At 64.3% G+C, this 56562-nt stretch carries 50 protein-coding genes, 1 tRNA gene and 2 pseudogenes (2 of these 53 only partly in view); 18 read left to right on the top strand and 35 right to left on the bottom strand.

Annotated features, from left to right (window positions below):
• Positions 1 to 755 carry the 5' end (the start) of a bifunctional [glutamate--ammonia ligase]-adenylyl-L-tyrosine phosphorylase/[glutamate--ammonia-ligase] adenylyltransferase gene (gene glnE, locus AC05QJ_RS29800; RefSeq protein WP_476744745.1) on the bottom strand. It extends 2179 nt beyond the left edge of the window, so the window shows 755 of its 2934 coding nt (coding positions 1–755); the start codon lies at positions 753 to 755; its stop codon lies off the left edge, out of view.
• 383 nt (positions 756 to 1138) lie between these two features.
• Here glnE and aceE point away from each other — a divergent pair, with 383 nt between their 5' ends.
• Both aceE and aceF read left to right on the top strand, forming a co-directional pair.
• Complete coding sequence (gene aceE, locus AC05QJ_RS29795) at positions 1139 to 3784, top strand: pyruvate dehydrogenase (acetyl-transferring), homodimeric type (RefSeq protein WP_476744744.1); 2646 nt, start codon at positions 1139 to 1141, stop codon at positions 3782 to 3784.
• A 13-nt stretch (positions 3785 to 3797) separates the two neighbouring features.
• On the top strand, positions 3798 to 5441 hold the full coding sequence (aceF, locus tag AC05QJ_RS29790; protein ID WP_476744743.1) for a dihydrolipoyllysine-residue acetyltransferase: 1644 nt from the start codon (positions 3798 to 3800) through the stop codon (positions 5439 to 5441).
• 835 nt (positions 5442 to 6276) lie between these two features.
• On the opposite strand, the pseudogene AC05QJ_RS29785 reads toward aceF, so the two are convergent.
• The 4 genes and pseudogenes from AC05QJ_RS29785 to rloA2 all read right to left on the bottom strand — a co-directional run.
• Positions 6277 to 6966, bottom strand: a pseudogene (locus AC05QJ_RS29785) (glycosyltransferase); the annotation flags it as partial.
• A 21-nt stretch (positions 6967 to 6987) separates the two neighbouring features.
• Positions 6988 to 7404, bottom strand: a pseudogene (locus AC05QJ_RS29780) (two-component system sensor histidine kinase CreC); the annotation flags it as partial.
• The gene (creB, locus tag AC05QJ_RS29775) at positions 7404 to 8090 is read right to left on the bottom strand and encodes a two-component system response regulator CreB (protein ID WP_476744742.1); all 687 of its coding nucleotides are present in this window, start codon (positions 8088 to 8090) and stop codon (positions 7404 to 7406) included. The gene creB and the pseudogene AC05QJ_RS29780, both read right to left, overlap by 1 nt.
• A 91-nt stretch (positions 8091 to 8181) precedes the next feature.
• Positions 8182 to 8682, bottom strand: a complete 501-nt coding sequence (gene rloA2, locus AC05QJ_RS29770) for a retropepsin-like aspartic peptidase RloA2 (protein WP_476744741.1) — start codon at positions 8680 to 8682, stop codon at positions 8182 to 8184.
• A gap of 179 nt (positions 8683 to 8861) precedes the next feature.
• Between rloA2 and AC05QJ_RS29765 the strand changes: the two genes are divergently transcribed.
• Positions 8862 to 9749, top strand: a complete 888-nt coding sequence (locus tag AC05QJ_RS29765) for an acyltransferase (protein WP_476744740.1) — start codon at positions 8862 to 8864, stop codon at positions 9747 to 9749.
• Here the strand turns inward: AC05QJ_RS29765 and AC05QJ_RS29760 are convergent.
• The 8 genes from AC05QJ_RS29760 to AC05QJ_RS29725 all read right to left on the bottom strand — a co-directional run bounded on the left by AC05QJ_RS29760 (position 9741) and on the right by AC05QJ_RS29725 (position 18778).
• Positions 9741 to 10328, bottom strand: coding sequence for a DUF2780 domain-containing protein (locus AC05QJ_RS29760; protein ID WP_476744739.1), 588 nt, complete (start codon positions 10326 to 10328; stop codon positions 9741 to 9743). The two genes, AC05QJ_RS29765 and AC05QJ_RS29760, sit on opposite strands and share 9 nt — an antisense overlap.
• Before the next feature lie 142 nt (positions 10329 to 10470).
• A complete protein-coding gene (locus tag AC05QJ_RS29755) occupies positions 10471 to 10626 on the bottom strand; it encodes a hypothetical protein (protein WP_476744738.1) in 156 nt (51 codons plus the stop codon).
• Positions 10623 to 11735: a PepSY-associated TM helix domain-containing protein gene (locus AC05QJ_RS29750; RefSeq protein ID WP_476744737.1), complete on the bottom strand. Its 1113-nt coding sequence runs from the start codon at positions 11733 to 11735 to the stop codon at positions 10623 to 10625. The genes AC05QJ_RS29755 and AC05QJ_RS29750 overlap by 4 nt, the downstream gene beginning before the upstream one ends.
• A gap of 166 nt (positions 11736 to 11901) precedes the next feature.
• Positions 11902 to 14325, bottom strand: a complete 2424-nt coding sequence (locus AC05QJ_RS29745; protein WP_476744736.1) for a TonB-dependent siderophore receptor — start codon at positions 14323 to 14325, stop codon at positions 11902 to 11904.
• A 185-nt stretch (positions 14326 to 14510) separates the two neighbouring features.
• Complete coding sequence (locus tag AC05QJ_RS29740) at positions 14511 to 15488, bottom strand: FecR domain-containing protein (RefSeq protein WP_476744735.1); 978 nt, start codon at positions 15486 to 15488, stop codon at positions 14511 to 14513.
• Positions 15485 to 16003, bottom strand: a complete 519-nt coding sequence (locus AC05QJ_RS29735) for an RNA polymerase sigma factor (protein WP_476744734.1) — start codon at positions 16001 to 16003, stop codon at positions 15485 to 15487. The genes AC05QJ_RS29740 and AC05QJ_RS29735 overlap by 4 nt, the downstream gene beginning before the upstream one ends.
• Before the next feature lie 116 nt (positions 16004 to 16119).
• Positions 16120 to 16830, bottom strand: coding sequence for a 3'-5' exonuclease (locus AC05QJ_RS29730; RefSeq protein ID WP_476744733.1), 711 nt, complete (start codon positions 16828 to 16830; stop codon positions 16120 to 16122).
• A 10-nt stretch (positions 16831 to 16840) separates the two neighbouring features.
• A complete protein-coding gene (locus AC05QJ_RS29725) occupies positions 16841 to 18778 on the bottom strand; it encodes a DUF294 nucleotidyltransferase-like domain-containing protein (protein WP_476744732.1) in 1938 nt (645 codons plus the stop codon).
• Positions 18779 to 18976: 198 nt separating this feature from the next.
• On the opposite strand from AC05QJ_RS29725, the gene AC05QJ_RS29720 reads away from it, so the two are divergent.
• Complete coding sequence (locus AC05QJ_RS29720) at positions 18977 to 19420, top strand: response regulator (RefSeq protein ID WP_476744731.1); 444 nt, start codon at positions 18977 to 18979, stop codon at positions 19418 to 19420.
• Positions 19421 to 19524: 104 nt separating this feature from the next.
• Here the strand turns inward: AC05QJ_RS29720 and AC05QJ_RS29715 are convergent, their stop codons facing one another.
• The gene (locus AC05QJ_RS29715) at positions 19525 to 21702 is read right to left on the bottom strand and encodes a malate synthase G (protein WP_476744730.1); all 2178 of its coding nucleotides are present in this window, start codon (positions 21700 to 21702) and stop codon (positions 19525 to 19527) included.
• A gap of 438 nt (positions 21703 to 22140) precedes the next feature.
• Here AC05QJ_RS29715 and AC05QJ_RS29710 point away from each other — a divergent pair, with 438 nt between their 5' ends.
• A complete protein-coding gene (locus tag AC05QJ_RS29710; RefSeq protein ID WP_476744729.1) occupies positions 22141 to 22659 on the top strand; it encodes a glycine cleavage system transcriptional repressor in 519 nt (172 codons plus the stop codon).
• Positions 22660 to 22895: 236 nt separating this feature from the next.
• On the opposite strand, the gene rarD is transcribed toward AC05QJ_RS29710, so the two are convergent.
• The 5 genes from rarD to AC05QJ_RS29685 all read right to left on the bottom strand — a co-directional run bounded on the left by rarD (position 22896) and on the right by AC05QJ_RS29685 (position 28475).
• Positions 22896 to 23783: an EamA family transporter RarD gene (rarD, locus tag AC05QJ_RS29705; RefSeq protein WP_476744728.1), complete on the bottom strand. Its 888-nt coding sequence runs from the start codon at positions 23781 to 23783 to the stop codon at positions 22896 to 22898.
• 58 nt (positions 23784 to 23841) lie between these two features.
• Positions 23842 to 24816, bottom strand: coding sequence for a serine/threonine protein kinase (locus tag AC05QJ_RS29700; protein ID WP_476744727.1), 975 nt, complete (start codon positions 24814 to 24816; stop codon positions 23842 to 23844).
• A gap of 132 nt (positions 24817 to 24948) precedes the next feature.
• Positions 24949 to 26847: a PhoX family protein gene (locus tag AC05QJ_RS29695; RefSeq protein WP_476744726.1), complete on the bottom strand. Its 1899-nt coding sequence runs from the start codon at positions 26845 to 26847 to the stop codon at positions 24949 to 24951.
• Between the two features lie 65 nt (positions 26848 to 26912).
• Entirely contained in the window at positions 26913 to 27677 is a 765-nt protein-coding gene (locus tag AC05QJ_RS29690) for a TOBE domain-containing protein (RefSeq protein WP_476744725.1), read from the bottom strand.
• Positions 27678 to 27737: 60 nt separating this feature from the next.
• A complete protein-coding gene (locus AC05QJ_RS29685; RefSeq protein WP_476744724.1) occupies positions 27738 to 28475 on the bottom strand; it encodes a phosphoribosyltransferase family protein in 738 nt (245 codons plus the stop codon).
• An 89-nt stretch (positions 28476 to 28564) separates the two neighbouring features.
• Between AC05QJ_RS29685 and bioB the strand changes: the two genes are divergently transcribed.
• The 9 genes from bioB (at position 28565) to AC05QJ_RS29640 (ending at position 39024) form a co-directional block, all read left to right on the top strand.
• Positions 28565 to 29623 (top strand): biotin synthase BioB, encoded by a 1059-nt coding sequence (gene bioB, locus AC05QJ_RS29680; protein ID WP_476744723.1) that lies wholly within the window; start codon positions 28565 to 28567, stop codon positions 29621 to 29623.
• A 7-nt stretch (positions 29624 to 29630) separates the two neighbouring features.
• Positions 29631 to 30803 carry an 8-amino-7-oxononanoate synthase gene (gene bioF, locus AC05QJ_RS29675; protein WP_476744722.1) on the top strand — a complete coding sequence of 391 codons (1173 nt, stop codon included), beginning with the start codon at positions 29631 to 29633 and terminating at the stop codon, positions 30801 to 30803.
• A complete protein-coding gene (locus AC05QJ_RS29670) occupies positions 30796 to 31527 on the top strand; it encodes an alpha/beta fold hydrolase (protein ID WP_476744721.1) in 732 nt (243 codons plus the stop codon). Before bioF ends, AC05QJ_RS29670 begins: the two co-directional genes overlap by 8 nt.
• On the top strand, positions 31520 to 32344 hold the full coding sequence (gene bioC / locus AC05QJ_RS29665; RefSeq protein ID WP_476744719.1) for a malonyl-ACP O-methyltransferase BioC: 825 nt from the start codon (positions 31520 to 31522) through the stop codon (positions 32342 to 32344). Before AC05QJ_RS29670 ends, bioC begins: the two co-directional genes overlap by 8 nt.
• 1 nt (position 32345) lies before the next feature.
• Entirely contained in the window at positions 32346 to 33026 is a 681-nt protein-coding gene (gene bioD / locus AC05QJ_RS29660; protein WP_476744718.1) for a dethiobiotin synthase, read from the top strand.
• Positions 33027 to 33145: 119 nt separating this feature from the next.
• The gene (locus AC05QJ_RS29655; protein ID WP_476744717.1) at positions 33146 to 33442 is read left to right on the top strand and encodes a pyrroloquinoline quinone biosynthesis protein PqqE; all 297 of its coding nucleotides are present in this window, start codon (positions 33146 to 33148) and stop codon (positions 33440 to 33442) included.
• A 271-nt stretch (positions 33443 to 33713) separates the two neighbouring features.
• Positions 33714 to 35519 carry a phenylacyl-CoA dehydrogenase gene (locus tag AC05QJ_RS29650; protein ID WP_476744716.1) on the top strand — a complete coding sequence of 602 codons (1806 nt, stop codon included), beginning with the start codon at positions 33714 to 33716 and terminating at the stop codon, positions 35517 to 35519.
• 319 nt (positions 35520 to 35838) lie between these two features.
• On the top strand, positions 35839 to 37122 hold the full coding sequence (locus AC05QJ_RS29645; RefSeq protein WP_476744715.1) for a GGDEF domain-containing protein: 1284 nt from the start codon (positions 35839 to 35841) through the stop codon (positions 37120 to 37122).
• 123 nt (positions 37123 to 37245) lie between these two features.
• On the top strand, positions 37246 to 39024 hold the full coding sequence (locus tag AC05QJ_RS29640) for an acyl-CoA dehydrogenase C-terminal domain-containing protein (RefSeq protein WP_476744714.1): 1779 nt from the start codon (positions 37246 to 37248) through the stop codon (positions 39022 to 39024).
• A 319-nt stretch (positions 39025 to 39343) separates the two neighbouring features.
• Here the strand turns inward: AC05QJ_RS29640 and AC05QJ_RS29635 are convergent, their stop codons facing one another.
• Positions 39344 to 40264 (bottom strand): LysR family transcriptional regulator, encoded by a 921-nt coding sequence (locus AC05QJ_RS29635; RefSeq protein WP_476744713.1) that lies wholly within the window; start codon positions 40262 to 40264, stop codon positions 39344 to 39346.
• A gap of 103 nt (positions 40265 to 40367) precedes the next feature.
• Between AC05QJ_RS29635 and AC05QJ_RS29630 the strand changes: the two genes are divergently transcribed.
• The 3 genes from AC05QJ_RS29630 to AC05QJ_RS29620 all read left to right on the top strand — a co-directional run bounded on the left by AC05QJ_RS29630 (position 40368) and on the right by AC05QJ_RS29620 (position 42672).
• Positions 40368 to 41066, top strand: a complete 699-nt coding sequence (locus tag AC05QJ_RS29630; RefSeq protein WP_476744712.1) for an MOSC domain-containing protein — start codon at positions 40368 to 40370, stop codon at positions 41064 to 41066.
• Positions 41063 to 42343, top strand: a complete 1281-nt coding sequence (locus tag AC05QJ_RS29625; RefSeq protein WP_476744711.1) for an aspartate aminotransferase family protein — start codon at positions 41063 to 41065, stop codon at positions 42341 to 42343. Before AC05QJ_RS29630 ends, AC05QJ_RS29625 begins: the two co-directional genes overlap by 4 nt.
• A gap of 170 nt (positions 42344 to 42513) precedes the next feature.
• Complete coding sequence (locus tag AC05QJ_RS29620) at positions 42514 to 42672, top strand: YqaE/Pmp3 family membrane protein (protein ID WP_009681539.1); 159 nt, start codon at positions 42514 to 42516, stop codon at positions 42670 to 42672.
• 240 nt (positions 42673 to 42912) lie between these two features.
• Here AC05QJ_RS29620 and AC05QJ_RS29615 read toward each other — a convergent pair whose 3' ends face one another.
• From AC05QJ_RS29615 to panB, 11 genes are all read right to left on the bottom strand, one after another.
• Positions 42913 to 44727 (bottom strand): S9 family peptidase, encoded by a 1815-nt coding sequence (locus AC05QJ_RS29615; RefSeq protein WP_476744710.1) that lies wholly within the window; start codon positions 44725 to 44727, stop codon positions 42913 to 42915.
• On the bottom strand, positions 44693 to 45853 hold the full coding sequence (pqqE, locus tag AC05QJ_RS29610; protein WP_476744709.1) for a pyrroloquinoline quinone biosynthesis protein PqqE: 1161 nt from the start codon (positions 45851 to 45853) through the stop codon (positions 44693 to 44695). Before pqqE ends, AC05QJ_RS29615 begins: the two co-directional genes overlap by 35 nt.
• Positions 45825 to 46100: a pyrroloquinoline quinone biosynthesis peptide chaperone PqqD gene (pqqD, locus tag AC05QJ_RS29605; RefSeq protein WP_476744708.1), complete on the bottom strand. Its 276-nt coding sequence runs from the start codon at positions 46098 to 46100 to the stop codon at positions 45825 to 45827. The genes pqqE and pqqD overlap by 29 nt, the downstream gene beginning before the upstream one ends.
• Complete coding sequence (gene pqqC, locus AC05QJ_RS29600) at positions 46097 to 46852, bottom strand: pyrroloquinoline-quinone synthase PqqC (protein WP_476744707.1); 756 nt, start codon at positions 46850 to 46852, stop codon at positions 46097 to 46099. The genes pqqD and pqqC overlap by 4 nt, the downstream gene beginning before the upstream one ends.
• Before the next feature lie 8 nt (positions 46853 to 46860).
• On the bottom strand, positions 46861 to 47772 hold the full coding sequence (pqqB, locus tag AC05QJ_RS29595) for a pyrroloquinoline quinone biosynthesis protein PqqB (RefSeq protein WP_476744706.1): 912 nt from the start codon (positions 47770 to 47772) through the stop codon (positions 46861 to 46863).
• Positions 47773 to 47840: 68 nt separating this feature from the next.
• On the bottom strand, positions 47841 to 47912 hold the full coding sequence (gene pqqA / locus AC05QJ_RS29590) for a pyrroloquinoline quinone precursor peptide PqqA (RefSeq protein WP_003243383.1): 72 nt from the start codon (positions 47910 to 47912) through the stop codon (positions 47841 to 47843).
• A 161-nt stretch (positions 47913 to 48073) separates the two neighbouring features.
• Positions 48074 to 50284, bottom strand: coding sequence for a pyrroloquinoline quinone biosynthesis protein PqqF (gene pqqF, locus AC05QJ_RS29585; RefSeq protein WP_476744705.1), 2211 nt, complete (start codon positions 50282 to 50284; stop codon positions 48074 to 48076).
• Positions 50285 to 50325: 41 nt separating this feature from the next.
• On the bottom strand, positions 50326 to 51126 hold the full coding sequence (locus AC05QJ_RS29580) for a carbon-nitrogen hydrolase family protein (protein WP_476744704.1): 801 nt from the start codon (positions 51124 to 51126) through the stop codon (positions 50326 to 50328).
• A gap of 13 nt (positions 51127 to 51139) precedes the next feature.
• Entirely contained in the window at positions 51140 to 52822 is a 1683-nt protein-coding gene (locus AC05QJ_RS29575) for a flavin monoamine oxidase family protein (protein ID WP_476744703.1), read from the bottom strand.
• A 164-nt stretch (positions 52823 to 52986) separates the two neighbouring features.
• Complete coding sequence (locus tag AC05QJ_RS29570) at positions 52987 to 53445, bottom strand: Lrp/AsnC family transcriptional regulator (protein ID WP_476744702.1); 459 nt, start codon at positions 53443 to 53445, stop codon at positions 52987 to 52989.
• A 58-nt stretch (positions 53446 to 53503) separates the two neighbouring features.
• Entirely contained in the window at positions 53504 to 54322 is an 819-nt protein-coding gene (gene panB, locus AC05QJ_RS29565) for a 3-methyl-2-oxobutanoate hydroxymethyltransferase (protein ID WP_476744701.1), read from the bottom strand.
• Between the two features lie 84 nt (positions 54323 to 54406).
• Here panB and AC05QJ_RS29560 point away from each other — a divergent pair, with 84 nt between their 5' ends.
• A complete protein-coding gene (locus AC05QJ_RS29560) occupies positions 54407 to 55186 on the top strand; it encodes an AraC family transcriptional regulator (protein ID WP_476744700.1) in 780 nt (259 codons plus the stop codon).
• Positions 55187 to 55190: 4 nt separating this feature from the next.
• On the opposite strand, the gene AC05QJ_RS29555 is transcribed toward AC05QJ_RS29560, so the two are convergent.
• The 4 genes from AC05QJ_RS29555 to AC05QJ_RS29540 form a co-directional block, all read right to left on the bottom strand.
• Positions 55191 to 55616 carry a hypothetical protein gene (locus AC05QJ_RS29555; RefSeq protein WP_476744699.1) on the bottom strand — a complete coding sequence of 142 codons (426 nt, stop codon included), beginning with the start codon at positions 55614 to 55616 and terminating at the stop codon, positions 55191 to 55193.
• Positions 55594 to 56202: a nucleotidyltransferase domain-containing protein gene (locus tag AC05QJ_RS29550; protein WP_476744698.1), complete on the bottom strand. Its 609-nt coding sequence runs from the start codon at positions 56200 to 56202 to the stop codon at positions 55594 to 55596. The genes AC05QJ_RS29555 and AC05QJ_RS29550 overlap by 23 nt, the downstream gene beginning before the upstream one ends.
• A 138-nt stretch (positions 56203 to 56340) precedes the next feature.
• Positions 56341 to 56417 (bottom strand) — tRNA-Ile (locus tag AC05QJ_RS29545).
• A 13-nt stretch (positions 56418 to 56430) separates the two neighbouring features.
• Positions 56431 to 56562 carry the 3' portion of a bifunctional diguanylate cyclase/phosphodiesterase gene (locus tag AC05QJ_RS29540; protein ID WP_476744697.1) on the bottom strand. It continues 3612 nt past the right edge of the window, so the window shows 132 of its 3744 coding nt (coding positions 3613–3744); its start codon lies off the right edge, out of view; its stop codon occupies positions 56431 to 56433.

Raw genomic sequence — 56562 nt, 5'->3', positions numbered from 1 at the left:
GCGCCGGACGAGCCGTACGGCCGCAGGCGCATGTCGACGCGGAACACGAAGCCGTCGACGGTGATCGGGTCCAGCGCCTTGATGAGGCGCTGGCCGAGGCGGGTGAAGAACTCCTGGTTGTCCAGCGAACGCTTCACGCCTTCGGTCTCGCCGCCTTCGGGGTAGGCGAAGATCAGGTCGATGTCCGATGAAAGGTTGAGTTCGACCGCGCCCAGCTTGCCCATGCCCAGCACCACCATCTGTTGCGGCTGGCCGCTGCGGTGGCCGGTGGGCGTGCCGAACTGCTGGCACAGGCGCGGGTAGAGCCATTGGTAGGCCTGGTCGATGGCCGCATCGGCCATGTCGGAAAGGTCGCGGCAGGTCTGGATCAGGTCGGCCTTGCGGGTCAGGTCGCGCCAGATGATCCGCACCTGATGGCGAGCGCGCTGGCGACGCAGGTTGCGGCCCAGTTCATCCTCGGTGGTCGCCGCCTGGGCGGCGGCGGCCAGTTGTGCGCACAGCTCGCCGGGCGCATAGGCGCGGTCCAGTTCCCCGCTGTCGGCCAGTGTCAGGAGCATGGCCGGGTCGCGCACGCTCTGTTCGAGGACGAATTCACTGGCCGCAGCCACCCGGTTGAACTCGCTCCAGCGCTGGGGGCTCCAACCGTCGAGACTCAAGCCTTCGACGGCGGCGACGGCACTTCGCAGCGACTGTTCATTGCGGCTGGCCAGTGATGTGAGGGGTTCGGGCAGTTCGACCAGCGAAGGCAGGCTCATGGTCTATCCTTGATCGGCGGGAAAAAGCGGACAGTGGTCGGGAAAAAATCGCAGGCCACCGGTTGGACTGTCATACAAAAGTTGTAAATAGCGGTTATTGCGTTCTTATTGGCAGAAACCATCGCACAACGCCTTTTTTCAACCGGTTTTTCGTCGCCGGTATCGTTTTATCCCACAAGCCGGACGCTGGCGAGGTGTGGGTCAAATGTAGTTTTACTACTGCTTTTTTCAGTCGAAGGCATGTAATGACGAACGATTTGTAGTAAAACTACACGCCGCCGGGACTACCTCCGGTAATCCAAGAATTCATGTCGTCTGCCCAAAAGGCCAGTCGCAAACTTCAGGCAACCGATTCTGGAAGCCTTTCCGCCCTGGAGCAAGCCATGCAAGACCTCGATCCCGTCGAAACCCAGGAATGGCTGGACGCCCTGGAGTCGGTCCTCGACAAAGAAGGCGAAGACCGCGCTCACTACCTGATGACCCGTATGGGCGAGCTGGCAACCCGCAGTGGTTCGCAGCTGCCGTACGCAATCACCACGCCATACCGCAACACCATTCCCGTTACCCACGAAGCACGCATGCCTGGCGACCTGTTCATGGAACGCCGCATTCGCTCGCTGGTACGCTGGAACGCGCTGGCCATGGTAATGCGCACCAACCTGAAGGACTCGGATCTGGGCGGCCACATTTCTTCCTTCGCCTCCAGCGCCACCCTGTATGACATCGGCTTCAACTACTTCTTCCAGGCTCCGACCGAAGAACACGGCGGCGACCTGATCTTCTTCCAGGGCCACGCCTCGCCTGGCGTCTACGCCCGCGCCTTCATGGAAGGCCGCATCACCGAAGACCAGATGAACAACTTCCGTCAGGAAGTCGATGGCAACGGTCTGTCGTCCTACCCGCACCCATGGCTGATGCCTGATTTCTGGCAGTTCCCGACCGTTTCCATGGGTCTGGGTCCGATCCAGGCGATCTACCAGGCGCGCTTCATGAAGTACCTGGAAGCTCGCGGCTACATCCCGGCCGGCAAGCAGAAAGTCTGGTGCTACATGGGCGACGGCGAGTGCGACGAGCCGGAATCCCTGGGCGCGATCGCCCTGGCCGGCCGCGAGAAGCTGGACAACCTGATCTTCGTCATCAACTGCAACCTGCAGCGCCTCGACGGCCCGGTTCGCGGCAACGGCAAGATCATCCAGGAACTCGAAGGCGTGTTCCGTGGCGGTGGCTGGAACGTCAACAAAGTGGTCTGGGGCCGCTTCTGGGATCCACTGCTGGCCAAGGACACCGACGGTATCCTGCAGCGCCGCATGGACGAAGTCATCGACGGCGAGTACCAGAACTACAAGGCCAAGGACGGCGCGTTCGTCCGTGAGCACTTCTTCAACACCCCAGAGCTCAAGGCCATGGTCGCCGACCTGTCCGACGACGAGATCTGGAAGCTCAACCGTGGCGGCCACGACCCGTACAAGGTCTACGCGGCGTACCACCAGGCGGTCAACCACAAGGACCAGCCTACCGTCATCCTGGCCAAGACCATCAAGGGCTACGGCACCGGTGCTGGCGAAGCCAAGAACACCGCGCACAACACCAAGAAGGTCGACGTCGACAGCCTGCGTCACTTCCGTGACCGCTTCGACATCCCGGTCAAGGACGAAGACCTGGAAAACCTGCCGTTCTTCAAACCGGAAGAAGGCAGCGCCGAAGCTCGCTACCTGGCCGAGCGTCGCGCCGCACTGGGCGGTTTCGTGCCACAGCGTCGCGCCAAGTCGTTCAGCATCCCGACTCCGCCACTGGAAACCCTGAAGGCGATCCTGGACGGTTCGGGCGACCGCGAAATCTCCACCACCATGGCCTTCGTGCGGATTCTCGCGCAACTGGTCAAGGACAAGGAAATCGGCCAGCGCATCGTTCCGATCATCCCGGACGAAGCCCGTACCTTCGGTATGGAAGGCATGTTCCGCCAGCTGGGCATCTACTCGTCCGTCGGCCAGCTCTACGAGCCAGTCGATAAAGACCAGGTGATGTTCTACCGCGAAGACAAGAAGGGCCAGATCCTCGAGGAAGGTATCAACGAAGCGGGCGCCATGTCCTCCTTCATTGCTGCCGGTACGTCGTACAGCTGCCACAACCAGCCGATGCTGCCGTTCTACATCTTCTACTCGATGTTCGGCTTCCAGCGTATCGGCGACCTGGCCTGGGCTGCCGGCGACAGCCGTACCCGCGGCTTCCTGATCGGCGGTACCGCCGGCCGTACCACCCTCAACGGTGAAGGCCTGCAGCACGAAGACGGCCACAGCCACATGATGGCTGGCACCATCCCGAACTGCCGCACCTACGATCCGACCTACGGCTACGAGTTGGCGGTGATCATCCAGGACGGCATGAAGAAGATGACCGAAGAGCAACAGGACGTCTTCTACTACATCACCGTGATGAACGAGTCCTACCAGCAGCCAGCCATGCCGGCCGGTGTCGAGGACGGCATCATCAAGGGCATGTACCTGCTGGAAGAAGACACCCGCGACGCCGCGCACCACGTACAGCTGATGGGCTCCGGCACCATCCTGCGTGAAGTCCGCGAAGCTGCGAAGATCCTGCGTGAAGAGTTCAACATCGGTGCCGACGTCTGGTCCGTCACCAGCTTCAACGAACTGCGTCGTGACGGCCTGGCCGTCGAGCGCGCCAACCGCCTGAAGCCTGGCCAGAAGCCACAGCAGACTTACGTCGAGCAGTGCCTGAGCGGCCGTAAAGGTCCGGTCATCGCCTCTACCGACTACATGAAGCTGTTCGCCGAGCAGATCCGTCAGTGGGTTCCGAGCAAAGAGTTCAAAGTCCTGGGTACCGATGGCTACGGTCGCAGCGACAGCCGCAAGAAGCTGCGTCACTTCTTCGAAGTCGACCGTCACTTCGTTGTGCTGGCTGCCCTGGAAGCCCTGGCTGACCGTGGCGAGATCGAACCGAAAGTGGTGGCTGACGCCATCGTCAAGTTCGGCATCGACCCGGACAAGCGCAACCCACTGGACTGCTGAGGAGTATTTTTAAGTGAGCGAACTCATTCGCGTACCTGACATCGGCAGCGGTGAAGGTGAAATCATCGAGCTGTTCGTCAAGGTCGGTGACCGTATCGAGGCCGACCAGAGCCTGCTGACCCTGGAGTCCGACAAGGCTTCCATGGAGATTCCCGCGCCGAAGGCCGGTGTGATCAAGGCGCTGAAGGTCAAGCTGGGCGACCGCCTGAAAGAAGGCGACGAGCTGCTGGAACTGGAAGTCGAGGGTGCCGCTGCCGCGGCCCCCGAGGCACCTGCTGCTGCGCCGGCCGCTGCACCTGCTCCGGCTGCCGCACCTGCCGCCGAAGCTGCCCCAGCTCCGGCCGCTGCGCCGGCGGCTGCCAGCGTCCAGGACATCCACGTTCCGGATATCGGTTCGTCCGGCAAGGCCAAGATCATCGAAGTGCTGGTCAAGGTGGGTGACACCGTCGAAGTCGACCAGTCGCTGATCACCCTGGAGTCCGACAAGGCCTCCATGGAGATCCCGGCGCCGGCTGCTGGCGTGGTCGAAGCCGTGATCGCGAAACTGGACGACGAAGTCGGCACCGGTGACCTGATCCTGAAACTGAAAGTAGCGGGCGCTGCGCCTGCTGCTGCTCCAGCGCCCGCCGCCGCTCCGGCCCCGGCTGCTGCACCGGCCGCTGCGCCAGCACCTGCTGCTGCCGCGCCAGCCGCTGCGCCAGTCGCCGCTGCTCCGGCTGCTGCCCCTGCGCCAAGCGGTGCGAAGGTTCACGCTGGCCCGGCTGTTCGCCAGCTGGCCCGGGAGTTCGGTGTCGAGCTGAGCGCTGTCGCGCCGACCGGCCCGCACGGCCGCGTGCTGAAAGAAGACGTGCAGGTCTACGTCAAGGCCATGATGCAGAAGGCCAAGGAAGCGCCAGCCGCTGGCGGCGCAACCGGTGGTGCGGGCATCCCGCCGATCCCGGCCGTGGACTTCAGCAAGTTCGGTGAAGTCGAAGAAGTCGCCATGACCCGTCTGATGCAGGTCGGCGCTGCCAACCTGCACCGCAGCTGGCTGAACGTGCCGCACGTGACTCAGTTCGATTCGGCTGACATCACCGAGCTGGAAGCCTTCCGCGTTGCGCAGAAAGCCGTGGCCGAGAAGGCCGGCGTCAAGCTGACCGTGCTGCCGCTGCTGCTCAAGGCTTGTGCCCACCTGCTCAAGGAACTGCCGGACTTCAACAGTTCGCTGGCACCAAGCGGCAAGGCCGTCATCCGCAAGAAGTACGTGCACATCGGCTTCGCCGTGGACACCCCGGATGGTCTGCTGGTCCCGGTCATCAAGAACGTCGACCAGAAGAGCCTGCTGCAACTGGCTGGCGAAGCGGCGGCCCTGGCTGAAAAAGCCCGGACCAAGAAGCTGTCGGCCGACGAGATGCAGGGCGCCTGCTTCACCATCTCCAGCCTCGGCCACATTGGCGGCACCGGCTTCACGCCGATCGTCAACGCGCCGGAAGTGGCGATCCTTGGTGTTTCCAAGGCCACCATCCAGCCAGTCTGGGACGGCAAGGCCTTCCAGCCGAAGCTGATGCTGCCACTGTCGCTGTCCTACGATCACCGTGTGATCAACGGTGCAGCCGCTGCACGCTTCACCAAGCGTCTGAGCGACCTGCTGGGCGACATCCGCACCATCCTGCTGTAACTGCTGTTCAGCCTGTCTTCCTCTGCCGGGGAAGACAGGCCTCCCTTTCGAGCTGCCACGCTCGTACCTCAACCCCGTCATTTGGCGGGGCTTTTTTTTGGGTTTTTCTGGGGGATGGTGCTGGTTTTTGTAAGCATATCCGTTATTTTCGGCGACGTTGCCGGCCCGTTCCGCCCTTACGGCGGCTTACTTTGTTCTTGGACAAAGTAAGCAAAGCCGCTGGCTCCCACATACGGCCCTACGCTTCGCTCCGGGTCCCCTCGCTCCGGTGTCCTCCAGGGGCAACGCGGCCTACGACTTGCTTCGCCAAGTCTACGACTCGCGCTCTTCGGCTACGCCGAAGGGTGCTTCGCACCCGCCCCCTCCGAACACCTCCACTCGGCCTCCTGAAGTCGCAGGTTACGGGCGGCGCTCTCAAGAACGCATCTTCGAAATTCAGATCTGATTTTGATAGGCGCCCCAAAGAGCCGGAGCTTTGCTCTGGCTTTTGCTCTTCATGCGCGTCAGTCCAGACGCCGCCAATTGCGACTTCAGTAGGCCGAGTGGAGGCGCCTGTAGGGGCAGGTGCGCAGCACCCTTCGGCGTAGCCGAAGAGCGCGAGTCGTAGACTTGGCGAAGCAAGTCGTAGGCCGCGCGTGCCCCGGAAGGTGCCGGAGGGAGGGGACCCGTAGCGAAGCGTAGGGCCGGATGTGGGAGCGGGCGGTTTTGCTTACTTTTGACAAGACAAAAGTAAGCCGCCGCAAGGGCGGAACGTGCCGTCAACGTCGCCTAAAATTCAGGATAATCACACAAAGCAGGCACCTAAAACGACCGCTCCCCCCCCTAAAAAAATCCCTCAGCGCGTCGTCCTCCAGGAATGATCAGCCCCGATCCTGACCACATCCCGCAGCGGGCAGGTCATCTTCACCAGCCGCTTGATCGACCGAATCAACGGCTCGGGAATCAGCACCGACGACCCCAGCAGCCTCGACACGGTCCTGACCCGCACCAGCGCCGGCGAATGTTCGGCCAGCACATCGTTGAGCATTCCCGGCCCGGTCACATGGGAAATCCGCTTCATGTAGTCGCCGAAGCGCTGGTCACCGCTCCCCTGGAACACCGGACGCGGTTCGCTGAAGAGGTCCGGCGCCGCCAGCCAGCGCTCGTGGCTTCTGGCGGAAATCGCATCGAGCAGCGGGTTTCCGGCATGGCTGCCAAAGCAACTGGTGTTGAAACCGATATCGAGCCCAAGAACGCTGTTGCTGACGGGCTCGTTGAGCAGCAGTTCTCCGGGAGCAACCCGCAGGCCAGCGTTGGCCCAGGCTTCGGTCAGGGTATCGTCGACATCCAGGTACAGGCCGCCGTGGTAGTTGATCACCGGATAGCGCAGCACATCGGAGGCCGCGGAGTAGTTGCGGGCGACGCCGCCGTTGCCCTCGACCGCTGCGCGGTACTGGGCGAAGTACGGGGTCTGCCGGAAGTGCTGGTAGAACGGCGAAGTCTCCAGCTCGACCACCTTGACGGTGGGCGCATCCTTGGCCAGCGCCGCCTGGTTGTGGGCGAAGACCTCGCTGCGGGTGGAACGGGCGCCATACTGGCCGCGCAGGGTCAGGTAGACATCGTTCCAGCGCGAATAGTCCTGGCCCACCGCTTCGCCGGCGGAATCCAGCAGGACCACGCCCCTGGCGTCGGTGACATAGATGCGATGGTTGACCTCGGTCTTGGACAGACCCCAGATATCGGCGTTGGGCCGGCGCTGACCGTAGGCCTGGAGCAGTTGTGGCAGGTCGCTCTGGGCGAGGGTGCCGGCCTTGACCTGGCTGCGCAGGATTTCCGCCAGCAGGTTGGCGGTGTCCACCAGGGTTTCTTCGGTGGACTGGCGCACCGCCGGGCGCACCTGTTCGCGTACGGTGTTGAGCACGAAATACGCGGTCAGCCCGACGAACAGGAAGTACACCAGGAAGATGCGCAGGCCCAGGCGCATCAGCTGTGCGCCGGGTTGTAGCTGTAGCCTAGGCCGCGGTGGGTCTGGATCGGCTCGGCGTCGGCGGCCACCAGGCGCAGCTTGGCGCGCAGGCTCTTGATATGGCTGTCGATGGTGCGCTCGTAGCCGGCATCGGCGGTTACGCCCACGGCGTCCAGCAGTTGCTCGCGGCTGAAGACCCGCTGCGGCTGCTCCAGCAGGCATTGCAGCAGGCGGAATTCATGGCGGGTGAGGCTTAGTGGCTGTTCGCGGTAGTGGATCTGCATGCGCAGGGCGTCGACGCTGAACGGCGTATTGGCCGGGATGCCCTGGGGCGCAGCGGCGGGCGCCATGCGCTTGAGAATGGCGCGGACCCGCGCGGCCACTTCCCGCGGGCTGAACGGTTTGACCACGTAGTCGTCAGCGCCGATTTCCAGGCCCACCACGCGGTCGATCTCGCCGTCGCGGGCACTGAGGAACATCACCGGCACTTCGCTGAAGCGGCGCAATTGCTTGCAGGTTTCGAAGCCGCTGATGTCCGGCAGGCCGATATCGAGGATCACCAGGTCCGCCGGCTGCTGGCGCTGGCGCTCCAGGGCGGCCTGGCCAAGGCTCACCCACTCGGTACTGTGACCGTCGCCCTGCAGGGCGAAGATCAGGGTGTCGGCGATGGCGGCTTCGTCTTCAACGATCAGGATCCGGGACATAAGGCAGTGGCAAGCGGCAAGTGGAAAGCTGCAAGTGTAAAGCGATCTGCTTCGACGTGCCGCTTGTCGCTTGAAGCTCGTGACTGCGGCATCAGCAGTCCGGTTTGCCAGCGGTGAAGCGCCGTGCCGGGTTCACGGCGGCATTGAATTCACGCAAGGCCTTGGCGCCGATCAGCAGCGGGTAGTTGAAGCTGCTGCGGTCGGTGAGGTTGACCTCGACAGTGCGCTTGACGTCGCCCAGGCAGAGTTCGAGATCGACCACAGGTCGGTGTGCCACTTCGGTGGCACCTTCCTCGTCTTCTTCGTCGGCGCGGTTCTTGATCTTGCTGATACGCGCGATCTTGTGCTCGAAGACCTTGTCGTCGGCATCCTTGGTGGCCAGGCGGAAGCGCACCCAGTCTTCACCATCACGCTTGAAGGTCTCGATATCCCGCGCCGACAGCGAGGCGGTGAGGGCGCCGGTGTCCATCTTGGCTTTGAGGGTCTGGCCGATCTCCGGCACGCCGATGTATTCGTAGCGGCCATAGAGGTCGGGTTCGGCGGCCATGACGGGCAACGCCAGCAGGCCGAGCAGGGCGATCAGTGGTTTCAATGCAGTAACTTCCTTGGAACGGGACGACAGTTAGACTGCCGTGGTGCTTGAGGTTCAGCAAGCAAGGTTAATGAACACAATGTGAAACATTTGTCCGGGACAGTCGGCGGGTGGCGTTTGGTGTTCCGAACGTGGCTGCTTAGAATGGCCGACTGTTTTCCCACAATAAGAGTGGACTTATGCGTCGCCTGCTCACCGGCAGTTTCGTCACCCTGTTGCTGTTGCTCAACACCCTGGTCCTGATCGGGCCGCTGATGGTTTTCGCCCTGCTGAAGCTGGTCCTGACCGGCCGCTACCGTGACTACGCTTCCCGGGCGGTGATGTGGTTCGCCGAGACCTGGGCCGAGATCGACAAGATCATCTTCGCCCTGTGCATCCCCACCCGCTGGGATGTGCGCGGCAATGCCAACCTGCGCCTCGACACCTCCTACCTGTGCGTCAGCAACCACCAGACCTGGGTGGATATCCCGGCACTGATCCAGGTGCTCAACCGCAAGATCCCGTTCTTCAAGTTCTTCCTGAAAAAGGAACTGATCTGGGTGCCGCTGCTGGGGCTGGCCTGGTGGGCGCTGGATTACCCGTTCATGAAGCGCTACAGCAAGGCTTTCCTCGACAAGAACCCGCACCTCAAGGGCCAGGACCTGGCAATCACCAAGGCCGCCTGCGAGCTGTTCAAGCGCCAGCCGGTGACAGTGGTCAACTACCTGGAAGGCACCCGCTTCACCGAGGCCAAACGCCAGGCCCAGCAATCGCCGTACAGGCATCTGCTCAAGCCCAAGGCGGGCGGCGTGGCCTTTGTGCTGGCGGCGCTGGGCGAGCAACTGGATGCGCTGCTCGACGTGACCATCGTCTACCCCGGCGACAAGGCGCCGGGCTTCTGGGATCTGGTGAGCGGATCGATTCCGCGGGTGATCGTCGATATCCAGGTCCGCGAGCTGGACCCGGCGCTGTGGGCCGGTGACTACGAGTCCGACCCGGCGGTGCGCCAGGCCGTGCAGGACTGGGTCAACCAGCTGTGGCGCGAGAAGGACGAACGCATCGAGCGCCTGCGCGCCGAATTAAACTGACGGGCCGGTTGCCGGCGCCAGCGGGGCGACTGCGCCGTTGCCCCAGATACCGGCGAGGTTCTGCAGCAGCGACCCGGCCACACCCTGCTGGCCCAGGTACTGCAGAATCAGCGGAGCGAAACGGGCGATCATGCCGTCCTGCAGACCGAGCGCGGTGAACGCATTGCTCAGGTCATCCTGGTTCTTCACTTCACCGCCCAGGGCGTTGCTCAGGGCGGACCCTTCACCGCTCTTGCCGAGCAGATCCCCCAGACCCGCCAGCCCGCCGAGGGCGTTCTCGCCGGAGAGGAAATCCAGCCCCGGCACCGCCTTGCTCAATTGCGCGTAATCGCCGCTGCTGAGCTGATTGCGGGCCAGCCCCAGCAGGGCGCCGGTGCCGCCGATGGCCTGTTCCGGGGTGATCTTCAATTCGCTGCCCAGGGTGTTGAGCAGATTGGCCGAGGCCTCCGGTGCCTGTACGGCGGCCTCGCCCGACTTGCCTTGCATGGCCGAGACGGCGTTGGCGGCGTCATTGAGGTTGAAAGCGAAGGCCGAAGTGGCGGCCAGGGTCACCAGGGTGACCAGCGCGAAACGTTTCATGGAAAAACCTCGTCAGCCGTAAAGGCAGGGAAAACGAGGTGTTGGAGTGGATTGGCGGGGGAATGTTCCGCGATGCCACGGTATTGCGACGAGGGGCCCGAAGCGCGGAGTGTCCGACCACCCCGTAGGAGCGTGATAGTGCCTATCTGAAGAAACCGCGGAACCCGTACCAGGCCGGCAACCCCAGCCCGACCCAGGCCAGCACATCCCACCCGCCATCGCCCAGCAGCGCGGCAAACAGCCCTGCCGCACCAAGCACGCCGATCAGCAGCGGCATGCCGAACACCTTCAGGTTCATCGCGCACCCTCCGCCGCAGTGCGCCGGCGCACCCACCATAGGTACAGGCCGCTGCCCAGCACGATGAGGGTCAGCACATCCAGTGCCGCCCACAGGATCTGCATCGGCCGGCCGCCGTAGTCGCCGAAATGCAGGGGCGCCGACAGGCCCATGGCGTCCATGTACCAGGGCCGCTCACCCACGGCGGTGACCTGCAGGTTGCTGGCGTCGATCAGTACCGGCGTGAGCAGATGGGAGGTCAGGTGCGTACTGCCTTTCATGAACACGGTGTAGTGATGCTCGCTGGAAAAACGCGTGCCGGGGAAGGCGATGAAGTCTGGCTGCATGCCTGGCGCTGCGTCGGCAGCGATATCCAGCACCCGGCTGACCGGCGCCAGTTGGGTCAATGGCGGTGCATCGCGATACGGCGCCACCATCGCTGCCAGACTCTCGTTGCGCCAGGCAGCGATCACCAGGTCCGACAACGCGCTGATCACCCCGGTGACGCCCACCACCAGTGCCCAGGTCAGGGTGACGATGCCGATCAGGTTGTGCAGGTCGAGCCAGCGCAGCCGTCGCGACTTGTCGTGGCGCACCGTGGCGAAGTCCAGCCGGCGCATGAACGGTGCATAGAGCACCACGCCGGAGATGATCGCCAGCACGAACAGCACGCCCATGAACGCCAGCAGCAGCTTGCCGGGCAGACCGGCGAACATGTCCACATGCAGGCGCAGCATGACCATCATGAAACCGCCGTTGGCCGACGGCATTTCCACCGCCTCGCCGGTCCGGGCGTCGAGCATGAAGGTGTGCGACGAGTTCGGCTCGGTGCCGGCGGTGGCGGCCATGATGGCCACCACGCCGTTGCTGTCGTCCTCGTCCCAGCCGAAGTACTGCATGACCTCGCCCGGCCGGTGGGCCTCGGCTTTCAGCACAAGCTGCGCGAGGTCCAGCTTCGGGGTGTCGGCGGGCATTGCCTTCAGCTCGGGTGCGTCGCCCAGCAGGTGGTCGATTTCGTGGTGGAAGATCAGCGGCAGGCCGGTGACGGCGAGCAACAGCAGGAACAGGGTGCTGATCAGGCTGGTCCAGGTGTGGATCGCGGACCAGCGGCGGATGGTCTTGGCTTTCATTCGGCAAACCGTCGGTGGTGAAACAGAACAGGTCTGTGCCTGTTTGAATGGGCGGGCCTTCAGTGAGGGCCCATCGCTGGCAAGCCAGCTCCCGCAGGTACTGTAAGCACCGTACCTGTGGGAGCTGGCTTGCCAGCGATCGGGGCCGCAGCGGCCCCGGAAGGGATCAGAACTCCATCTGCGCCGAGAACTGCACGGTACGCGGATCGCCCAGGTAGAAGCTGTTCAGCCAGTACTCCTTGTTGGCCAGGTTGGCGACGTTGACCCGGAAGGTCACGTCGTTCTCGCCCACATGGGTCTTGTAGCGTGCGCCGGCATCGAAGGTGGTGAACGACGGCAGGCTGGTGTGGTTGGCTTCGTCGGTGTACTGCTTGCCGGTGTAGTAGGCACCACCGGTCAGCGCCACGCCAGGCAGTGCGTCCAGTTCGTACTCGGCATAGACCTTGGCCAGCTGCTTGGCGACGTTGGTCGGGGCGTTGCCTTCGTTGGCGGCCACGGACGTCTTCTTCACCTTCGGATCCAGCAGGGTGACACCACCGACCACGGTCAGCTCGGGCATGACCTTGCCGGTCACACTGAACTCCATGCCGTTGTTTTCCTGGCGACCATCCTGGGTGTAGAAGCCCAGGCTGTTCTTGTAGTTGTTCGGCTTGTCGATGTTGAAGAACGCCAGGGTGAACAGGGTTTCGCCCACGGTCGCCTTGGCACCGATCTCATACTGCTCGCTGACCTGCGGCGCGAGGATCTGACCGGCGTTGAGGCCGTCGCTCGGCACGGTGCCGCCAGACTGCAGACCCTCGATGTAGGTGGCGTAGGTGGTCAGCCATGGCACGGGCTTGTAGATGATCGAGATGTTTGGCGACGTCTTGCTCTTGTTGTACCTGGTCTCGGTCTCCGGCGTGCCGAAGGCCTTGGCGTAGACGAACTCGTTGGCGTAGCTCTTGATCTGGCTCCGGGTCACGCCAAGGATGGTCGACCACTGCTCGTTGAAGGTGATGATGTCGCCGAGCAGGAAATTGTTGGTCTCCGAGCTGTTGGCCAGGCGCTGATCGCCGTGGCCGATGGACCAGCCCGGCTTGCCGACCTGGGGTTGCTCGGTGATCGGCAGCGTGCCGACCGGCGACTGGTACTGCCAGCCCGGATACGGAATGTGGTCTTCGTACTGCTTCACCCGGCTGGTGTTGCCCTGGTAACCGACGGTGAGCTTGTGATCCAGCGGGCCGGTGGCGAAGGCGGCGTCGAGGAACAGCGAGCCGGACTTCTCTTCGGTTTCGATCGGGGCGAAGGCGTAGATCGGCTGGCTGTAGGTGTTGGTGGCGGTGACGGTCGGGCCGGTGTAGGTGAACTCGTCGGTGTACTGCTGCGCCGCAAAGGCCGCACGCAGGGTGAAGGTGTCATTCAGGCGCCAGTTGGCGCGCACGCCGGCCTTGTCGGTCTCGTTGTCGGAGAACGACCACTTCTGGCTGTACAGCTTGTCGTTCTTCAGCGACGACGCATCGGGCCGCTCGACGCCGGGATAGACATACCAGTAGCTGCTCAGACCGCGAACCTGATTCTTGCGATGGGAGGCATCGAACTGGATCTGCAGGTCATCGTTGACGTTCCAGTCCAGCGCGGCGCTGATCATCTCGCGACGGTGCTTCTGCAGGTCGATGGCGGTCTCGCCGTCCTGGGCCAGCACGTTCAGGCGGTAGGCGAATACGCCGGCGTCATCGATCTTGCCGCCGAAGTCGCCGTGCAGGTAGTAGTTCTCGCCGCCGGCATTGCCGAGGGTGACGCTGTTGTAGCGCTCGTAGGTCGGTCGCTTGAGCACGTAGTTCACCAGGCCGCCGGGCGTGGCCGGGCCGTACAGGAAACCGGTGAGGCCGGTGATGATTTCCAGTTGCTCGGTGTCTTCGATGAAGTTGCCGGCATCGGCACCGTTGGTGAAGCGCAGGCCGTCGTTGGCGATGTTCATGTTGCCCGAGCCGCTGAAGCCGCGGATGGCCACCGCGCTGGCGTAGCCGGCGGCGCGCGGGCCGTACAGCTGGGTAGCCGGGTTGCGCTTGAACACGTCGTCGAGGCTGGTGGTCTGGGTGTTCTTCAGGAATTCCTGGGAGACCACGCTCATGGAGTAGGGCGTGTCCTGCAGCTTCATGCCGCCGAGGGCACCGACGTTCTTCACGTTCTCGACCCGATAGCCGGCCTCCGCGCTGCCTTCGACGGCGGCGAGGCGGGCGTTGATGTCCGTGTTGGGCAGGGCGACGGCGTTTTCTTCCACGGCCACCAGGCTGTAGGTGCCGGCCGCGCTCTGTTCCAGTTGCAGACCCGTTCCGCGCAGCGCCTGTTGCAGGGCGCCGACGGCGTCGTACTGGCCGCTGACCGGTGCCGAGGTGCGACCGCTGGCCAGGGCCGGGTCGAGGGCCAGGGCAATGCCGGCCTGGCTGGCGATCTGGTTCAGGGTGGTGGCCAGCGGCGCGGCGGGCAGGTTGTAGCTGCGCAGGCCGGCCTGTTCGGCGGCGATCAGGTGGGTGCTGGCCAAGGGGGCGGCGATGGCGATGGCCACGGCCAGCAGGCTTGGACGCAGGAAGCTTTCGATTGAGCGGGTCATGCGAGTCCTCGACGGGATTTGTGCTAACTAGCCTCCTTGCCGAGCGAGAATGAGAAAGTGATAGGGCGTGATGAAAATATTTTCGATTTAGATTCCGATGGCGGTTTCGAGGGCCTCATCGCTGGCAAGCGGAGCTGGCCGGGCGGCGCTCCGCTTGCCAGTGATGAGGTCAGGGCGACCGGTACTTACTTGTCGGCGCGCGGCACCACCGTCACCCACCACGGCGTGCGCTGGTGCACCTGCACCGGCAGGGTCGGCACCAGCGACTGCAGGGCAAGGTCGGTGTTGTGCAGCGGGAAACTGCCGGTGATGCGCAGTTCGGCCACTTCCGGCGCAACGCTCAGGTAGCCGGGGCGATAACGTCCCAGCTCTTCCACCAGGTCACCCAGGCGCACGTTGTCCACCACCAGCATGCCGCGGGTCCAGGCGTCGGCGCCGGGGGCGAGACCGTCGATGCGGCCGAGGTGGTCGTGGCTCATCAGGACCTGCTGGCCTTCACGCAGGATCTGCTCGTCGCCGCTGTCCTGCGGCTTGGCCGCCACGGCCGACTGCAGCACGCTCAGGCGCGTGCCCTGGTCTTCCAGGCGGACCAGGAAGCGCGTGCCCAGCGCACGCATGCGGCCATCGCCGGTGGCGACGACGAACGGACGGGTGTCGTTGTTGCGGTGGCCGGTCTCGATGGAAATCTCGCCGTCGTGCAGGACGATCAGGCGTTCTTTGTCGGTGAAGCGGATGTCCACCGCCGAATGGGTGTTGAGGTTGACCAGCGTGCCGTCTTCCAGGCGCAGGCTGCGCTGTTCGCCGGTGGCGGTGCGCTGGTCGGCCAGCCAGTAGCCGAGGCCTTGATGGGCGTTGCTCCAACTGATCAAGCCGCTGACCAGCAGCAGGCTGGCCAGTCCGCTGCCGATCTTGCGTACCCGCTGGCGCAGGCTGACCCGTGACTGCAGCAAGGCCTTGCGCGCCGGGCCGGCGGCTGCGGCAAAACGCTGGTCGAGCATGCCCAGCTGGCGCCAGGCGCGGGCGTGTTCTTCACTGGCGGCGTGCCAGCGTTCGAATTCGGCGCGTTCCTGGGCGCTGCCGCAGCCGGAATCCAGGCACAACTGCCAGCCGATGGCGTCGTCCAGTACTCGCGCCGAGACCGGGCTGGAATTCAGCTGGCTCATGTCGGCTCGCCGTACAGGGCGATGTAGCACTGACGCATGCCCTGAGCCAGGTATTGCCGTACGCGGGGCACCGAGACGCCGAGCTTGCCGGCGATCTCGGCATGGCTCAGGCCGTCCAGGCGGTTGTACAGGAAGGCGGCGCGGGCCTTGCTCGACAGTTTGCCGAGCAGGCGATCGATGGCCTTGAGGTCTTCGAGGATCAGGTGCAGGGCTTCGGGAGACGGATGCTCGGCCTCCGGCACCAGCAGCAGTTCTTCCAGGTAGGCCTGCTCCAGCGCCGAGCGGCGGAAATGATCAAACAGCAATCCCTTGGCGACCGCCATGAGAAACGCCCGCGGCTGGCGCGGTGCCGGCAGTTCGTCACGACCGAGCAGGCGCACGAAGGTGTCCTGGCTCAGGTCTTCGGCGCGCTCGGCACTGGCAAGGTTGCGGCGCAACCAGGTGAGCAGCCAGCTGCGATGGTCGCGGTACAGCGCACCGACCAGCTCGCTGTGAGGGCTAGGCACGGACGACAAGGGTGTTCCCCGGAAAAGAAAGTGTTAACTAACGAGAATTATTCGCGATTGTGTCAGAGCACGTGGCACTGTGCAATTAACGCTCATCGGATTCCGCGTTTCTTCCGGGAACAGCGTTACAACCCGTGGCTCTGCTGGCGCTTGCGCCGCCAGCCTTGCAGCCGCTGCTCCAGCAGGCGGGCGCTGTCCAGTTGCTGGCGACGTGCCTGGCTGAACAGGATCAGGGTCAATTCGGCGGTCACCTGGGCGTCGGCGCTGGCGTTGTGGCGCTCCTCCACCAACAGGCCGAAGTGGTTGATCCAGTCGTCGAGCCCGGCGTCGCGCATCACCACATCCGGGTTGAGCAGGGGGGCCAGCTCGGCCACGTCGATGAAGGGGTGCTGCAATTTGTAGCCAAGGCTGTCCTTGAGTGCCCGGCTGAGCATGCGCTGGTCGAAACCGGCATGAAAGGCCAGCAGCGGGCTGTCGCCGATGAAGTCCATCAGGTCGAGCAGGGCCAGCGCCGGGTCGCAGCCGGCGGCGATGGCGCTGGGGGCCAGGCCGTGGATCAGCACGCTGGGGGCCAGCTTGTGGTCGTGGCGGTGCAGGGTGCGTTCGAACTGCTGGCTGAAATCGATGGCGCCGTCCTCGATCACCACTGCGCCGATGGACAGCACCTGGTCACGGTTGACGTTGAGCCCGCTGGTTTCCAGGTCCAGCACCACCCAGCGCTGCCTGCCCAGCGGCGCGTCGCCCAGGACCGGCGGGGTGCCCAGTTCGGCCAGGCGCTGACGCTGGTGGTCGTCGAGGGTGGGTTGGCTGGGGCGCAGCCAGGCAAACAGGCTCATGGTGCAATGCTCACAGTTGGTAACGCAGGGCCAGGCTGCTTTGCAGGCGCTGGGCCTGGCGCAGCGATTCACGCAGGATGCGCCGGTCCAGGTCGTTGAGGTTGTCCGGGTCGACGCGGTTGGAATACGGCAGGTTCTGCCGGGTCTGCAACTGGTGCTGCTGCATGCGGGTCTGCTGGATGAAGTGATAGGCCTCTTCGAAGGCGCCGCCGTCCAGCGGGTCCATGACCTCTTTTTCCACCAGCAGGCGCAGGCGCTCCAGGGTGTTGTTGGCGCTGATGCCGTTGGCCAGGGCCAGCAGCCGTGCGCCATCGACGAAGGGCGTCAGGCCCTGGACCTTGAGGTCGAGGGTGGCGGCCTTGTCGTTGCCGGCGCGGGTCAGAACGAACTCGCGGAAGCGTCCCACCGGCGGTTTCTGGCGCAGGGCGTTCTCCGCCATCATGCGCTGGAACAGACGATTGTCGGCGACCTGATCGAGGATGCCCTGGCGCAGTTGCTCGCAGCCCTGGTCATCGCCCCAGACCACGCGCAGGTCGAAGTAGATGCTCGAGGCCAGCAGGTTTTCCGGTGTCGCCTCGCGGATGAAGGCGGCGAAACGCCGCGCCCACTCGGCGCGGGACAGGCACAGCTCGGGGTTGCCGGCCATGATGTTGCCCTTGCACAGGCTGAAGCCGCACTGCGCCAGGCCCTGGTTGATGTGCTGCGCCAGCGGCAGCAGGCGGCCGCGGATTTCGGCGGCTTCCATCGCATCGCGGGCGTCGAACAGAATGCCGTTGTCCTGGTCGGTGTGCAGGGTCTGCTCGCGGCGACCTTCACTGCCGAAGCACAGCCAGGTGAAGGGCACGCCGGGGTCGCCTTTTTCTTCGATCGCCAGTTCGATCACCCGGCACACGGTGTGGTCGTTGAGCAGGGTGATGATGTGGGTGATCTGCGTCGAGGACGCGCCGTGGGCCAGCATCCGCTCCACCAGTTGGCCGATCTCGCCGCGCAGTGCCACCAGGGTTTCCAGGCGCGGGGCGCTGCGGATGGTGCGAGCCAGATGAACCAGGTCGACCCGCTGCAGGGAGAACAGATCCCGTTCCGACACCACGCCGCACAGCCGGCGGTCTTCCACCAGGCAGACGTGAGCGATGTGCCGCTCGGTCATGGCAATGGCGGCATCGAAGGCGCTGGCCTGGGGCGTGAGGTAGAACGGTGAGGCGGTCATGTGGCCGGACACCGGCGAGTCGAAGTCGGTCTCGGCCCGGGCGACCACCTGGCGCAGGTCGCGCAGGGTGAAGATGCCCACCGGGAAGCGCTGTTCATCGACGATGACGATGCTGCCGACCTGGGTCTCGTCCATCAGCCGCACGGCCTCGCGCAGGCTGGTCTCGGGCGGGCAGGCCACCGGATGACGCATGGCCAGTTCGCCCAGGCGAGTGTTGAGGGAGTACTGGTTGCCGAGGGTTTCCACCGCACGCCGCTGGACTTGCTGGTTGACCTGGTCGAGCAGGCTGCTGACGCCGCGCAGGGCGAAGTCGCGGAACACCTCGGAGAGGGCGAACAGGCGAATGAACGCGGCCTTGTTCAGTTGCAGGCAGAAGGTATCTTCGGCCGCCAGGTGTTCGGTGCGTGTCGCCCGCTCGCCCAGCAGGGCGGCCAGCGGAAAGCACTCGCCGCGGGTGATCTCGAAGGTGGTTTCGGTGCCGCCCTTGACCACATGGGTGCGCTCGCCCACCACGCGGCCCTGCTTGACGATGAAAAAGTGTTCCACCGGACCGTCGTCGGGCTTGATGATGCTGTCGCCGGCGGCATAGAAGCGCAGCTGGCACTGTTCCACCAGATAGGCCAGGTGGGCGTTCTCCATCTGGTTGAACGGGGGAAAACGCTGCAGGAACTGCAGGGTGCCCTGGATGTTCTGCATGACTGCAGTTTTCCCGGCCTGGGTGTAAGCGTCCATTTTGCTCATCGGCGGTACCGTTTGAGGGTTTCGTCCAGGGAAACCGATTGTTGTTATGGTCCCCATGGTCGGCTGCGGGGTATCGGGTGCCCATTGGACGTAAGTCTAACGGCCCGGTGGCCGACGAAAGGCACGTTGCAAGCCCGGTGAATGCGGTCTGAACTTGATTCAATGGACTTTTTGCAGGTCCTCGACTTAGAGATGCCCATGCCCGATCACGACGATTTACTGAGCGACGCCGAACGCGAGGCATTGGCGCAAGTCACTGCACCGCCGGCGAAGCCGCTGAAGGTGGCCATCGTCGATGACGATCCTGATTCCAGGGAATTGCTGGCGGAGATTCTCACGCAACATCGGATCGAGACGATTGCCCTGACCAGTGCCGACGAAGCCTTGCGCCTGACTGTGCGGGACCGGAGTGTCGGGTTGCTGATCACCGATCTGCGGATGGCGCCCTACGATGGGCTGGAACTGATTCGCAAGATTCGCGAGTCGGAGCGGGCGGAGTTGCCGATCATCATCATCTCCGGGGATGCGGAGGTGCCGGATGCGATCGCGGCGATGCATTTGAGCGTGGTGGATTTTCTGCTCAAGCCGATCGATGTCGGGGTGCTGATGGGGTTGGTGCGGCGGGAGTTGGGAATCAGTTGAATGCAGCTTGCTGCTGAGGGCCTCATCGCCGGCAAGGCCGGCTCCCACAGGATTGGGGGTCACCCCTGAATCTTGTGGGAGCTGGCTTGCAAGCGGCCCTGCTTTTATAGGCCGTTACGCGCCTTGTACTCGCGACGACGACGGTGCAGCACCGGCTCGGTGTAGCCGTTCGGCTGCTTGGTGCCTTCGACCACCAGTTCGACCGCCGCCTGGAACGCGATGTTGTTGTCGAAGTCTGGCGCCAGCGGGCGGTACAGCGGGTCGTTGGCGTTCTGCTTGTCTACCACCGGTGCCATGCGCTTGAGGCTTTCCAGCACCTGCTCCTCGCTCACCACGCCGTGACGCAGCCAGTTGGCCAGCAACTGGGCGGAGATGCGCAGGGTGGCGCGGTCTTCCATCAGGCCGACATCGTTGATGTCCGGCACTTTCGAGCAACCCACGCCCTGGTCGATCCAGCGCACCACGTAGCCGAGGATGCCCTGGGCGTTGTTGTCCAGCTCGTTGCGGATCTCGTCGGCCGACCAGTTGGTGTCCGGCGCCAGCGGGATGGTCAGGATGTCATCGACCGAAGCCGGTGCACGCTTGGCCAGTTCGGCCTGGCGGGCGAAGACATCGACCTTGTGGTAGTGCAGCACGTGCAGCGCGGCAGCAGTCGGCGAGGGGACCCAGGCGGTGTTGGCACCGGCCTGCGGGTGGGCGATCTTTTGTTCCAGCATCGCGGCCATCAGGTCAGGCATGGCCCACATGCCCTTGCCGATCTGCGCGCGGCCTTGCAGGCCGACGGCCAGGCCGATATCGACGTTGGAGTTCTCGTAGGCGCCGATCCATTTCTGGGTCTTCATGGTGCCCTTGCGCACCATGGCGCCGGCTTCCATGGAGGTGTGGATCTCGTCGCCGGTACGGTCGAGGAAGCCGGTGTTAATGAACACCACGCGCTCGCTGGCCGCCTTGATGCACGCCTTGAGGTTGACCGTGGTACGGCGCTCCTCGTCCATGATCCCGACTTTCAGGGTGTTGTGCGGCAGGCCCAGCATGTCTTCGATGCGGCCGAACAGCTCGTTGGTGAATGCGGCTTCTTCCGGACCGTGCATCTTCGGCTTGACGATGTATACGGAGCCGGTGCGGGTGTTGCGGCGGGTGGTGTTGCCGTTGAGGTTGTGCATCGCCGCCAGGTTGGTGACCAGGCCGTCGAGGATGCCTTCCGGCACTTCGTTGCCATCCTTGTCGAGGATCGCGTCGATGGTCATCAGGTGGCCGACGTTACGCACGAACAGCAGCGAGCGACCGTGCAGGGTTACGGTACCGCCGTTGGGCGCGGTGTACTCGCGGTCCGGGTTCATGGTGCGGGTGAAGGTCTGGCCGTTCTTGCTGACGCTTTCTGCCAGGTCGCCCTTCATCAGGCCCAGCCAGTTTCGGTAGACCACGACCTTGTCGTCGGCATCGACGGCGGCGACGGAGTCTTCGCAGTCCATGATGGTGGTCAGCGCGGCTTCGACCAGGATGTCCTTCACGCCGGCGGCGTCGGTCTGGCCGACGGGCGTGGTCGGGTCGATCTGGATTTCGAAGTGCAGGCCGTTGTGCTTGAGCAGGATGCCGGTCGGCTCGGAGGCCTGGCCCTGGAAGCCGATCAGTTGGGCGTCGTCACGCAGGCCGGTGTTGCTGCCGCCCTTGAGGGCAACGATCAGCTTGCCGCCGTCGATGCTGTAGCGGGTGGCATCGACGTGGGAGCCGGCAGCCAGAGGCGCGGACTCGTCGAGGAAGGCGCGGGCGAAGGCGATGACCTTGTCGCCGCGGACCTTGTTGTAGCCCTTGCCCTTTTCCGCGCCGCCTTCTTCGCTGATGGCGTCGGTGCCGTAGAGCGCGTCGTACAGCGAGCCCCAGCGGGCGTTGGAGGCGTTCAGGGCGAAACGTGCGTTCATCACCGGGACGACCAGTTGCGGGCCGGCCATGCGGGCGATTTCTTCATCGACGTTCTGGGTCGAAAGCTGGAAATCCGCGGCTTCTGGCAGCAGGTAACCAATTTCCTGAAGGAAAGCTTTGTAGGCCACGGCGTCGTGCGCCTGGCCTTTGCGCGCCTGGTGCCAGGCATCGATCTGCGCTTGCAGGGTGTCGCGTTTGCTCAGCAGGGCTTTGTTCTTTGGAGCGAGGTCGTTGATGATCTTTTCCGCACCTGCCCAGAACTTCTCGGCGCTCACGCCGGTACCGGGAATGGCTTCGTTGTTCACGAAGTCGAACAGGACTTTGGCGACCTGAAGGCCACCGACTTGAACGTGTTCAGTCATTGCTTGCCTCACTCTGCTCAGCTATCAGCTTTTCTAATTACGCCTAACGCGCTTCTCTAAACACGGCACCAGGTCATGCCCTGACGGACGGCTGGGTGCGGCTCGCCAGACGGGCCGGCGGGCGGTTGCGCATTTTCACAGGCGCTTGGCAGACATCGGAATAACGTTTTGTAGTCCGCGCTGCGGCATACTACATGATGCGCTGCGCTTGTGAAAATCAGACTAAATACGTCGTTCTGCGACCATTTGGTCGCATGGGGTCACGCTGGGAGGGCATATGTTCGCAAAAAACGTGTGGATTGTTCCAGATAAATCTTAAAACAGTACACGATTTGATTTTCGATTCGCCTGCGGCAGGTTGCCGCGCCTTGCCTATACTGTTCCGGCGCCCTCTGAATCCGGGCGTTTCCACGGGTTTTCCAGCAGAGGGTCGTCCGCGTGAATCATCTTGTACTCACCGTCATCGCCGCCGACAAGGCCGGGCAGGTCGAGCGTATCGCCCAATGCATCGCCGATCATAACGGCAACTGGCTGGAGAGCCGCATGTCGCGGATGGCCGGGCAGTTCGCCGGCATCCTCAAGATAGCCGTGCCGGCCGAATCCCACGAGGAACTGGTCGAAGCATTGCAGAAACTGGGCGAGCGCGGTATCCGCGTGCTGATCGCCGAAAGCGGCATCGAACCGTCCTGCACCTGGAAACCGATCGCCATGAGCCTGGTGGGCAACGACCGCCCGGGCATCGTTCGTGACATTACCCGCTTGCTGGCGGAACAGGGCGTCAACGTCGAGCGCTTGAGCACCGATGTACGCCCGGCCCCCATGAGCAGCGAGCCGCTGTTCCATGCCGACGCCTTGCTCGCCGTGCCGCTGACGCTGGTGCTGGATGATCTGCAGGCGCGCCTCGAGGCGCTCGCCGATGATCTGATGGTCGAGCTGGAACTGCGTCCGGAAGAGTAGTTATCCCCAATCCGCCCCGTTTCACTTATCCCGTTTTAACGGGGACCGCCCTGTGGATAAGCTGGGGAGCCTCCCCGCCAGCCCAGGTAGCACGCGGGTTTGCCGCTATTGAGCAAAAAATCACCAGAATTCAGGGGCTTGTGCACAAAGCGCGGGGATGAGGGTGTGGATAACCTTGGGAGAGGTCTCTGCAGGCCACGGCTGGCGTGGCTTGCAGAGGTTTGTACGTTTTTTGATCAGGCGCGGCGGCGCAAGGTGAGCCAGGCGTCGACGCTGTACAGGGCAAGGCCCGCCCAGATGAACATGAAGGCCACCAGCGTGCTGCTCGACAAATGCTCGCCGAACAGCAGCACCGCCTGCAGCAGCACCAAGGTGGGCGCCAGGTATTGCAGGAAGCCCAGCGTGGTGTACGGCAGGTGGCGGGCGGCGGCGTTGAAGCACACCAGCGGCACCAGGGTCACCGGGCCTGCGGCCATCAACCAGAGCGCCTCGTTGCTGAAGTAGAAGCCCGACTGCACGCTGTGGGCTTCCGGGTGCAGCGCCAGCCAGCCGAGGGCCAGCGGCACCAGCATCCAGGTTTCCACTACAAGGCCGGGCAGCGCTGCGACAGGCGCCTGCTTGCGGATCAGACCGTAGAAGCCGAAGGTCAACGCCAGTGCCAGCGAGACCCACGGCAGGCTGCCCACTTGCCAGACCTGCTGCGCCACGCCCAGCGCAGCCAGACCCACCGCGACCCATTGCAGGCGACGCAGGCGTTCGCCGAGCAGCAGCATGCCCAGCAGCACGTTTACCAGCGGGTTGATGTAGTAACCCAGGCTGGCCTCGAGCATGCGGTCGTTGTTCACCGCCCAGACGTAGGTCAGCCAGTTGGCGGCGATCAGCACGCCGCTAACGGCGAGAATACCCAGCCGGCGCGGATTCTCACGCAGCTCGCGCCACCAGCCCGGATGTTTCCAGACCAGCAACAGCAGCGAGCCGAACAGTGCCGACCACAGCGCCCGGTGAACGATGATCTCCAGCGAGGGGACGCTTTGCAGCACCTTGAAGTAGAGCGGGAACAGGCCCCAGATGATGTAGGCGGTAAGGCCCAGGATGTACCCGCGGCGCGGGTTTGCGGCAGTCATGACGGTCCTTGCTTGGCTAACGGAATCGCCGCCATTGTAGACAGGGCGGCTGACACATTTAGAACAATTTCAGCGGTTCTTCATCCAGCGCGGCGCACTGCTCGCGCAGGGCCAGAATCTGATCGCCCCAGTAACGCTCCTGGCCGAACCAGGGGAAGCTGCGGGGGAATGCCGGGTCGTCCCAGCGCCGCGCCAGCCAGGCGCTGTAGTGCAGCAGGCGCAGGCCGCGCAGCGGCTCGATCAGCGCCAGTTCGCGGGGGTCGAAGTCGTGGAATTCGTTGTAGCCGTCCATCAGTTCGGCCAACTGGCCGAGGCGTTCTTCGCGGCTGCCGGCCAGCATCATCCACAGATCCTGAACCGCCGGGCCCATGCGGCAATCGTCCAGGTCGACGATGTGGAACACCTCGTCGCGGCACATCAGGTTGCCGGGGTGGCAGTCGCCGTGCAGGCGAATCTGCTGGTGCGGGGTTCGGGCGTAGATGGCCTCGATGCGCTTGAGCAGATCGCGGGCCACCGACTCGAAGGCGGGCAGCAGGCTTTTTGGTACGAAGTCGCCTTCCAGCAGGGTGGTCAGCGAGGCATGACCGAAGTTATCCACGGCCAGGCTCTCGCGTTCGGCGAAGGGGCGGCTGGCGCCCACCGCGTGCAGGCGGCCGAGCAACTGGCCGAGGCGGTAGAGCTGGTCGAGATTGCCAGGCTCCGGCGCGCGCCCGCCGCGACGGGGGAACAGGGCGAAACGAAAGCCTGCGTGTTCGAACAGGGTCTTGCCGTTGTGCAGCAGTGGCGCGACCACCGGAACTTCGCACTCGGCCAGTTCGGCGGTGAAGGCGTGTTCTTCGAGAATCGCGGCGTCGCTCCAGCGGCCGGGGCGGTAGAACTTGGCGATCACTGGCTCGGCGTCTTCGATGCCGACCTGATAGACCCGGTTCTCGTAGCTGTTGAGTGCCAGCACCCGGGCATCGCTGAGCAGGTCCTGGCTCTCGATGGCGTCCAGGACCAGGTCGGGGGTGAGGGTATCGAAGGGATGGGACATGCGCGGCTCCTGCTGTGCGGCAGGTGGTCGCCGCATCATGCGGGCATGGTAACTCAGGGGGCGGCGAGGAGCATGGCTCAACCACGGCGGGAGCTGGCCGGGCGGCGCTCCCACGGGTTCTTTATGGTGGTTTCAGGCGCCGATGACGCCGCCATCCTCACGCACGATCGCCATCACCGAAGACCGCGGCTTGCCGCCCGGCAAATGCTCGGGGAAGGTCGAGCCGCCGGTTTCACCCGGATGCTGGATGCCCACGAACAGGGTCTTCTGGTCCGGCGCAAAGGCGATGCCGGTGACTTCGCAGGCCACCGGACCGACCATGAAGCGGCGGATCTCGCCGGTCGCGGGGTCGGCGCAGAGCATCTGGTTGTTGCCCATGCCGGCGAAGTCGCCTTTGTTGCTGTAGTCGCCGTCGGTGAGGATCCACAGCCGGCCATCCGGGTCGAAGCCCAGGCCGTCCGGGCTGTTGAACATGTTCTGGGCGGTAACGTTGGTTGACCCGCGCTTTTCGTCCTGATGCACGTCCGGGTTGCCGGCGACCACGAACAGGTCCCAGTCGAAGCTCATGGACGCGTGGTCGTCGCTGTTTTCGCGCCAGCGCAGGATCTGTCCGTAGACGTTCTTGTCCCGCGGGTTCGGGCCGCCCTTGGGCTGGCCTTCTTCGCCGCGTTTGACGTTGTTGGTCAGGGTGCAATAGACCTGGCCGTCCTTGGGGCTGACCACGATCCACTCCGGACGGTCCATGCGCGTGGCGCCGAGCAGGCTGGCGGCGAGGCGGGCATGGATCAGCACCTGGGCCTGGTTGGCGAAGCCTGCAGCGGCGTTGAGGCCGTTCTTGCCGTGGGTCAGTTCCAGCCACTGGCCCTTGCCTTTCGGACGGTCCGGGTTGCCGTCGCCGCCGTCGAAACGCGCCACGTACAGGGTGCCGTGATCCAGCAGGTTGCGGTTGGCGGTGGGGTTCTTGTGGTCGATGCGGTCGCGGCTGACGAACTTGTAGATGAATTCGCCCCGCTCGTCGTCGCCCATGTAGACCACGGCGTGGCCGTCACGGGTTTCGGTGAAGGCGGCGTTCTCGTGCTTGAAGCGGCCGAGGGCGGTGCGCTTGACGGGGGTGGATTTGGGATCGAACGGGTCGATCTCCACTACCCAGCCGTGGCGGTTCAGTTCGTTGGGGTTCTTCGCCAGGTCGAAGCGCGGATCGTGCTGATGCCAGCCGACTTCCTTGCCCGCCACCGAAGCACCGTAGCGTTTCTGCCCGGCGTCGAAGGCCTGCTGCGGATCGCTGCTGCCGAAGCAGTCGGTGAAGTTCTCTTCGCAGGTCAGGTAGGTGCCCCACGGCGTCTTGCCATTGGCGCAGTTCTGGAAGGTGCCGAGCACTTTGCTCGCACTGTTGTCGGCGGCGGTGCGCAGCCAGGCGTCGCCGGCGGCAGGGCCGCTCAGGCGGATCGGCGTGTTGCCGTGGATGCGGCGGTTGTATTTCGAGTCCGCGACGAACTGCCACTGGCCGTTCTTGCGCTGCACTTCGATCACCGACACGCCTTCGGCGGCCTGGGCCTTGTGCACGTCTTCGGCATTGGCCGGCTGGCCGCCGTGGTCGAACAGGTAGCGGTAGTTGGTGTACTCGTTGTTGATCGCCATGAGTGCCCGGTTTTCATCGCCGGGGAAGGGGAACAGGCTCATGCCGTCATTGTTGTCGCCGAACTGGAGTTCCTGAGCCTTGGCCGTGCCTTTTCCGGACGGGTCGAAGGCCGGGGCATTGGCGTGCAGCGGCTGGCCCCAACTGATCAGCACCGAGGCCTTGTAGCCTGGCGGCAGGCTGATGCCGTCGGCGGTGGATGCGGGGATGCCGGCGAAGCCGAGCAGGGTGCTGCTGGCGGCGCTGACGCTGTCGGCCAGGACGCTGCGGCTGAGGAGGTTGCCACCGAGAAACAGGGCTGCACCACACAAGGCACCGGCACCGATGAAGCGGCGACGGCTGAGGCCGACCATCTGTTCGAGGTCGGTGAGCTGGTTTTCTTTTAATAGGTTCATGGACAGGCTTCCTGCGGTTTAGGCAGTCACCTTAATCAGCCTTTATGACAGTTCCATGGCGGATTTTAGACGGGCGTTCCCAAAAGAACGTAGGTCGGAAGGAAGCGAACCTGTACGACACTTCCGACGTCAAGCCCGTGGGTTCGCAGCCACTCCGGCTCGGCGAAGGCGCACAGAATCTGTCCGCTGCTGAGGCTCAGGCGCAGCTCGCTGGGGCCTTGCGGGTCGTCCAGCAGTTCGTCGATTTCGGCGTTCAGGCTATTGGTCCCGGCCGGTACCGCTTCATCGACGGTCGCCAGTTCCAGCCAGCCTGCCTTGATCAGGGCGACCACGGCGGTGCCGATCTCCAGCTCCAGGCGGTGCGTGCTGTCGTGGGTGATCTGCGCCTCGATGCGCAGGCCGCCGGCCAGGGTCAGTTCGATGGTGTCGTTGCGCCCCTGCGGATGGATCGCGCTGACCCGACCATGCAACTGGTTGCGCGCACTGGTGCGCAGCATCAGCCGGCCAAGCAGGTCGAGGTCGCTGCTGTCTTCGGCCTCTTCGAGAATCTGCGCCTGGAGAATCTGCAGGCGCTGGTATAGCCGCAGCACCCGACGCCCCTCGTCCGACAGGCGGGCACCGCCACCGCCACGCCCACCGGTGCTGCGTTCCACCAGCGGACGCGCGGCGAGATTGTTCAACTCGTCGATGGCGTCCCACGCGGCCTTGTAGCTCATGCCTGCGGCCTTGGCGGCACGGGTGATCGAGCCTTGCTCGTCGATGTGCTGCAACAGGGCGATGCGCTGAGGGCGGCGAACGATGTGCTGGGTCAGAGGGGCGGGCAAAGGCATAGGGACCGGTACGAAAGCTGACGATGATCGGCAGGAAAGTGCCCGCCTGCCTGCATCAAGTCAAGCGCCAGCGGGTCGCGGCGTACGTGCCAGGCAGTACACATCGACCCGTTCAGCGCCGTGATCGCGCAGCAGCCGGGCCAGCGCCTGGGCCGTGGCGCCGGTGGTCAGCACGTCGTCCACCAGGGCGACATGCAGACCTGCGAGGTGTTCGGCATGGCTCACGGCAAAAGCGTCCTTGAGGTTGCGCTGGCGGGCGCGGGCGCCGAGTTCCTGCTGTGCCGGGGTGTCGCGCAAGCGCTTGAGCAGCCGGGTGTCGCAGGGAATCGCCAGTTGTGTGCCGATCCATTCGCCCAGCATCGCCGCCTGGTTGTAGCCGCGCTGACGCAGACGCCCTGTCGCCATGGGCACCGGCAGCAGCAGCGCCGGGCGTGGCAGGCCCTCGGCAAAACGATGGCTCAGCCAGTTGCCGAGCATCTGCGCCAACAGGCGGCCCAGTGGCCACTGGCGTTGATGTTTGAAGCGGGTGATCAGCGCATCTACCGGGAAACCGTAGTGCCAGGGCGCCTCCACTTGTCGGAACGCGGGGCGACGCCGGGCGCATTGCGCGCACAGCAACCCCTGCATCGGCAATGGCAGGGCACAAAGGCGGCAATGTTCGTCGAGCCATGGCAGCTCGCTTTCGCAGGCAATGCAGATGGGATGGGGCTGTTCGGCTGGTTCGTCGCATAACAAACAGGTCTGTTCATTATTTGAGCAGATGTAAACTGACGAATCTTTGTGTGGTTGACAGCGCATGAGGCTTCCTTAACTATGCGGGCTATCCGTGATGCGCCGGCGGGCATTGCTGTCCCGGCGCCAGAACAAGCCTAAACAAGGAAACGCCCATGAGCGCGAGCACAACTGCAACGCTTCGTCACGACTGGTCCCTCGCCGAAGTCAAAGCCCTGTTCCAGCAGCCGTTCAACGACCTGCTGTTCCAGGCGCAGATCGTGCACCGCGCGCATTTCGACCCGAACCGCGTCCAGGTCTCGACCCTGCTGTCGATCAAGACCGGCGCATGCCCGGAAGATTGCAAATATTGTCCGCAGTCCGGTCACTACAACACCGGCCTGGACAAGCAGAAACTGATGGAAGTACAGAAGGTGCTGGAAGAGGCCGCCCGGGCCAAGGCCATCGGCTCCACCCGTTTCTGCATGGGTGCGGCGTGGAAGCATCCGTCGGCCAAGGACATGCCCTATGTGCTGCAGATGGTCAAAGGCGTGAAGGCCATGGGCCTGGAAACCTGCATGACCCTCGGCAAGCTCGACCAGGAGCAGACCCAGGCCCTGGCCGAAGCGGGCCTGGACTACTACAACCACAACCTCGACACCTCGCCGGAGTTCTACGGCAGCATCATCACCACCCGCACCTACAGCGAACGCCTGCAGACCCTGGCCTACGTGCGCGATGCCGGGATGAAGATCTGCTCGGGCGGCATCCTCGGCATGGGCGAGTCGCTGGATGACCGCGCCGGCCTCTTGATCCAGTTGGCCAACCTGCCGGAGCACCCGGAGTCGGTGCCGATCAACATGCTGGTGAAAGTCGCCGGCACGCCGCTGGAAAACGCCGAGGACGTCGATCCGTTCGACTTCATCCGCATGCTGGCCGTGGCCCGCATCCTCATGCCGAAATCCCATGTGCGCCTGTCCGCCGGTCGCGAGCAGATGAACGAGCAGATGCAGGCGCTGGCGTTCATGGCCGGGGCCAACTCGATCTTCTACGGCGAGAAACTGCTGACCACCGCCAACCCGCAGGCCGACAAAGACATGCAACTCTTCGCACGCCTGGGCATCAAGCCCGAGGCCCGCGAAGAACACGCCGACGAGGTGCACCAGGCGGCCATCGAGCAGGCCCTGATCGAGCAGAAGAGCAGCGAACTGTTCTACGACGCCGCGTCTGCCTGAGGCCTGCATGAGCTTCGATCTCCGTGCGCGCCTCGAACAGCGGCGCGCCGCTGACCTGTATCGCCAGCGTCCGCTGCTGCAGAGCCCGCAGGGGCCGCAGGTGGTGGTGGACGGTCAGCCGCTATTGGCCTTTTGCAGCAACGACTACCTGGGCCTGGCCAATCATCCCGAGGTGATCGCCGCCTGGCGCGCCGGTGCCGAGCGCTGGGGCGTGGGCGGTGGCGCCTCGCATCTGGTGGTTGGCCACAGCGCGCCGCATCACGAACTGGAAGAGGCCCTGGCCGAATTCACCGGCCGGCCCCGGGCGTTGCTGTTCACCACCGGCTACATGGCCAACCTAGGCACGATCACCGCGCTGGTCGGGCAGGGCGATACGGTGTTGCAGGACCGCCTCAACCACGCCTCGCTGCTGGACGCCGGCCTGCTCAGCGGCGCGCGTTTCAACCGCTACCTGCACAACGATGGCGACAGTCTCGACAAGCGTCTGGACAAGGCCGAAGGCAATACCCTGGTGGTCACCGACGGTGTGTTCAGCATGGATGGCGATCTCGCCGAGCTGCCGGAACTGGCCAGCCGCGCCCGCGAGAAGGGCGCCTGGCTGATGGTGGACGACGCTCATGGTTTCGGCACCCTGGGCCGCAAGGGCGGCGGCGTCGCCGAGCACTTCGGCCTGAGTCTGGAGGAACTGCCGGTACTGGTGGGCACCCTGGGCAAGGCATTCGGCACTGCGGGCGCCTTTGTCGCCGGCAGCGAAGACCTGATCGAGTGCCTGGTGCAGTTCGCCCGTCCTTATATCTACACCACCAGCCAGCCACCGGCACTGGCCTGCGCCACCCTGAAAAGCCTGACCCTGCTGCGTGACGAACACTGGCGGCGCGAGCATCTGGCAGCGTTGATCGCCCAGTTCCGCGGCGGCGCCGAACAGATCGGCCTGCAACTGATGGACAGCTTCACGCCGATCCAGCCGATCCTGATCGGCGATGCCGGGCGTGCCCTCAGGCTTTCGCAGATGCTGCGCGAGCGCGGGCTGATGGTGACGGCAATCCGTCCGCCCACCGTGCCCGCCGGCAGCGCCCGTCTGCGGGTGACCCTGACGGCCGCCCACAGCGCCGCGCAGGTCCAGCTATTGTTGAATGCATTGGCCGAGTGCTATCCGCTGTTGGAGCCTGTCGATGCGTAACCATCTGATTCTGCTGCCGGGCTGGGGCCTGGGCAGTGCCGCGCTGGAGCCGTTGGCGGCCAGTTTGCGGGCTCTGGATCCGGGCCTTCGGGTCGAGTTGGTGGAATTGCCGGAGGTGGTCGACTCCGACCCGCAAGCCTGGCTCGACGAACTGGACCGACGCCTGCCCAGGGACACCTGGCTCGGCGGCTGGTCGCTGGGCGGCATGCTCGCTGCCGAATTGGCGGCCCGGCGCGGCGATCGCTGCTGCGGCCTGTTGACCCTGGCCAGCAACCTCAGCTTCGTCGCCCGTCCCGACTGGCCCGATGGCATGCCGGTGGACACCTTCGAAACCTTCGTCGATGGCTGCCGCAGTCATCCGGCTGTGACCCTCAAGCGTTTCAGATCGCTGTGCAGCGAGGGCGCGCAAGAGCCCCGCAACCTGATGCGCCGGCTTGGCGTCGGCCTGCCGGACACCGACCCGGTGTTGCTGGTCAAGGGCCTGGACGTTCTGGGCCGACTGGACACCCGCGCGGCGCTCGAGCAATACGGCGGCCCGCAGTTGCACCTGTTCGCCGGTGCCGACGAACTGGTGCCCGCCCAGGCGGCCAGGGTGCTGTGCGAATTGCTGCCGGATATAGAAGTGGGATTGGTGGAAAGTGCCTCTCACGCCTTCATCCTCGAATTCCCGCAAGAGCTGGCTGCGGCCATCAAGCATTTCCTGCACGAGAGTGGCGATGACTGATCTATCCCTGCCGGGCCTGCCCGGCGCACTGCCTGACAAGCGCCAGGTGGCGGCTTCCTTCTCCCGGGCGGCGGCCAGCTACGACAGCGTTGCCGAATTACAGCGTGCGGTGGGCGGGCATTTGCAGGCGCTGTTGCCGGAAGCCCTGAAGCCGCGCTGCTGGGTCGATCTGGGCAGCGGCACCGGGCATTTCAGCCGCCAGTTGCAAGGGCGTTACCCACAGGGGCTGGGCGTTGCCGTGGACATTGCCGAGGGCATGCTGCGCCACGCCCGCGAGGCCGGCGGCGCGCAGTTTCATGTGGCCGGCGATGCCGAGCGCCTGCCGCTGCGCGACGCCTGCGCCGATCTGGTGTTCTCCAGCCTGGCGGTACAGTGGTGTGCGGATTTTCGTGCGGTGCTGAGCGAGGCGCGGCGTGTGCTGCAGCCTGGCGGTGTGCTGGCGTTTTCCAGCCTGTGCGTCGGTACCCTGCATGAATTGCGCGCCAGTTGGGAGGCCGTCGATGGGCTGGTGCATGTCAACCGCTTCCGCAGCTTCCAGGATTACCAGCGGCTGTGCCGCGAAAGCGGCCTGGACGTACTCGATCTGCATGCACAACCCCATGTGTTGCACTACCCTGATGTGCGCAACCTGACCCATGAGTTGAAAGCTCTGGGCGCGCACAACCTCAATCCCGGCCGGCCCACCGGATTGACCGGACGGGAACGGATGCAAGGTCTGCTGCGGGCGTACGAGCAGTTCCGCCAGCCAGAAGGCCTGCCCGCCACCTACCAGGTGGTCTACGGGGTACTGCACAAGCCGCTGACACAAGGGGAGTAAGATGACCGCGGCCTACTTCATCGCTGGAACCGACACCGATGTCGGCAAGACCACTGTCGCCGCCGGCCTGCTGCACGCCGCGCAACTGGCGGGCCTCAGCACCCTCGGCGCCAAGCCGGTGGCCTCGGGCTGCGAGGTCACGACCAAGGGCCTGCGCAACAGCGATGCGCTGGCGTTGATGGCGCAAAGCACCGTGAAACTGCCGTATGAGCGCATCAATCCCTTTGCTTTCGAACCGGCCATTGCTCCGCATCTGGCGGCCCGTGAAGCAGGCGTCGATCTCAGTGTGCAGGGCCTGCTCGGGCCAATGCGCGCGGTGCTCGCGCAACAGGCCGATTTCACCCTGATCGAAGGTGCTGGCGGCTGGCGCGTGCCGTTGTCGCACCATGCCAACCTGTCTGACCTGGCCATGGCGTTGAAGCTGCCGGTGATCCTGGTGGTGGGCGTCCGCCTGGGCTGTATCAACCACGCCCTGCTCAGCGCCGAGGCAATCGCCCGGGACGGCCTGCAGCTTGCGGGCTGGGTCGCCAATATCGTCGATTCGCGTACTTCGCGGCTGGAAGAAAACCTCGCCAGCCTTGCCGAACGACTGCCCGCGCCTTGCCTGGGGCGGGTGCCGAGGCTCAAGCCTGCAACGGCCGAAGCGGTGGCGGAGCACCTGCAGATCGACCTGCTTGACTGACCCTGTCTATCAGATGGCCCGGTGCCATTGAGCTTTTTCAAGGGCCTTTTGCGCCCTGGTCTGGTTCAATAGGCCACTGTATTGCCACTTATTCGTTCAGCTTTTCTGGAGCCAATGACATGGAAATCTCGGGCAGTTCCGCATTCTATGCCGGCCTGGGCGCCATTCAGGCCGGTCAGCAGCGCGTCGATCAGGCCGCCAGCCAGATCGCCAGCAACACCGTTGAACGTGCCGCCACCAGTCAGTCCAGCGACTATCAGGCCGAGCGCCTGCGTTCGGTCGATCGCAGCCAGCAGATGGACCTGGCCACCAACACCGTCGAGCAGGCCATGGGCAAGCATCAGGTCGAACTCGGTGTCAAAGTGGCCAAAGCATCGGACGAAATGCTAGGCACGCTGATCGACACCTACGCCTGAGGCGCGATACCTCAGGCGTCACCGTCTTCCCAATCCCCTTATTCCTCAGCGCCTTGGCCATCTGGCCGGGCGTTCGGCCGCGTGTTTTCTACACTTTCTTCAGCGTTTTCCTGCAAACGGACGATGACGGAAACGCCATCGGTGGGGTGCTTGACAAGTTTTCGGCTTAAACGTAAGTTTCAAACAACTGTTTGACCCAAAGCCGCCAAGAGCTGGTCGGTGTGTCGCGGTCACTTACCCAACCAGGATTCATCAGCAGAGGTTCATCGCTATGCCTGAATACAAAGCCCCCTTGCGTGATATTCGTTTCGTCCGTGATGAACTGCTCGGCTATGAAGCGCACTATCAGAGCCTGCCGGGTTGCCAGGACGCCACGCCAGACATGGTCGATGCCATCCTCGAGGAAGGCGCCAAGTTCTGTGAACAGGTACTGGCCCCGCTGAACCGCGTCGGTGACCTGGAAGGCTGCACCTGGAGCGAGTCGGGCGTGAAGACCCCGACCGGTTTCAAGGCGGCTTACCAGCAGTTCGTCGAAGGTGGCTGGCCGAGCCTGGCCCATGACGTCGATCACGGCGGCCAGGGCCTGCCGGAGTCGCTGGGGCTGGCGATCAGTGAAATGGTCGGCGAGTCGAACTGGTCCTGGGGCATGTACCCGGGCCTGTCCCACGGAGCGATGAACACCCTGTCCGCCCATGGCACCGCCGAACAGCAGCACACCTACCTGACCAAGCTGGTGTCCGGCGAGTGGACCGGCACCATGTGCCTGACCGAGCCACACTGCGGCACTGACCTGGGCATGCTGCGCACCAAGGCCGAACCTCAGGCCGACGGTTCCTACAAAGTCACCGGCACCAAGATCTTCATCTCTGCCGGTGAACACGACATGGCCGACAACATCGTCCACATCGTCCTGGCCCGCCTGCCCGACGCACCGGCCGGCACCAAAGGCATCTCGCTGTTCATCGTGCCGAAATTCCTGCCGACCGCCGACGGTGCCATCGGCGAGCGCAATGCCGTTTCCTGTGGCTCCATCGAGCACAAGATGGGCATCCATGGCAACGCCACCTGCGTGATGAACTTCGACGCAGCGACCGGCTACCTGATCGGCCCGGCCAACAAAGGCCTGAACTGCATGTTCACCTTCATGAACACTGCTCGCCTGGGTACCGCGCTGCAAGGCCTGGCCCACGCTGAAGTGGCGTTCCAGGGTGGCCTGAAATACGCTCGCGACCGCCTGCAAATGCGCTCGCTGACCGGCCCGAAAGCGCCGGACAAGGCTGCCGACCCGATCATCGTCCACCCGGACGTGCGCCGCATGCTGCTGACCATGAAGGCCTTCGCCGAAGGCAACCGCGCCATGGTCTACTTCACCGCCAAGCAAGTGGACATCGTCAAGTACAGCCAGGACGAAGAAGAGAAGAAGAAGGCCGATGCCCTGCTGGCCTTCATGACCCCGATCGCCAAGGCCTTCATGACCGAAGTCGGCTTCGAAGCCGCCAACCACGGTGTGCAGATCTACGGTGGCCACGGCTTCATCGCCGAGTGGGGCATGGAGCAGAACGTTCGCGACAGCCGTATCTCCATGCTGTACGAAGGCACCACCGGCATCCAGGCGCTGGACCTGCTGGGCCGTAAAGTGCTGATGACCCAGGGCGAAGCGCTGAAGAGCTTCACCAAGATTGTCCACAAGTTCTGCCAGGCGCAGGAAGGCAACGAAGCGCTGAACGAATTCGTCACGCCGCTGGCCGCGCTGAACAAAGAGTGGGGCGAACTGACCATGAAGGTCGGCATGGCCGCCATGAAAGACCGCGAGGAAGTGGGTGCCGCCTCGGTGGATTACCTGATGTACTCCGGTTATGCGTGCCTGGCGTACTTCTGGGCCGACATCGCCCGCCTGGCTGCCGAGAAACTGGCTGCCGGCACCAGCGAAGAAGCCTTCTACACCGCCAAGCTGCAGACTGCGCGCTTCTACTTCCAGCGCATCCTGCCGCGCACCCGCACTCACGTTGCCACCATGCTGTCGGGCGCCAACAACCTGATGGCGATGGACGAAGAGCACTTCGGCCTGTCCTACTGAGCTGCGAGTTGTAAGCGGCAAGCCGCAAGAAAGAGCGCCGCGAGCGCATGAAGTTTGCGGCTTTGCCCCAGAAAAACGCCTGCCCTCATCGGCAGGCGTTTTTTTTGGTCCGGATTCAGCGCAAAGCCACCTCACACCGCCGAACGCTCTTTCTTGCAGCTTGAAGCTTGCAACTTGAAGCTCCCCCCAAAACGAAACTCAAGCTCCCGACTATCGGTGCCGCTAAATAAATTGACGCCAAAAATTTATCTATTCCTGTGCATTGCCGATACAGTAGAGGCACAATGACATTATCGATCTGCTGGATCGGAGAGTTCTCTTGTTTCGTTTTTCCGCTGTAAAAGCCAGTCACTTCCTTCCGGGCATCGTGCTCCTGCTATCGGGGCTCGCGGCCGCCTACGTGCGCGACCTGTCGGTGTTCTTCACGTCGCTGTTCAACGTGCTGCCAACCCTGGTGCTTTTGCTGGGCGGCGCCTACTGCGCGGTGTATCGCCGGCAGCGCGAGCTGTTCCTGATGATCACCGTGTACATCGCCTACTACCTGCTCGACACCCAGACCGATTTCTACCGCGACCACGGCCGCGTCCGCGAGGATGCCGCAGTGGTGTTCCACCTGGTCTGCCTGTTGCTGCCGATGCTGTTCGCCCTGTTCGGCGCCTGGCAGGAGCGCACCCACCTGTTCCAGGACATGGTGGCGCGTTTCGCCGTGCTGCTGGCGGTGGGCAGCGTGGCGCTGGGCCTTGAGCAGAGTTACCCGCAGGCGCTGCTGGGCTGGCTGGCAGAGATCCGCTGGCCGGCGCTGCACGGGCAGTGGATGAGTCTGATCCAGATGTCCTACCCGGTGTTCTTCCTGGCCTTCGTGGTGCTGGTGGTGCAGTACCTGCGCGAGCCGCGGCCACTGCACGCGGCGCAGGTCATCGGCCTGATCGGCATCTTCTGGATGCTGCCGCAGACCTTCATCCTGCCGTTCACCCTGAACATCATGTGCAGCCAGGTGATGCTGATGATCGCCGCCGCGGTGTCCCACGAGGCCTACCAGATGGCCTTCCGCGACGAGCTGACCGGTCTGCCGGGGCGCCGGGCGCTAAACGAGCGCATGCAGCGTCTGGGGCGCAACTACGTGCTGGCGATGACCGACGTCGATCACTTCAAGAAATTCAACGACACCCACGGCCACGATGTCGGCGACCAGGTTTTGCGGCTGGTGGCCAGCAAGCTGTCGAAGGTCACCGGTGGCGGTCGGGCGTATCGCTACGGCGGCGAGGAGTTCGCCCTGGTGTTTGCGGGCAAGACCATCGAAGAGTGCATTCCGCACCTGGAAGCGGTGCGTGAGATGATCGCCAACTACGCCATCCAGTTGCGCAATCAGGAAAGCCGCCCGCAGGACGACCAGCAAGGCCGTCAGCGCCGTGGTACGGCAAGCGGCGGGGCCGTTTCGGTGACCATCAGTATCGGTGCCTGCGAGCGTCAGCCCGAGCACCGCACGCCTGAGGAAGTGTTGAAGTCCGCCGACCAGGCGCTCTACAACGCCAAGGGCGCGGGACGTAACTGTGTGATGGCCCATGGGCAGAAGGAGCGGCGTGGCGCCATGCGCGTGGCGTGACTGAAACTGACTGCTCAGTCTCTAGATGACCCTATGTGTCGCAAAAGTTGTTCGGTTACACTCCAAGACCTTAGTACCGGTCCCCCGCAGGACTGCCCACGACTCAAGGTGTGAGAGGTTGCCATGGCTGACTACAAAGCGCCGCTGCGCGATATGCGCTTCGTCCTCAACGAAGTCTTCGAAGTTTCCCGGCTGTGGGCGGAACTGCCCGGCCTGGCCGAGGTGGTGGACGAAGACACCGCCATGGCGGTGCTGGAAGAGGCCGGCAAGGTCACCAGCAAGACCATCGCGCCGCTGAGCCGCGCCGCCGACGAAGAAGGCTGCCACTGGGACAACGGCAACGTGCGCACCCCGGCCGGCTTCATCGATGCCTACAAGACCTACGCCGAAGGCGGCTGGGTCGGCGTCGGCGGCGACCCGGTCTATGGCGGCATGGGCATGCCCAAGGTGATCTCGGCCCAGGTCGAGGAAATGGTGAACTCCTCGAGCCTGGCCTTCGGCCTGTACCCGATGCTGACCGCCGGTGCCTGCCTGTCGATCAACGCCCACGCCAGCGACGAGCTGAAGGAAAAATACCTGCCGAACATGTACGCCGGTGTCTGGGCCGGTTCCATGTGCCTCACCGAGCCTCACGCCGGTACCGACCTCGGCATCATCCGCACCCGCGCCGAACCGCAGGCCGATGGCAGCTACAAGGTCAGCGGCACCAAGATCTTCATCACCGGCGGCGAACACGACCTCACCGAGAACATCATCCACCTGGTGCTGGCCAAGCTGCCAGACGCCCCGGCGGGGCCGAAGGGCATCTCGCTGTTCCTGGTGCCGAAGTTCCTGGTCAACGCCGACGGCAGCCTTGGCGCGCGCAACCCGGCCAACTGCGGCTCCATCGAGCACAAGATGGGCATCCAGGCTTCGGCGACCTGCGTGATGAACTTCGACGAAGCTACCGGCTACATCGTCGGTGAGCCGAACAAAGGCCTGGCGGCCATGTTCACCATGATGAACTATGAGCGCCTGGGCGTGGGTATCCAGGGCCTGGCCTCGGCCGAGCGTTCCTACCAGAACGCCGTCGAATACGCCCGCGACCGTCTGCAAAGCCGCAGCCCGACCGGCCCGCAGGCCAAGGACAAGGTCGCTGACCCGATCATCGTCCACCCCGATGTGCGCCGCATGCTGCTGACCATGAAGGCGGTGAACGAAGGCGGTCGCGCGTTCTCCACCTACGTGGCCATGCAACTGGACACCGCCAAGTACAGCGAAGACCCGATCGCCCGCAAGCGTGGCGAAGACCTGGTGGCGTTGCTGACGCCGGTGGCCAAGGCGTTCCTCACCGACCTCGGCCTTGAAGCCGCGGTACACGGGCAGCAGGTATTCGGCGGCCATGGCTACATCCGCGAGTGGGGCCAGGAGCAACTGGTGCGCGATGTGCGCATCACCCAGATCTACGAAGGCACCAACGGCATCCAGGCGCTGGACCTGATGGGGCGCAAGGTCGTGGGCAGCGGCGGGGCGTTCTACACGCTGTTCGCCGACGAGATCCGCCATTTCACCGCCAGCGCCGGCAGCGACCTGGCCGAATTCGTCAACCCGCTGAATGCCGCACTGGATGATCTCGACGCGCTGACCGCCTGGGTCCTGGACCGCGCCAAGTCCAACCCCAACGAGATCGGTGCGGCTTCGGTGGAATACCTGCACGCCTTCGGTTACGTCGCGTACGGCTACATGTGGGCGCTGATGGCCCGCACCGCGCTGGCCAGACAGGGCGAAGACAGCTTCTACGCCAGCAAGCTGGGCACCGCACGCTTCTACTTCGCCCGTCTGCTGCCGCGTCTGCAATCGCTGTGCGCTTCGGTCAAAGCCGGCAGCGAATCGCTGTACCTGCTGGACGCCGAGCAGTTCTGAGGTGATTGCGTCATGTAAGCATTTACTTACATGACGCGGTGGTTTTTGTCCTCTTTCGGAAAATTGGATCCACAGTTAATCTTTCTCACATGGACGTCGCGCAGGACGCGCAATGAACAAGCAAGGACGGACGAAGGATTCCTGCCAGGATGGTGGGGCGAAAAGGAAGTCACAGGGAAACAGTCTGTAAAACCCCGCTTCGGCGGGGTTTTCTTTTTCCGAGCTATAAGTTGCAAGCCACAAGCTGCAAGCAAGTGCAGCCATGCGCGAGTCGCTTCTTCTTGCCGCTTGAAGCTTAAAGCTTGCAGCTGCCCTTGCTCTACCCGAGCACATCCAGTGGCGACACGCCCATCTGCCGCGGGTCGATCTCCTCCTCCAGCAACGTCCGCAGCAGCTCCACCGACGCCTGCTGGCGCTGCGCATCGCGAAACACCAGCCCGACCTTCAGCGGCACCCGCGGCTCGCTCAACGGCTTCCACAGCAACTCAGGATCTTCCAGGCCTTCCTGCGACCGCCCTGGCAGCACCGTGGCCAGTGAGGTATGCGGCAGGCTGTCGAGAATCCCGCCCATGTTGTTCATTTCCGCCTGTACCTGCGGGCGCCGGCCGAGGTTGGCCAACTGGCCCTGCCAGATCTGCCGCACCTGGAATTCTTCGCCCAGCAGGATCATTGGAAGTTCGGCGGCCTGCTTGAGCGAGACCTTCTTGAATTCCCGCAGCGGATGGGTGCTGGGGATGACGACCTGAAGCTCGTCTTCGTACAGCAGCAGGCCGTGAAGCCCCGGCTGGCGCGGCGGCAGGTAACTGATGCCGATGTCCAGGCTGCCATTGAGCAGGCGCCGCTCGATCTCCATCCCCGACAGCTCGTAGATCTGCACAACCAGGTGCGGTTGCGCCTTGCGTACCCGGTCGAGCAGTTGCGGCACCAGGCTCGGTCGCACCGTCTGCAGCACGCCGATGGCGAGGGTTCGAAGCGCCTGGCCCTTGAAGTTGCGCAGCGCATCGCGGGCCCGCTGCAGGCCGTCGAGCAGGGGCAGGGCGTGGTTGTACAGGGTATGGGCAGCGAGGGTCGGCAGCAGGCGCTTGTTGCCGCGCTCGAACAGGCTTACATCAAGGCTGTGCTCCAGTTGGCGGATCTGTTGCGACAGGGCCGGCTGGGACAGTGACAGGCGTTCGGCGGCGCGGCCGACATGGCCTTCTTCATACACCGCGACGAAATAACGCAGTTGGCGGAAATCCATAAGACTTACTTATCGAAAAAGCTCGAAAAACGAAATGGCCGCAACGGCCGCACGCGCCTACTCTACGCCCGTATTCACAAGGTTTACAGGCCCAGAGGGCGCGATGAACACCGTAGATGTGGATGGCGTTTACATAGGCAAGGCAAAAAATCTCGGTCATGGCTTGATGACCGATATCGATAAGGAAGAGGTTGCAAGGCGGCTCTGGTTATGGCCGCAGGGGCTGGGAAGCGACGAACACGGCGACCCGCGTTTCCATACCGGCCCTGAACGGGCCCTGCACCACTATCCGGCCGAGCACTACGCCTGGTGGCGCAAACGTTATCCACAGATCGACTGGCGGGCACCGGCTTTCGGCGAAAACCTCTCGACCCACGGCGTCAGCGAAGAACAGGTCTGCCTCGGCGATCTGTTCCGCTGGGGCGGCGCGTTGTTGCAGATCAGTCAGCCGCGCTCGCCGTGCTATCGCCTGAGCCACCGCTGGGGCCTGCAGGAGCTGCCGCAACTGGCCCAGGACAGCGGGCGCTGCGGCTGGTTCTACCGGGTCCTCAAGCCTGGCTTCGTCAGTGCCGACGAGCCTTTTGAACTGATACAGCGCAGTTACCCCGGCCTTACCGTCGCCTGGGCGCTGCACACTTTTTACCGTGAACCTCTGGAGCATGCGGGTTTGAAAAAGCTGGTGGATTGTCCGGCCCTGTCCTCGCGCTGGCGCGATATCGCGATCAAGCGTCTGCGCACCGGCAAGGTGGAAGACTGGAGCTCGCGCCTGCTCGGCCTGCCGCTGGAAGGGCTGCGCGCATGAACCTGTTCAATCTCCGCCGCCAGGTGGCGCCGGCTGTCAACGCGGCACCGGCGGCCGTCCTGGCCGAGCCGGTCGATCCGCTGTCGCGGGAGTACCTGATGCCCGCCACCGAGCGTGCGTCGCAGGTCTTCGTGCGCGGCCAGGGTTCCTGGCTGTGGGACAGCGAAGGCCGGGCGTACCTCGACTTCACCCAGGGCAATGCAGTCAACAGCCTCGGCCACAGCCCCCAGGCGCTGGTCCAGGCCCTGAGCGGACAGGCCCAGGCGCTGATCAATTCCGGTGCGGGCTTTCACAACCGTGGTCATCTGACCCTGGTCAACCGTCTCTGCCAGAGCACCGGCAGCGACCAGGCGTACCTTCTCAACAGCGGCGCCGAGGCCTGTGAGGGCGCAATCAAGCTGGCGCGCAAATGGGGCCAACGGCATCGCAACGGTGCTTACCACATCATCACCGCCAGCCAGGGCAGCCACGGTCGCAGCCTGGGCACCCTGTCGGCGTCCGATCCGCTGCCGTGCAACGCCTGCGAGCCGGGCCTGCCGGGCTTCAGCCGGGTGCCGTTCAACGACCTGCCGGCGCTGCATGCGGCGGTGGACTCGCGCACCGTGGCGATCATGCTCGAGCCGATCCAGGGCGAGGCCGGGGTAATTCCGGCGACCCAGCATTACCTGAAGGGTGTGGAGCGCCTGTGCCGCGAGCTGGGCATTCTGCTGATCCTCGATGAAGTGCAGACCGGCATTGGCCGCTGCGGCGCATTGCTGGCGGAAGAAACCTACGGGGTTCGCGCCGACATTCTTACTCTCGGTAAAGGCCTCGGTGGTGGCGTGCCGGTCGCCGCGCTGCTGGCACGAGGTACCGCCTGCTGTGCTGAAGCCGGCGAGCTGGAAGGCAGCCACCACGGCAATGCGCTGATGAGCGCGGCGGGCCTGGCGGTACTGGAGAGCGTGCTGGAAAACGGTTTCCTGGCCCAGGTTCAGGCGTCCGGTCGGCACCTGCGCGACGGCCTGAGCCGGCTGGCCGGGCGCTATGGGCAAGGCGAGGTCCGTGGTCAGGGCCTGCTTTGGGGGCTGGAACTGAAAGAACCGCTGGCAGCGGAGGTGGTAAAGGCGGCATTGCAGGAAGGCCTGCTGCTCAACGCCCCGCGTCCCCATGTGCTGCGCTTCTCGCCGGCGCTGACGGTCAGCCACGGCAATATCGATGAAATGCTGCTGCGCCTGGCCCGGGCCTTTGCCCGCGTGCAGACCGCCCAACTGAGCCGGCGCCGCGAAGCCAGCGCCTGAGCCCCAGTCAACGAATCAAACGAACCGTCTCGCGTTCCTGCGCGTCGCCCCGGACCTGTTGTTTTTGGTCTGGGGCGTTTTTTTTGCGGTAACGGCAAAGGGCTATGCTGGTGTGGAACCCCGGCGTGGGGGCCGGAGTCAGAACTGCACACCCTTCAAGGAGAGGATTCATGGACTTTATCCGCATCATCATCGCCATCATCCTGCCGCCGCTGGGCGTGTTTCTGCAGGTGGGCTTCGGCGGGGCATTCTGGCTGAACATTCTGCTGACGCTGCTGGGCTACATTCCGGGGATCGTGCATGCGGTGTATATCATCGCCAAGCGGTGATCGTTCGGGCCTCATCGCCGGCAACGCCGGCTCCCACAGGTTCTGTGCCCGTCACTAGATGGGTAGTCGCACTTGCGATCCAGTGGGAGCGGCTTCAGCCGAGATCGGCGGCGCAGCCGTCGTAGAGCCTGAATCCGCAATGCTTCTGGAGTACCGGCGTTCAGGTTTTATGGCCGCTGTGCGGCCAATCGCGGCTGAAGCCGCTCCCACGTGGATTTGTATCCATACCGCCATGGGCTGTCAGCCCAGAACCTTCTGGTAGAACCGCCACTCCTCTTCCAGCGCATGGGCCAGGTTTGCAGCAGTCCTGAAGCCATGCCGCTCGGTCGGATAGAAATGCCCCACCGCCTCGATGCCGTTGGCCTGCAGCGCCGCGAGCATCGAGCGGGTCTGTTCCGGCACCACTACGGCGTCCAGCTCGCCCTGGAAGAAGATCACCGGGACCTTGATCCTGTCGGCATACAGCAATGGCGTCCGTGCCCTGTAGCGTTCGGCATCCTGAATCGGATCACCGATCAGCCAGTCCAGGTAATCGCCCTCGAACTTGTGCGTGGCGCGTGCCAGGGCCAGAGGGTCGCTAACGCCATACAGGCTGGCGCCGGCACGGAACACATCCTGGAAGGCCAGGGCACACAGGGTGGTGTAGCCACCGGCGCTGCCGCCACGGATGAACGCCCGCGCCGGATCGATCAGCCCTTCGCCCGCCAGATGCGCCACCGCCGCACAGGCATCTTCCACGTCCACCTCGCCCCAGCGCAGATGCAATGCCTGCCGATAGGCACGGCCATAGCCCGTGCTGCCCCGGTAGTTGAGATCGGCCACGGCGAAGCCACGCTGCGCCCAGTACTGGATACGTGCGTCGAGCACCGGGTAGCAGGCCGAGGTCGGCCCGCCATGGATGAACACCACCAGCGGCCAGGGCCCTTCGCCCTCGGTGGCGGGATAGAAGAAACCGTGGGCCTCGCTGCCGGCGCTGGGGTAGCTGAAGCCCCGGGGCTGGCTCACCTTGTCGGCGGGCAGTGGCGCGCTGCCGCCGGCCAGCACCTGCACGGCGTGGTCCCGTCGGTCGATGGCGATCACCGCGGCAGTGGTGGTTGGCGAGGCGGCGACGGCATAGATGCAGTCCGCATCGAGATCGAGGCAGCGCAGCCGGCTGTACGGGGTGTTGAACGGGATACGCTGGCCATCGAGGCTGCATTCGCCCAGGCGGGAGAAGCCTTGCTCGAACCAGGTGGCGAGATAACCGTCTGCGGTCAGTTGCCAGGTACTGGCGCCCAGTTGCCAGGGCGCGGCAGCGTGGTCGGCGGCACCGGCGGGCAGCGGCTCCCAGCCCTTGGCGGTTTCGCCCCAGGGTTGCCAGAAACCGTTGAGGTCGGACAGGCAGTAAAGACGGCCATCAGCCGCGAAGCGGGGCTGTTGCAGTGATTGCGCGGGGCCTTCCAGGCCGGCGATGCAGCGGGCCTCGCCGTCAGCCTCGCGGACATACAGGCGGGTGGTCGTCCACGGCTGCTCCGGGCGGCTCCACTCGATCCAGGCCAGGCGCTGGCCATCAGCGCTCAGGGTTGGGGATGCATAGAAGTCGGCGCCTTCGACCAGCACCTCGCGCAGCCCGTCGGCAATCGCCACCAGGCGGTGCTCGGCGCCTGCGGCATCATGGGTTTCTTCAACGGCAAGCACCCGGCCCGCGGCCCAGACCAGATCGCCATACCGCCGCTCGCCGTGGGTCAGCGGCTGGGGCTGGCCGCCGTCGAGGGCTTGCCGGTAAAGCTGCTGGTCGGTCTCGTTGACGAACACCAGCCCGTCATCGCTCAGGCAGAACGACCGGCCGCCGTATTCGTAGACCCGGCTGCGGGCGCTGAAGCCGTCCGGTGTCAGGCAATGAGCCTGGCCATCGCGCCAGTGCCAGATCCGGCAGGCGCCGTCGAGGGGACGGAATTCGTTCCAGAACAGGCCATGGCGGCCGACCTGCAGTTCGGCAAAGTCGGTGCCGGCGGCGACCGCCTGCGCGGCGCTGAAGCGCTCAGCTGCGGGCGATGAGTCGTGAGGTGCGCTCATTGCGGAAAGTCATCTCCTTGATGGTCAGGGCGGCGGTTTCGGCCTCTTCCCTGGCTGCAAGGATGATGCCGTGGTCCGCCGACTTGGAGCATACCGGATCGGCCTTGCTGGCATCGCCGGTGAGCATGAATGCCTGGCAGCGACAGCCACCGAAGTCGCGCTCTTTCTCATCGCAGGAGCGGCACGGCTCGGGCATCCAGTCATAACCACGATAGCGGTTGAAGCCGAAGGAGTCGTACCAGATGTGCTGCATGCTGTGCTCGCGCACGTTGGGGAACTGCACCGGCAGTTGCCGGGCGCCGTGGCAGGGCAGGGCGGTGCCGTCCGGGGTCACGGTGAGGAACACGCTGCCCCAGCCGTTCATGCAGGCCTTGGGGCGTTCCTCGTAGTAGTCCGGGGTGACGAAGATCAGCTTGCACGGGTTGCCGTCGGCCTTGAGCCGTTCGCGGTATTCGTTGGTGATGCGCTCGGCCCGTTGCAGTTGCGCCTGAGTCGGCAGCAGGCCGACGCGGTTGAGGTGGGCCCAGCCATAGAACTGGCAGGTGGCGAGTTCGACGAAGTCGGCTTCGAGGGCGATGCACAGCTCGATGATGCGGTCGATGCGGTCGATGTTGTGCCGGTGGGTCACGAAGTTGAGCACCATCGGATAGCCCTGGGCCTTCACTGCCCGGGCCATTTCCAGCTTCTGCGCGAAGGCCTTCTTCGAGCCGGCCAGCAGATTGTTCACCTGTTCGTCGCTGGCCTGGAAGCTGATCTGGATATGGTCCAGCCCGGCTTTCTTGAAGGTGGCGATCTTGTCTTCGGTCAGGCCGATGCCGGAGGTGATCAGGTTGGTGTAGTAGCCCAGCCGGCGACCCTCGCCGATCAGTTCGGCCAGGTCCTGGCGCACCAGCGGCTCGCCACCGGAGAAGCCCAGTTGCGCGGCACCCATCTCCCGCGCCTCGGCCATGACCCGGAACCACTGTTCGGTGGTCAGTTCCTGGCCCTGGGCGGCGAAGTCCAGCGGGTTGGAGCAGTACGGGCATTGCAGCGGGCAGCGGTAGGTCAGCTCGGCCAGTAGCCACAACGGCAGGCCGACCTCGGGCTTGCCGGGTTGCTCACTCAAGGGTGATCCAGTGTTCGGCACGGGCCACCTCCATGAATTGCTCGATGTCTTCGGGAAGCTCGGGCACGCCGGGGAATTTCTCGTCGAGCAAGGCGATGATCGCTGCCACGTCGCGCTCGCCGTCGATCAGCTCGCCGATCAGCGCCGCGCTCTCGTTGAGCTTGATCATGCCTTCGGGGTAGAGCAGCACATGGGCTTTCTGCGCCGGCTCGTACTGGAAGCGGTAGCCGGGACGCCAGCGCGGCGTCAGGTGTCGGTCGAAGCTCATAGGGCGATCCCTCTGTGCCAGACCCGCTCGTGGGTGACGCTGTGGTAGGGCGGGCGGTCGAGTTCGTAGGCCATGCTCATGGCATCGAGCATGCTCCAGAGAATGTCCAGCTTGAACTGGAGGATTTCCAGCATACGCTGCTGGCCTTCCACCGTCGTGTAGTGCTGCAGGGTGATCGCCAGGCCGTGCTCGACATCACGGCGCGCCTGGCTCAGGCGGTTGCGGAAGTAGCTGTAGCCGGCCGGGTCGATCCAGGGATAGTGCTGCGGCCAGGCGTCCAGGCGCGACTGGTGGATCTGCGGCGCGAAGAGTTCGGTCAGCGAACTGCTGGCGGCTTCCTGCCAACTGGCACGGCGGGCGAAGTTGACGTAGGCGTCCACCGCAAAGCGCACGCCGGGCAGCACCAGTTCCTGGGACAGCACCTGCTCGCGGTCGAGGCCGGTTGCTTCGGCCAGGCGCAACCAGGCCTCGATGCCACCGTCTTCGCCGGGGGCGCCGTCGTGGTCGAGGATGCGTTGCAGCCATTCGCGGCGCACGTCGCGGTCCGGGCAGTTGGCGAGGATCGCCGCGTCCTTGAGCGGGATGTTCACCTGGTAGTAGAAGCGGTTGGCGACCCAGCCCTGGATCTGTTCGCGGGTTGAACGACCTTCATACATCGCCACATGGTAGGGGTGATGGATGTGGTAGTACGCGCCCTTGGCCCGCAGGGCCTGTTCGAATTCGGCGGGAGACAGCGGTTTGGCGTCGCTCATGTCGGCTCCTAAAGCTCGATGCTCATGCCGTCGAAGGCGACTTCCACGCCACGGCGGTGCAGTTCGGCGCGCTCGGCCGAATCCTCGTCGAGAATCGGGTTGGTGTTGTTGATGTGGATAAGCACCTTGCGCTGGGCGGGGAAACCTTCCAGCACCTGGAGCATGCCGCCCGGACCGTTCTGCGGCAGGTGGCCCATCTCGCTGCCGGTGCGGGTGCCGACACCACGGCGTTGCATCTCGTCGTCGTCCCACAGAGTGCCATCCACCAGCAGGCAGTCGGCGTCCTGCATGCGTTGCAGCAGGCTGTCGTCGACCTTGCCCAGGCCCGGGGCGTAGAAGAGTTTGCCGCCGGTGCTCAGGTCTTCGACCATCAGGCCGAGGTTGTCGCCGGGGTGCGGGTCGAAGCGGTGCGGCGAATAGGGCGGGGCGGCACTGCGCAGCGGGAAGGGGCTGAAGCGCAGGTTGGGGCAGGCGTCGATGACGAAGCTGCCGTCCAGTTCGATGCGGTTCCAGGCCAGGCCGCCGTTCCAGTGCTGCAGCATGTTGAACACCGGGAAGCCGGTGGTGAGGTCCTGGTGGACCATCTCGGTACACCACACTTGATGCGGGCAGCCTTCGCGCAGGCTGAGCAGGCCGGTGGTGTGGTCGATCTGGCTGTCCAGCAGGATGATCGCGTCGATGCCGGTGTCGCGGAGGGCGCGGGCCGGCTGCATCGGGGCGAAGGCCTGCAGTTGGGCGCGGATGTCCGGCGAGGCGTTGCAGAGAATCCAGTGCACGCCGTCATCGGACAGGGCGATGGACGATTGCGTGCGCGCCGTGGCCCGCAGGGTGCCGTCGCGGTAGCCCTTGCAGTTGGGGCAGTTGCAGTTCCACTGCGGAAAACCACCGCCGGCGGCGGACCCTAGAATCTGGACGTACATGGCCTACTCCTGCCCCGTCTGAAAATGAAAACGCCCCGGCTGACCGAGGCGCTGTACCGCAATCCGCCTCAGCGGTTGGCGAAATACATGGTCACTTCAAAGCCAATACGCAGGTCAGTGTATGCAGGTTTGGTCCACATGGGATTACTCCTTCGGGATAGGTCTGATCGGGTACCGCTACTCATTTAGTCCAGCCATCGGGGTGGACGTTCAAAGTCTCGGGGTTGCGCAATCTTAACCAATACAATTAACTGAACGGTTAAATATTTTTACAGAAAAGCTTTTGCAGAAACCGTAACAGTCAATACCAGCCGCTCTGCGGCGCGGGTCCGTTGGCCAGGACTTGCCAGTTTTTCTCGCTCGCCAGTTGCTGCCAGAGCCGATCGATATCGGCTTGGCCAAGCGCCAGGATCGCCGTTGCCAGTGCTTCGAGGCTGGGGTTGTCATCACCGGCCAGATGCGCCTGCCAGCGCCATTCGGCGACATCGGCATTGCCCATTGCCATCTCGTCGAACTGTGCCGCGAGTGTTTCGCGGCCGGCATCGATGTGCGGCGCAGGGCGGGCGAGGAAGTCCCGCAGGTGCTGGAGGATCTCGCCGAGGTCGGCGCCGGGCGACTGCACGCCGAACATCAGGCCGTTGCGGCCCTCGATCTGGCGGAATGCGCTGAAGACGGCGTAACCCAATTGCAGTTCGCTGCGCAGGCGCTGGTAGAACGGCCCCTGGATCAGTTGCGCCAGCAGCCGGCCGCCGGCTTCATCGTCGAACGGGCAGAACAGCAGCAGGGCGTGTTCGCCACTGGCATCGGTGACATGCAGCCATCGGCGCGACAGTGGCGCAGGCGCTGGCGGTTTCACGGGTTTGTCGGGCATTGTGCGCAGCAGCCGGTTCAGCGCGTTCTGCGCCTTGCTGCCGAAGCCGGTGGCGAGTGCGGTCCAGCCTGGTGCGGACCGCGTGTGGAGGTGGTGCGGCAACGCCCGCATCAGGGCCCGGATCGGGATCAGCGGCGGCTCCGCTGAAGACTCGGTCGGCTTGGCCTCGGCAAGGCGGGCCAACGCTTGCTCTGCGACTGCCAGTACTGCGGCGGGGGCCCCGGCGCAGCGCAGTTGCCAGGTGCTGGCGCTGCGGGTCCATTGCAGTTCCACGGCGGCACGGCTGGTGCGTTCGATCAGCGGTTTCAGCGTATCGCGAAGATGCCCTGTGGCGTCCTCGAACGGCCAGCGCAGGTACAGCGCCGCGTACTGGCGTGAGGCGGGCAGTATCGGACTGACGATCAAGCCTTCGGGCACCGGTGTCGGTTCGGCGTCGGCAATCATGGCCGCGAGCAGTGGTTCCGGCTCGGGCAGATGCCACGGATGCCGGGATTCGTCGGTGCTCGTCAGCAGAGCTCTCAGTGCCGTCAGCCCCTGTCGATCCAACGTACGGAACGGCCGCTCTCGCCGGGCCAGTTCCAGGGCGCCGGCACGGGCTTCCCGACTCTGCTGCAGACCCTGATACTCGGCCAGCAGCGCGCTGTGACCGACGTCGCGGAAGAACGCCAGCCAATCCCGCAGCAGTGCTGCGGCCTCATCGGCCTCGGCGCTTGCCGTCAGTTTCAGTCGTGCATGCAGCAGTGCCTGCCCGGCGAAGCAGTACAGCGGCACGAAGCTGAAGTCCTCCAGCCAGTCTCGCTGGCGCAAGGCGTCCGGCAGGCCGCCGGGGCGGGTGTCGGTGATCCAGGTCGCGAGGTAGTCGATGGCTTCGCTGGCGCTTTCCGGCAGGTGCTCGTGGGCGAACAGCAGGTCCAGTTGGCCTTCGATGGGCGAGATGTGCAGGGGGCTGTCGAGCAAGCCCGGCGGTGTGATCGTCTCGACACGCGCGCCGGCCGCGAACAGTCCGCCAAAACGATGCGCCAGTTGTGCGAGTTCGCTCAGCGATTGCGGGCCCACCAGATTCAAGGTCATCTGTCCGCCCTGGTAGAACCGCTGGTGAAAGCCAGTCAGGGCTGTCTGAAACCGTGGGTCGTCGATCGGCAGGCTATCGCGGTTGCCGGCGTGAAAGCCGCTCAGCGGGTGCGTCGCCGACATGGCGCGCAGTAGCGCGTATTGCCGCTGCGCCTCGGCATTGCCCGACCAGGCGACCCATTCGGCATGGATCACCTCGCGTTCGGCCCGCTGGCGCTCCAGGCTCAACAGCGGTTGCGCGAGCATCTCGCACAGCCGCTCCAGTGCGCCGGCGAAGGCCGCAGGCGGTATCTCGAAAAAGAACTCGGTGGTGCGCTCGCGGGTGCTCGCATTGAGCTGTCCGCCGTGGCGCTGGACGAAGCGCATCAGGCCGTCGTCTACCGGAAACCGCTCGGTGCCGAGGAAGAACAGGTGCTCGAGAAAATGCGCCAGGCCAGGATAGTCGGCGGGCGCATCATGACTGCCGGCATGCACCCGCACCGCCGCCGCGCAGCGCTTGAGGTGCGGCGCATGACGCAGTTCGACCTGCAGGCCGTTGCTCAGGGTGAGGTGCTGGAGAGTGCTGGACATGACGGCTCCGAAACGCGCGAACCGTCATGCTAGCGGATAAATCAGCCGTTGCGCGGCTCGCGGTGCAGCTCGCTGCGCAGGTCCTGCAGGTAAGGCGTGCTGGCGCGGCCTTCATGAACGCGGCGCAGCTCAAGGTCCGCCGATATCATCGCAGTGTCGCGTCCGGCCATGGCGAGGATGCTGCCGTCCGGGCCGATGATGCTGCTGTGACCGCAGTAGCGGATCTCGCCCTCGGCACCGCAGTAGTTGGCGTAGACCAGGTAGCACTGGTTCTCGTGGGCGCGGGAGCGCACGGTCACCTGGCAGATGAAATCGAAGGGTTCCATGTTCGCCGTCGGCACCACGATCAGCTCGGCGCCGGCCATGGCCAGGCGGCGGGCGTTCTCGGGGAACTCGATGTCGTAACAGATCAGCATGCCGACCTTCCAGCCGTTGAGCTCCACCACCGGGAAGTGGTTGTCGCCGGGGCTGAACATCGCCCGGTCGAGTCCGCCGAACAGGTGGGTCTTGCGGTAGTTGCCGAGGCTGCTGCCGTGGGCGTCGATCAGTTGCACGCTGTTGTAGATACGGCCGTCGTCGGCCAGTTCAGGGTAGCCGTAGACGATGGCGATACGGTTGGCCTGGGCGATCTCCACCAAGCGCATCGCCGACGGGCCGTCCTCGGCTTCGGCCAGGCGGGCGACGGCTTCGCTGCCGATGTTGTAGCCAGTGAGGAACATCTCCGGGCACACCAGCAGGTCGGCGCCGCGCTCGGCGGCGACCTGCGCCTGCTGCTGCAGGCGCTCCAGGTTACCGGGAACGTCCAGTGGCTGTGGCGAGCCCTGGTAGAGGGCGATACGCATGGCAAATCTCCTGTCAGTCGGCCAGGGCGATCGGGCCGATTTCGTTGAACACATCGCCCGGGCCGGGGTTGTCGGCGTGGGTGTGGCCGCCGAAGTGATTCATGATGCCCCAGACCGCGTTGAGCGAGGTCTGTACCGCGCCTTCGACCCAGGCCGGGGTCCAGGATACATCGTCACCGGCGATGAACATGCCGCGCTGTTCGGCGGGCATGTCCTGCTGCATGAAGTGGGCGTACATGCGCTGGTTGTAGCGGTAATGGCCCGGCAGCGCGCCCTTGAAGGCGCCGAGGAAGTACGGGTCGGCTTCCCACGAGACGGTGATCGGGTCGCCGATGATATGCCCGGCGATGTCGACGTTGGGGTAGATCTTCTTCAGCGCATCCAGCGCCAGCTTCACCCGCTTTTCCACCGGGTGCGGCAGCATCTTCAGGGCATCGCTCATCCACGAGTAGGACAGGCAGATCACCCCCGGCTTGTCGTCGCCGTTGTCGAACAGGTAGGTGCCGCGGGTGAGGCGGTCGGTGAGGGTCATGCTCATCAGGTCGCGGCCGGTTTCCGGGTCCTTGTCCTTCCAGAACGGGCGGTCGACCATCACGAAGGTCTTCGACGACTGCATGTAGCGGGTGCGGTCCAGGGCCATCCACATCTTTTGCGAGAACAACGACTCCTCGCATTCGATCTGGGTGGTCAAAAGCCAACTCTGGCAGGTGGTGAGCACCGCAGCGTAGTGGCGGGTGTCGCCCCAGTTGTCGGTGACGGCGAGGCTGCCGTCGGTGTTGCGGGCGATGCGCTTGACCCCGGGCCGGGGGGCGCCGCGGTGCAGTGAGGCGAGGCTGGTGCCGGCCGGCCAGTGAGCGCAGCGCTCGGGTACGTGTTTCCAGATGCCCAGCGGCACCTGCTCGACGCCGCCGACGATCAGGTGCTGGTGATCGTCGCAGTTGGTCATCACCACACGGAAGATTTCCAGCATCGAGTTGGGGAAGTCCGAGTCCCAGCCGCCGGTGCCGAAACCGACCTGGCCGAACACTTCGCGGTGCAGGAAGCTCAGCTTGGCGAAGGATTTGGAGGTGGCAACGAAGTCGTAGAAGGTGCGGTCGTCCCACAGCGGGACGAGAGTGTTCCACAGCGCTTTCAGACGCGGTACGTCGCGGTCGCGGATGGCCTGCTGGATATCACCGAAGCGGGCACCGTCTTCCAGGGCATCGGCCCAGGCATCGGCGACTTCCTGGAACAGGGCCGGCAGGTCGCTGAGCTTTTCCGCGTAGTGGGTCTGGCCTTCGAGGTCGATCACCGTGCTGCCGGAGGCCGGGGTCAGCGGGTTGGGGAAGGGTTTCGTTTCGAGGCCGAGTTTGTCGACGTAGTGATAGAAGGCGGTGGACGACACCGGAAAGCGCATGCCACCCAGTTCGGCGACGATGCCGTCGGTGCCGGCAAAGGCTTGCGAGCGCAGGCGTCCGCCCATCTTCGACGCTTCGTAGACCACTGGCTTGAGGCCCAGCTTCATCAACTCGTAGGCCGCCACCAGGCCGGCGATCCCGGCACCGACGATCGCCACTTCCTCGCCATGACGCTCGGCCGGAATGCTGCCGAGGCCGGCGGGATGTTCGATCCAGTCATCAAAGGCGAAAGGAAAGTCGGGGCCGAAGATGGTGACGGGCTTCTTGCCGTCGGCGGGGTGGCGGTTGTTCTTGTTCATGAGGGACCTTGCCAGGGGCTGCGGGGTGCGCAGCTGAGTATAGGAAACTGCCTGGGGTCCATTTTAGGGAGCGGGGTGTTCGTAATTAAGACGCAGAGTGTCGTCGTTTTGTGGTCTTTCTGGCCGAAATGACGAAGTTGGTGTGCATAGTGACATTCGGTTTTTTACACCGGCTGCCCGCGGTCCACCTTGCTGCTGAGAATGATCGAGGTGGTGGTCTTCTCCACGCCGTCCAGGCTGCCGATCTGGTCCAGCAACTGGTCCAGTTGCTCGGGCGATTCGCTGCGCAGCCACGCTACGTAATCGAACTCGCCGCTCACCGCGCACAGTTGCTGCACTTGCCCCATGGCGCTCAGGCGCCGCACCACCTCGCGTCCGGAGCGCGGCTGCACGGTAATGCCTACGTACGCCTGCAGGCCGCCATCGACCACCCGTTGCCCGAGGCGCACGCCATAGCCGCTGATGACCTTGGTCTTCTCCAGCCGCGCCAGTCGCGCCGTCACCGTGGTGCGGGCGATACCCAGTTGCCGCGCAAGCGTCGCCACGCTTTCGCGGGCGTTGATCTGCAGGGCGGCGATCAACTGGCGGTCGATTTCGTCGAGGGTGATGCGGGCGTCGGGCATGAGGTTTCTCGGGTGCTACGGTCAGAATCGCCCCAGTGTACAGAGGGCGACAGCCGACTCAACCCGCCTTGAAACAATGCTCCAGTTGCGGAAACTGCCCGCCGCGCACTTCCCGTGCATAGTTGCCTAGCGCCTGGTCGATGGCGCCGTGCAGTTCGGCGTAGCGTTTGACGAAACGCGGTTGGTATTCGCCGAACAGGCCCAGCAGGTCCTCCGTCACCAACACCTGCCCGTCGCAGGCCGGTGAGGCGCCGATGCCGATGGTGGGAATCTCCAGCGTTTCGCTCAGGGCGCGGGCCAGGGGTTCGGCGATGCCTTCCAGCACAATCGAGAACGCGCCGGCCGCCTGCATCGCCACGGCGTCACGCCGCACCTTGGCGGCGCTGGCTTCATCCCGGCCCTGGGCCTTGAAGCCGCCCAGGCTGTTGACCTGCTGCGGCATCAGGCCGACATGGGCCATCACCGGAATCCCGCGCTGGGTGAGAAAGGCCACGGTCTCGGCCATCTCCTCGCCGCCTTCGAGCTTGATGCCTTGTGCGCCGGTGTCGCGCAGTACCTTCGAGGCGTTCACGAAGGCTTGCTCCGGCGAGGCCTGGTAACTGCCGAACGGCATGTCCACTACCACGCAGGCGCGTTGTGCGCCGCGCATCACCGCCTGGCCGTGGGCGATCATCATGTCGAGGGTGACGCCCAGCGTGCTGGGCATGCCGTACAGCACCATGCCCACCGAGTCGCCGACGATGATCACATCGGCGTGGGCATCCACCCAGCGCGCCATCGGCAGACTGTAGGCGGTCAGCGCCACCAGACTGCCGGCGCCCTTGCGCTGGCGGAGGGTGGGGATGGTCAGGCGGCTGAGGGGTATCGCTGTACTCATGATCCGGGCTCCTGCGTTGTTCAACGAGACGCGACGCAGGCTAACATCGGGCCTCGTGGCTCACTTGAGCAAAGGAGACGAGCAATGCCGCACACGGGACAATCCGTACCCGCCGTGCCGGAGCGACTGGAGCGCCCGGTCCATGGCCGTATGTTCGATATTCCCGCAGGCTACCGGGTAGACATGCACAGCCACGACTGGGTGCAGTTCACCTATGCCAGCGCCGGGATCATGCAGGTGCTGACCGAGCACCATAGCTACCTGCTGCCACCGCAATGCGCGGTGTGGATTCCGCCTGGCGTGCGCCATACCGTCTACAGCGATAGGGCGCTGGCGTTCCGCAGCCTCTACCTGACGGACACCGTGCTCAACGGCTACCAGCGCGAGTGTGCGGTGCTACAGGTGACGCCGCTGGTACGCGAACTGATCGACAAGGCCAGCGGCTTTGCCAGCGACTATCCCGAGCTGGGCCCGCAAGCACGATTGCTGCAGGTGCTGGTGGACGAAGTCCGTGAACTGTCAGAAGCGCCCTTCAGCCTGCCCCTGCCCAGCGACCCGCGCCTGCGGCGCATCACCGACGCCTTGCAGGCCGAACCGGGCGACAACCGCAGCATCGAGGCCTGGGCGCATCTGGTCGGCGCGTCGCGGCGTACGCTGGTGCGACTGTTCCAGGCGCAGACGCAGTTGTCGTTCCAGGGCTGGCGTCAGCGCCTGCGTTTGCTGGCGGCGTTGCCGATGTTGGCCGATGGAGTGAGTGTGACCGCGGTTGCCAATGAGCTGGGGTACGACTCGGTGTCGGCGTTCATTGCTTTGTTTCAGCGGCATTATGGCGAGACGCCGGGGGCCTCGCGTTGGTCGGCGTGATCTGTCAGGTCCGGGCCAGCGCCTGCCGAGTCAACCGCAGAAGACTTTCAGTTTCGGCGATCAGCTCAGTCAGCAGGTTTTCGTCCTCGTGCATGTACCCCTCGTACTCGGCCAGGTTCCGACGCTCATGGCACAACCCGAAGAGTCGAACTGTTGTTTTTTCCAGATCCAGAGTGTGCCTCAGGCACTGGAACACCAGATAGCGCCGGTCCGAACGATAGCCTTGCAAGCGCAGGGCGGTCAGGGCCAAAGCGTGCGCCGAATTGTAGGCGAGGTCGAACCGGCTCGAAAATGACAATGCCGTATTGCGAGCATCCTGCAACCGATCGGTAGCCGACCTCATCAGCCCCTCGCACTCCCGCCTGTCTGGAGGTTCGGCTTTCAAGCCACCGGATCGGACGAGATTCTCAAGATTGTCGCTGTTTCCCATGCATGACCTCGTCTGGATGGCTTTCCATCAATTCGATTTTTTCCTGTTGCTCTACGCGAAGCACGAAGCTATTGCCGTCCTCTTTCTTTTTCTGCCAGTCAGATGGCGTGTAGAGCGTGGGATTGATCGTACGTTCGAGTCGGTCCTCTACGGGAAGCAGGTACTCCATGACATCGCTATAGGCGAGATCGTGGCCAATAAGCATGAGGTCTACATCACTGTTGGCATGCTCGCTGCCCTTGGCGATGGAACCATAGATAAATGCCCGGGTGAGTTGTTTGTTGAGAGGCTCCAGGGCGGAGCGAAGCTGTTCAGCGATGCCGAAGGTCTTGCGCACTATGCCGAGCAATTCCGCATAGATCGGGCATTCAGGATTGGCCTGGTAATGGGTCTGGTTGCCTCGGCGAGTCAGCGTCAGGATGCCTGAACGCTGCAGGCGATCCAATTCCCGTACCAGGCTGCCTGTGCCGACCTGCGCCTGGCGAGAGATCTCGTTGGTGTAGAAACTCTGATCTGGCTTGCCATACAGCAGTCCCAGAATCTTCTGCTGAGTTTTGGAAAACAGGGCATCGCTGAGCGGGAGCATGGTTGAAACCAATCGTTCCTAAAAAGGGAACGATAGATCCCATTATGGGAATCTTCAAGCCTGCGCGGTGCGGTGATCGGTGAAAACCCAGCATCCAGACACGACAAAGCCGCGCAATTGCGCGGCTTTGGTGTGATCTGGTGGGCCCACACGGACTCGAACCGTGGACCAAAGGATTATGAGTCCTCTGCTCTAACCGACTGAGCTATAGGCCCCAGTGGTCGCGGATTATATCGAGGGATTCCATGCGGTGCCATCCGAAAGATCCGAAAGTACTATGCGTAAAAACGACTCGGCGAAGGATTTTGGTGGCAGCGGCAGGCTGACGATGTAGCCCTGGATCTGTTCGCAGCCTTCGGC

The organism is Pseudomonas sp. TUM25319 (genome assembly GCF_056388475.1).
Note: the sequence above shows the minus strand (reverse complement) of the source record. Positions and strands in the feature narration are given on the sequence as shown.

Bases quoted from the DNA above. Each gene is read 5' to 3' on its own strand.
- aceE (WP_476744744.1), top strand. From the start codon at position 1,139: ATGCAAGACCTCGATCCCGTCGAAACCCAGGAATGGCTGGACGCCCTG.
- creB (WP_476744742.1), bottom strand. From the start codon at position 8,090: ATGTCCCGGATCCTGATCGTTGAAGACGAAGCCGCCATCGCCGACACC.
- AC05QJ_RS29765 (WP_476744740.1), top strand. From the start codon at position 8,862: ATGCGTCGCCTGCTCACCGGCAGTTTCGTCACCCTGTTGCTGTTGCTC.
- AC05QJ_RS29760 (WP_476744739.1), bottom strand. From the start codon at position 10,328: ATGAAACGTTTCGCGCTGGTCACCCTGGTGACCCTGGCCGCCACTTCG.
- AC05QJ_RS29755 (WP_476744738.1), bottom strand. From the start codon at position 10,626: ATGAACCTGAAGGTGTTCGGCATGCCGCTGCTGATCGGCGTGCTTGGT.
- AC05QJ_RS29750 (WP_476744737.1), bottom strand. From the start codon at position 11,735: ATGAAAGCCAAGACCATCCGCCGCTGGTCCGCGATCCACACCTGGACC.
- AC05QJ_RS29745 (WP_476744736.1), bottom strand. From the start codon at position 14,325: ATGACCCGCTCAATCGAAAGCTTCCTGCGTCCAAGCCTGCTGGCCGTG.
- AC05QJ_RS29740 (WP_476744735.1), bottom strand. From the start codon at position 15,488: ATGAGCCAGCTGAATTCCAGCCCGGTCTCGGCGCGAGTACTGGACGAC.
- AC05QJ_RS29730 (WP_476744733.1), bottom strand. From the start codon at position 16,830: ATGAGCCTGTTTGCCTGGCTGCGCCCCAGCCAACCCACCCTCGACGAC.
- AC05QJ_RS29725 (WP_476744732.1), bottom strand. From the start codon at position 18,778: ATGAGCAAAATGGACGCTTACACCCAGGCCGGGAAAACTGCAGTCATG.
- AC05QJ_RS29720 (WP_476744731.1), top strand. From the start codon at position 18,977: ATGCCCGATCACGACGATTTACTGAGCGACGCCGAACGCGAGGCATTG.
- AC05QJ_RS29715 (WP_476744730.1), bottom strand. From the start codon at position 21,702: ATGACTGAACACGTTCAAGTCGGTGGCCTTCAGGTCGCCAAAGTCCTG.
- rarD (WP_476744728.1), bottom strand. From the start codon at position 23,783: ATGACTGCCGCAAACCCGCGCCGCGGGTACATCCTGGGCCTTACCGCC.
- AC05QJ_RS29700 (WP_476744727.1), bottom strand. From the start codon at position 24,816: ATGTCCCATCCCTTCGATACCCTCACCCCCGACCTGGTCCTGGACGCC.
- AC05QJ_RS29695 (WP_476744726.1), bottom strand. From the start codon at position 26,847: ATGAACCTATTAAAAGAAAACCAGCTCACCGACCTCGAACAGATGGTC.
- AC05QJ_RS29690 (WP_476744725.1), bottom strand. From the start codon at position 27,677: ATGCCTTTGCCCGCCCCTCTGACCCAGCACATCGTTCGCCGCCCTCAG.
- AC05QJ_RS29685 (WP_476744724.1), bottom strand. From the start codon at position 28,475: ATGCGCTGTCAACCACACAAAGATTCGTCAGTTTACATCTGCTCAAAT.
- bioB (WP_476744723.1), top strand. From the start codon at position 28,565: ATGAGCGCGAGCACAACTGCAACGCTTCGTCACGACTGGTCCCTCGCC.
- bioF (WP_476744722.1), top strand. From the start codon at position 29,631: ATGAGCTTCGATCTCCGTGCGCGCCTCGAACAGCGGCGCGCCGCTGAC.
- AC05QJ_RS29670 (WP_476744721.1), top strand. From the start codon at position 30,796: ATGCGTAACCATCTGATTCTGCTGCCGGGCTGGGGCCTGGGCAGTGCC.
- bioC (WP_476744719.1), top strand. From the start codon at position 31,520: ATGACTGATCTATCCCTGCCGGGCCTGCCCGGCGCACTGCCTGACAAG.
- bioD (WP_476744718.1), top strand. From the start codon at position 32,346: ATGACCGCGGCCTACTTCATCGCTGGAACCGACACCGATGTCGGCAAG.
- AC05QJ_RS29655 (WP_476744717.1), top strand. From the start codon at position 33,146: ATGGAAATCTCGGGCAGTTCCGCATTCTATGCCGGCCTGGGCGCCATT.
- AC05QJ_RS29650 (WP_476744716.1), top strand. From the start codon at position 33,714: ATGCCTGAATACAAAGCCCCCTTGCGTGATATTCGTTTCGTCCGTGAT.
- AC05QJ_RS29640 (WP_476744714.1), top strand. From the start codon at position 37,246: ATGGCTGACTACAAAGCGCCGCTGCGCGATATGCGCTTCGTCCTCAAC.
- AC05QJ_RS29635 (WP_476744713.1), bottom strand. From the start codon at position 40,264: ATGGATTTCCGCCAACTGCGTTATTTCGTCGCGGTGTATGAAGAAGGC.
- AC05QJ_RS29630 (WP_476744712.1), top strand. From the start codon at position 40,368: ATGAACACCGTAGATGTGGATGGCGTTTACATAGGCAAGGCAAAAAAT.
- AC05QJ_RS29625 (WP_476744711.1), top strand. From the start codon at position 41,063: ATGAACCTGTTCAATCTCCGCCGCCAGGTGGCGCCGGCTGTCAACGCG.
- AC05QJ_RS29620 (WP_009681539.1), top strand. From the start codon at position 42,514: ATGGACTTTATCCGCATCATCATCGCCATCATCCTGCCGCCGCTGGGC.
- AC05QJ_RS29615 (WP_476744710.1), bottom strand. From the start codon at position 44,727: ATGAGCGCACCTCACGACTCATCGCCCGCAGCTGAGCGCTTCAGCGCC.
- pqqD (WP_476744708.1), bottom strand. From the start codon at position 46,100: ATGAGCTTCGACCGACACCTGACGCCGCGCTGGCGTCCCGGCTACCGC.
- pqqC (WP_476744707.1), bottom strand. From the start codon at position 46,852: ATGAGCGACGCCAAACCGCTGTCTCCCGCCGAATTCGAACAGGCCCTG.
- pqqB (WP_476744706.1), bottom strand. From the start codon at position 47,772: ATGTACGTCCAGATTCTAGGGTCCGCCGCCGGCGGTGGTTTTCCGCAG.
- pqqF (WP_476744705.1), bottom strand. From the start codon at position 50,284: ATGTCCAGCACTCTCCAGCACCTCACCCTGAGCAACGGCCTGCAGGTC.
- AC05QJ_RS29580 (WP_476744704.1), bottom strand. From the start codon at position 51,126: ATGCGTATCGCCCTCTACCAGGGCTCGCCACAGCCACTGGACGTTCCC.
- AC05QJ_RS29575 (WP_476744703.1), bottom strand. From the start codon at position 52,822: ATGAACAAGAACAACCGCCACCCCGCCGACGGCAAGAAGCCCGTCACC.
- AC05QJ_RS29570 (WP_476744702.1), bottom strand. From the start codon at position 53,445: ATGCCCGACGCCCGCATCACCCTCGACGAAATCGACCGCCAGTTGATC.
- panB (WP_476744701.1), bottom strand. From the start codon at position 54,322: ATGAGTACAGCGATACCCCTCAGCCGCCTGACCATCCCCACCCTCCGC.
- AC05QJ_RS29560 (WP_476744700.1), top strand. From the start codon at position 54,407: ATGCCGCACACGGGACAATCCGTACCCGCCGTGCCGGAGCGACTGGAG.
- AC05QJ_RS29555 (WP_476744699.1), bottom strand. From the start codon at position 55,616: ATGGGAAACAGCGACAATCTTGAGAATCTCGTCCGATCCGGTGGCTTG.
- AC05QJ_RS29550 (WP_476744698.1), bottom strand. From the start codon at position 56,202: ATGCTCCCGCTCAGCGATGCCCTGTTTTCCAAAACTCAGCAGAAGATT.